This is a genomic window from Micromonospora alfalfae (genome assembly GCF_022230925.1).
Taxonomy (GTDB): domain Bacteria; phylum Actinomycetota; class Actinomycetes; order Mycobacteriales; family Micromonosporaceae; genus Micromonospora; species Micromonospora alfalfae.
On the sequence record NZ_JAKKFH010000003.1, the window covers coordinates 1 to 55,741 of the forward strand.

A 55,741-nucleotide genomic window follows, 5' to 3' on the forward strand; every position below is an offset into this window, starting at 1 on the left:
TGTTCACAACTGGTATCGCTCCCAGTGAATCGTCCCATCGGTAATGGCGACACCGGGTCGCGGCCGGCGGCCGGCCGCGACCCGGTGTCGCCCGAACGACGCGGCCCCGGCGTCAGGAGCAGTTCTTGCCCTTGTTGATGCAGGTGGCGATGCGTTGCATCGTCTGGGCTGAGTTGACGTTGACGAAGTCGTTGTGGTCGGAGAAGGGGTTGTGGTTCTCCTCGGGGAAGGAGTCGAGGGCGTACTGGCCCTTGACCTGCACGTCGCGGGCGATGTCGTAGGCCACTGTGATCCGCAGTTGCGGGATCGCCCGGAAACCCTGTGGGCAGGCGCCGGTGGCCTTGTCGGCGAACGCGACGTGGTTGCGGTGGTTGTCGCTGTCGACGTTCCTGCCGTCCCAGCAGCCGGGGAAGTCGTGGACACGCTGCACCTGACTGCCGGCGGGGCAGATCGGGTACTTGTCGGAGAGCCGGTCGGTGAAGCCCGAGCAGGTCCAGGTGGCGCGGGCGTTGGCCGGGCCACGGCTGGTGGGCTTGGCGTCGCCGGTGAGGGCCCGGAGGAACTTCGGCATCGGCACCACAGTGCTGACGGGGTTGCCGCGGTATTCGATCAGCACCTGCGCCGGGCGGACGATGCCGCCGGTGTTGCCGGGCAGCTCAAGGTTCGGTCCCTGCGGGTCGGGGAGCGCGGCGGCGGTGGTGGGTGCGCTGCTCGGTGCCGCCGGGGTGCTCGGGGCCTGGTCCAGCGTGCAGCCGGCGAGCGCGTCGAGACCCTGCGGGCGGGGGGCCTGCCGCCCGATCGCGGTGGCGATCCGGTCGAGCACGGCGACCCGCTTGGCGCGCAGCGGTCCGAGGATGGCGTTGTCGACGAAGGCCGGGCCGCCCTGGCCACGACTGGTGACCAGGCGCTCGTTGGCCTCGGAGATCTGCCGGTCGAGGTCGTCGAGGTTGCGGTTCACCTCGGCAAGCGCCCGATCGGGTACGCCGGGCAACCTGTCCCGCACGGCCGGGCACTGGATGCGTGGATTCGCGGCCTGGGCCGCCTTGACGCTCGCCCGGTGGGCGCTGCCGGGCATCCGGGCGTGCATGTCGTCGTAGCTGACGTCACAGTCGACAAGCGAGACCAGGCCAGGCTGGTTACCGCCAGCGGCGGTGATCGTGGTGCTGATCTGCTTGATCATTGCGGCGCGGCGGGCCCGCAGTGAGTCGATGACCTCCCGGTTGAATGCGGCGTCGATGCGGCCCCGGCTGGCGGTCATCCGGTGGTTCGCGGCGGCCTGCTGGCGATCCAACTCGGCCAGCAGGCGGTCGACGGTGCCGCGAGCCCCGGTGGGGACGGCGCGCAGCCGTTTGCCGACCGAGGGGCAGACGACCATGGGTTGGGTCTGGGCGAGGGCCTGCTGGAGCTGCTTGCCGCCGCGGACGGTCTTGTCGATGCGCACCACCGGCCAGAAGTAGGACGACTTGTCGCCGTTGCGGCAGGTGGTGCCGGAGGCGTCCAGATCGGCGTCGGAGGAGTTCGCGGTGATGGCCAGGTTGCCGACGAAGTCGTGGACGTGTTCGGCGCCGTTGCGGATGCCGGGCTGGGCCACCGGATTGTCCGGGCTGAACTTGCCGTTGCCGTTCGTGCCGCAGTCGACGGTGAACCTGCCGGTCGACGCACCGGCGGCCGGCCTCGGGTTCTGCACGTTCGGCGGCACGTTCTCGATCGACACGAACTGGTCCAGGCTGGTGGCGGCATCCGCGGTGCCCTTGCCGCCACCGGAGACGAAGGTGGCGGTGAGCGCGCCGGTGGCCGCCAGCACGAGCGCGGCCATGGCGAGTCGGGCCGGCCGGGTCTGGCCCAGTGCGGTCCCGTTCTTTCTGCGGTTCATCGGAATCTCCTCAAAGCCGGAAAGGGCTCCGGTGCTGTGCTGTCTCCCCTCGGTACGGGCCAACGGGCGGTCAACGGTCAGCGGTCACCGGGCACGTCACGGTTCGGTAAGAAGTCGGGCATGAGCCGCGCCGATCAGTGGCCGAGGCGTGAGACGCGTTGGCGATCATCGATGCCTTGCTGCATCGTCGACCTATGACAGGCGTTCGCTCGTCTTCGCTGTTCCGCCGTCTGCGGCCGGGCCTGCTGGCCGCCGTCGTGCTGTCGACGGCGGTGCTCGGCGCCGCTCTGAGCGCCGCACCGGCGGCCGACGCCGGCACCGTGACGCCCGCCGCGTACCCAGAGGTCGCCCCGGCGCCCGCTGGGGCCGCGGTGTCCGTCGCAGCGCCGGCCGGGACCGCCCCGCCAACGCCGACGCCGACAGCGCCGTCCAGTACGCCGAGCACCGCGCCCGTCCCGCCGAGCCCGCCCACGAACCTGACCGCCAGCGAGGTCCGGACCGGGTCGATCACCCTCACCTGGACGGCCGCCACGTCCAGCTGCTGCGCCATCACCGGCTACGACATCACGTACTACCAGGAGTTTGGCGACGTCATCTTCAGCGCTACCGCCGGCGCGGTCACCACCACCACGATCACCACCCACGTTGGGCCGGGCATGCAGCTCTCGTTCCGAATGATCGCCCGGGACAGCCTCGGGCAACGCTCGAACTGGTCGGACATGCTGACCGTGGTCACACCGGTGACGGACACCGGCCCGGACACCACCCCGCCGAGCGCGCCGCAGAGCCTGACCGCCGGCGAGGTGACCGCCTCGACGGCCACGTTGTCCTGGTCACCGTCGACGGACAACGTCGGCGTGCTCGGGTATGACGTCTACCGGTTCGACGGCTGGTTCATCTCCAGGCTGATCGCCACTGTGCCGGGTACGACGTACACGACGTCGCTACCTGCGTCGACACCGCAGCGCAACCTCTACTACGTGCGGGCCCGGGACGCGGTGGGCAACGTGTCGATCGCGTCCAACACTGTCGAGTTGCCCACGACGCCCCCGCCGCCCTCCACCTGCCGGGTGACCTACCGCAACCAGTCCGAGTGGCCTGGCGGTTTCGTGGCCTCGGCGACGGTCCACAACGCCGGGACGGCGCCGGTCGACGGCTGGACCGTGACCTTCAGCTTCCCCGGCGACCAGCAGGTCACCTCGGGGTGGAACGCCACGATCGGCCAGACCGGTGCCACCGTGACCGCCCGTAACGTCGACTGGAACCGTGTCCTCGCGCCGGACGGCTCGGCGACCTTCGGCATCCAGGGCCGGTGGGGTGTCAGCGACGCGCCGCCGACCGGTTTCTCTCTGAACGGCACCCCCTGCACAGTGGGCTGAAGGAGTCTCGTGGACACCCAACCGGTCACCCCCCACCGCCGCCCCAGGGCCCTGCTCGGGGCCGTCACGGCCGGCATCCTCGTCGTCGCCACCACGCTCGGCGGCACGCCCGCACCCGTCTCCGCCGCGAACACGCTCACCATGCGCGGCGCCGACGTTTCCTCGTTGCAGCGCAGCCTGGACCTGGGTGCCAGGTACTACGACGCCGGCGGGGTCGCCCGAGACCCGCTGGACATCCTGAAGTCCGTCGGCGTCAACTACATCCGACTGCGCGTCTGGAACAACCCCATCAGCGGCTACAACAACAAGAGCGCGGTGTTGGGCCAGGCGAGGGCGGCCAGGGCGAAGGGCCTCAAGGTGCTCGTCGACTTCCACTACTCCGACACCTGGGCCGACCCGGGCAAGCAGTACAAGCCGGCCACCTGGGCCGGCCACAGCCTGAGCCAACTGCGTACCGACGTCTACACCTTCACCTACGACGTCTGCTCAAGCCTGCGGGGGCAGGGCACCCCACCGGACAGTGTGCAGATCGGCAACGAGATCAACGTGGGGATGCTGTGGAACGAGGGCAAGGTCGTCAACAACGACTTCGCCCCGCTGGCCGGCCTGCTGAAGCAGGGCTACAACGCCACAAAGGCCTGCGGCAGCGGCATTCCGGTGATGATCCATACCGCAAACGCCGACAGCAACGCCAACGCCCGGTGGTTCTACGACGGCATCCGCGCCCAGGGTGTGCAGTGGGACATCACCGCCCAGTCGTACTACTGCATGTGGCACGGCAGTCTGGCGAACCTCTACAACAACATCGTCGATCTGCGCGGGCGCTACGGCAAGCCGGTGGTGATCGCGGAGACCGCGTACCCCTTCACCCGCAACAACGCGGACAGCGAGCCGAACGCCATCGGCGACGCGACCTGCGACGGCATCAGCGCGACCTGGGCCGGTCAGGCCCAGGAGTTCGACTGGGTGCAGAACACCGCCCGCAACGCGGGTGCCATCGGTGTCTTCTACTGGGAACCGACCTGGTACGCCGTCCGCGGCAACGGCTGGGACCCGGCCAACATCAACGGCACCGGAAACCAGTGGGACAACATGGCCGTCTTCGACTGGTCCGGGCGGGTGAACCCGGGCGTGCGCTGGACGCCCTGACCCTGCGCCGGACGCGCGGCGACGGTTCCTGGCCTCTGCCACTACCGCTCGGGCAGCAATGGAAGAACTCCTGAGATTCCTCCACGCCCGGTACGAGGCGGGCTGCCACGCCTACGTCGACGTGTTTCACCGCTTCGGGAGCGAAGCTCTCCTCGACAGCCAGTGCCGATGCTCGACCTGGTCGACATGCTGGCGCGGGAGTACGAGGCGATGGGCCACGGCGACGAGCGCTTCGCTGGTCTCGCGTATGCGCTCCGAGTGCTCGTGCAGTCGTACAACGAGCACCCCGACTACCGCAAGGAGTGGCGCCTCTAGCTGCCCAGCAGGCGTCCGGGAGCCGTCAGCGGTTGAGGTAGGCGTTCAGGCCACCGAGTTCCTCGCTGGCGATGAATACCGACCGCACGTTGAGGATGGCCTCTTCGACGTGGGCGGGGCAGCCCCACGCAGCGTCACCCCACGAATCGGCGACCTTGACCTCGGCTGGCGCGGTGCACCCCGCGGCACCGCCGAGCTGGCAGTGCTCGGGGTGCGGCGTGGCGGCCTGCGCGGCCGCGGCGGCACGCATCTGGGTGGCGAGTGCCGCGGCGGCGGCGGCGCGCTGCTCAGCCTCGGCGCGCAGTTCCCGCTCCACGCGCAGCACCTTGGCCAGCTCGTCATTTGCCGACTTGGCGCGTGCCTCGGCGGCGAGCTTCGCCTGCTCGATGTGGTGGCGTTCGATGGCCAGGGCCGCGGTGCCGGCGAAGAGCCGGGTGAGGGCGAGGTCGGTGTCCTGCGGGACGCGCGGCGTGCGGTGATACATCGCGAAGGTGCCCAACAGGCCGCCGTCGCGGGCCAGGATCGGCGTGGACCAGCAGGCCGCCAACCCGGCCTGGCCGGCCAGGCCCCGGAAGTCGTCCCAGAACGGATCGGTGGCGATGTCGGTGACGATGACTGGTTCCCGCCGGTGGGCGGCGGTGCCGCACGAACCGACACCTTCGCCGGTCGCGATGCCGTCGATGGCCTGGTTGTAGAAGTCGGGCAGGCTCGGCGCGGCGCCGTGGCGCAGGTGCCGGGCGTCGGGATCGGCGAGCAGGACGGAGACGAGCACCTCCTGCGGTGCGAGGTTCTCGATACAGCGGGCCATCCCGTCGAGCACCTCGGTCAGGGGCGCCTGGCGGGCGATCTGCTCCAGCAGGGCACGGTGTTCGGCCATCAACCGTTGGGCGTGCTTGACCTGCGTCGTCTCCACGCCGAGCACACGGATCCCGGTCACGTTGCCGTCGGCGTCCCGACGCGGCTCGTAGGTGAAGTCGAAGAACGCCTCCCGCGCCTGCGGGCCGTTGCCCAGCTCGACCCGGACGTCACGGCCGGTGTAGGGCTCACCCGTGCGGAAAACCTGGTCCAGGAGCGCGATGAATCCCTGACCGGCCAGTTCGGGCATCAGCTCGGCGATGGCCACCCCGACCCGGGCCCGCTCCTCGCCGATGGTGGCGAAGAACGCCGGGTTCGCCGTCTCCACCAGGTGCGATGGCCCCGCCAGAGACGCGAAGACGGCGATGGACTGCCCGAACAACGCGCGCAGGTCCTCCTCCGCTGCTTGCTCGGCAGCCGCCGAACCCGCAACAGCAGTAGACCGTTGGCCTGGTACTGCGGTCATGGTGTGGCTTCGCCTCTCGTCTGCGGATACGGGAACGCCGGTGGTGCCACCCGGGCGGTGAGGGTGGCCGTGCTGCGGAGGTGCTTGGCCGAGGCCACCGCCGGTGCAGCGTACCCATCTGCCCGACACTCAGGTCCTACCCACCAACCAGGCACCGCAACCCGGCACTCGAACGGCCACGAGAGCCAGCGAACCTGGTCCGGCCGGCCGTGTTCATCAGCCCAGCTGAGGTGTGTGCTCTGTCGGGGCGGGCTGGGGTTGCTGTTGCCAGGGATCATTGGAGGCGCCGGCGGCGAGGTGTTTTTCGTAGCTGGCCACTTTGCCGTTGATGAGTCCGAGGGTGTCGTGCAGCTGCGTGAGCTGCTCGCTGATGTGGAGCTGGTGTTCGCGAAGCAACGCGAGCCGCTCGGCCTCGTTGCCGCTGCCCTCGCGTACGAGCTGGGCCAGGCGGCTGATGGTGGTGAGCGGCATCCCGGAGGCACGGAACTTCACGCAGTTTGCCAGCCACTCGACGTCCCAGGCGCTGTAGACGCGCCTGCCGGACCCGTCGCGCCGCACCTCGCTGGCCAACAAGCCCTCACGCTCGTAGAGCCGCAGGGTGTGCACGCTCAACCCGGTGCGCTGCGCCACCTGCCCGATGCTCAGGCCGCTGTCCGCCATGGCGTCGACCGTAGCCATTGACCTAGACCTCGGTCTAGCACCTAGCGTCCGCGACATGAGCAGAGACACGACCCACACCAGGTTCGGTGCCCACAGTACGGCCGGAGACGTCCTCGCCGGGCTCGACCTCACCGGAAAGACCGCCCTCGTCACAGGCGGCTACTCCGGTCTCGGTCTCGCCACGACCCGCGCGCTCGCCCGAGCCGGGGCTCGGGTCGTCGTCCCAGCTCTCCGTCCGGATGCAGCGCGGCAGGCACTCGCCGACGTAGCCGGGGTCGAGGTCGACCAGCTCGATCTCGCCGACCTCACCTCCGTCCGCGCCTTCGCCGTACGGTTCCTCCGCAGCCACCCCGCGCTCGACATCCTGATCGCGAATGCCGGCATCATGGCCTGCCCGGAAACCCGGGTTGGACCCGGCTGGGAAGGGCACTTCGCGGTCAACCACCTCGGCCACTACGCGCTGACGAACCTGTTGTGGCCCGCGCTCACCGCCCCCGACACGGCTCGCGTCGTCTCGGTGGCCTCCGGGCGCAACCCGGCGTGGCGTATCCGGTGGGACGACGTGCAGTTCCAGCGCGGGTACGACAAGTGGGAGGCGTACACCCAGTCCAAGCTCGCGAACATCCTGTTCGCCCGCCACCTCGACCTGCTCGGCAGGCCGCACCGCGTCCGTGCCTTCTCCACAAACCCTGGCTGGATCCTCACTCCCCTGCAACGGCACCTCGCAGCCGAGGAGATGGTCGCCGCCGGCTGGATCGACGCTGAAGGCGCTCCCACGCCGGGCCTGTTCAAGACCGTCGAGCAAGGCGCGGCGACCCAGGTCTGGGCCGCCACGTCACCCCAGCTCGACGCGAACGGCGGCGACTACTGCGTGGACTGCCGCATCACCGACGGCAGCCCCACGGACAGGGGCGAGGCGGCCCGCCTCTGGGCGCTCTCGGCCGACCTGACCGGCCTCGATCTCCTCCGGTGAGTCAGAGCGCAGTCGGAGGTCAGATCAGGGCTGCGGCGAGGGCGCGGAACGCGTCGGCGGGGAACGACGTGTCGTCGCCGCCGTTGAGCACCTGGATCGCCACCTCGTCCGCGCCGGCCTGGTAGTGCTTCTCCAACCCGGCCACCACATCCTCGACGCTGCCCCACGGGATCAGGGCGTCGACGAGGCGGTCACTGCCGCCGGCGGCGAAGTCCTCGTCGGTCCAGCCGAATCGCCGCAGGTTGTTGGTGTAGTTCGGCAGCGCGAGGTACCCGCTCGTGTACTGGCGGGCGGTGGCACGCGCGGTGGTGGGGTCCGCGTCGAGAACCACAGCGACCTCGGGGGCGAGCAGCCGGTCGGGCCCGATTGCCGCCCGCGCTGCGGCGGTGTGCTCGGCTGGGACGAAGTACGGGTGCGCCCCGGTCGAGCGGTCGCGGGAGAGTTCGAGCATCCGCGGGCCCAGTGCCGCCAGGATGCGCCGCTCGGGCGAAAGCCCGGCCGCGTCGAGGCCGTCGAGGTACTGCACCATCCGTGAGTACGGCTTGCGATAGTCGGTGCCGCCGCTCTCCACCACCACCGCGTGGCTGGCGCCGAGACCGAGCAGGAACCGGCCGGGATGCGCCTGCTCCGCGTCCTTGGCGAACGCCGCCGCCTCGGGAGGCGACGAGTGCCAGATGCTGACGATCCCGGTAGCGACCCCGATGCGCGTGGTCCCGTCCAGGATCTCCCGGAAGCGGGGAGCGACGTTCTCGCCGAAACCACCGGAGAACCAGATTCGTGAGTAGCCCAGGTCCTCCAACTCGGTCGCGGCGTCGATGGCCGCGCCCTGACTCTCGCTAGCAAGGAAGAACGGTTGCCATACGCTGACGAGTCGTTGTGCCATAGCGCAACCCTACGACCCATCAACCGCCGACCGTGTCAGCTAGCGCTTCCAAGCCCGATGTGAACGGGCCGACAGGGCCGCCGGCAGAGTCTGTGGGGTCAAGCGCCGAGCCGGTCCACGGTAGCCTCGCGGCATGGGTTCGACCTGGTCGATGACCAAGCGGCTCAGCCTGATGTGGATATCGACTGTGCTCCTGCTTGTGCTGTTCGCGCACGGACCGCGTGTCGAGTACCTGCCGATCGAGGCGCTCACCGGCAGCGTCTGGGCGGCGCTCCTCGGCGCGGGGGCGATCCTGTCGAGCAGGTTGGCCAGGCGGGGGCACGGCAAGAGTGCCATTGGGCTGCTGTGCGTGGCTGCCCTGGTTGCCTGCGATGTGGCCGTCGTCGTCGACAGCGCGTTGATCTACGACGGGGCCGGTTACTGGACGCTCAACGGTGGTGTCGGCCTGCCGTACTCGTACGCGCCGTTGTGGTATCCGGCCTCGCTGCTGCCGGGGACCGATGTCTTCGGCATCGACCAGACGGCCATCACGGCGGGCGATGTCGAGTGGCAGGCCGAGCACGTCGCTCCGGTGGCCGTGGTGCTGACCATCGCGTCGGCCCTCGTCATCGCCGTCGTGGCGAGGGCGCTGACCGGGGGGCGGCAGGCCAGCCCGCAGCGCCGGCCGATCCGCGCCGGCGCCTGACTCAGGGCGTCAGGCCGGCCTGGATCGCCAGGATGGCTGCTCGTACGCGATCGCGGCTGCCGGTCTTGGCCAGCACGTTCGTGACGTGGGTCTTGACGGTGCTCATGGACAGGTAGAGGCGTTCGGCGATCTCGTTGTTGTTGAGCCCCGCGCCGATCAGGGCGAGCACGTCGGTTTCCCGGGCGGTCAGCTGGTAGGCCGCCAACTCCACGCGGGTGGCCGGGCCGGTCGCGCGGACCCGTTCGAGGACGGCGCCGGTGACCTCGGCGGAGAGGACCGCCTCGCCGGCCGCGACGGTGCGCACCGCGGCGATCAGGTCGCGGGCGCTGGAACGCTTGAGCAGGAACCCTCGTGCGCCGGCGGCGATGGCGTCCAGGACGTAGGCGTCGTCATCGAAGGTGGTGACGACGATGACGGCCGGGGCGTGGGGGATCGTGGCCAGCTCGCGGGTGGCTTGCAGGCCGTCGAGCACCGGCATGCGGATGTCGACGAGGGCGACGTCGATGCGGGAGTCTCGACGTACGGCGTCGAGGAACTGCCTGCCGTCGGCCGCCTCGGCCGCGACCTGGATGTCGGGTTGGGACCGCAGGATCAGGCTGAAGCCGTCCCGGACCAGTTCCTGGTCGTCGGCGATCGCGACGCGGATCATGTGTTCACCGGCAGGTCGGCCTGCACCACAGTGCCGCCGCCGGGGCGGTGGCTCAGCTCCCAGCTCCCGCCGCGCGCGGCAACGCGCTCCCCGATGCCGAGCAGGCCCGAGCCGCTCGTTGGTGCGCGGGGCGGGCCGACGCCGTCGTCGCTGATCCGCAGGCGGGCGTGATTGCCGACGCGGGCCAGTTCGACCCAGGCCTGGCTGGCTTTCGCGTGGCGGGCGATGTTGGTGAGGGCCTCCTGGGCGATGCGGTATGCGGTCAACACGCCGATCTCGTCCAGGCCCGGCTCGGGGTCCACCTGGACCCGCACCGTCACGCCCTGCTGGCGCAGCGGCTGGGCGAGCAGCTCGTCGATGTCGGACAGGCGCGGCGGGGCGCTCACCGCTATCGACGCGTCCGGATCGCGCAGGTGCACGACGAGCGTGTCCAGTTCGCTCAGTGCGGTGCGGCCACTGCCCGCGATCGCCCGCAGCGCCGCCCCCGGGTCGTCACTGAGCTGGCCCGCCTCGGCCTGCACCACCATCGCTGTGACGTGGTGGCCGACCACGTCGTGCAGCTCGCGGGCCAGATTGGTGCGCTGTTCGAGCCAGGCGGCCTGGCCGCGCAGGTCGTCGGTCTCCCGGGTGAGGGCGTTGCCGCGTGACCACGATCGCAACAGGATCGCCAGGAGGTAGCCGGCCGTCACGAAGAAGAACGGCTGTTCGTACAGCCCGCGCCCGTTGAGCAGCGCGACGCTGAGGGCGCCGGCCGCGCCGGCCAAGCCACCCACCCACCCCAGCCACGGGTGTCGGGCCGGGTCCTCGCAGACCGAGACGAACACCAGGCCGGCGGCTGCCAAACCCAACTGAACCGACTCGCCGGTGCTCACGATCGCCACGAACCCCGCGCAGACCGCGAAGACCGCGGTTCGGTAGCGGGGGCGCAGCGTTATGGCCCCGAGGCCGACCGGCAGCACCAGCCACGCCCAGCCCGCCGGCACCGACACGCCGTCCTCGACGGTGGTGACCACCGCGGCGATGATCAAAACCACCGCGGCGTACGCGAGTCGGCGCACTCGCTCGGGGTCGCGCACCAGTTCGCGGATTCCAGTCATCACCTGGACAGTCTCCGTGACCAGCCGGAAGACCGACCAGTACCCAGGTACCGGATCGGCCGGCACCCCGGTACCGCCCTCGGAACCAGATCGGCACCGTGGCACGTTCCGCGACAACGCTCACCGGACGACTCTGCGGAGGTGACTCTCGTCGACTCCCGCGCCGCCATCACCGTCGGCCCGCTCCGTACGGTTCCCAACTACATCACCGCCATCCGCACGGTCGCCGCTGTCACCGTCGGTATCGTGGCCCTCGTCTCCGGGTCGGTGGCATTGATGGCGGTATCGTACGGTATCTACTGGCTCGGTGACGTGCTCGACGGCTGGGCCGCCCGCCGGCTCGGACAGGAGACCCGCGCCGGGGCCGTCTTCGACATCGTGAGCGACCGCGCCTGCACCGCCGTACTCTGCGTGGGCCTGGTCTCCCTCGTGCCGGACGTCGCGGTCGTGGCAGTGGTCTTCCTGCTCTCGTTCCTGGTGCTGGACACCATGCTGTCGCTGGCGTTCCTGTGCTGGCCGGTGCTCAGCCCCAACTACTTCCACCTGGTCGACCGGCGGGTGTGGGTGTTGAACTGGTCGCCAGTGGCCAAGGTCGCCAACACCGCCGGCGTCATCGGCGCCATCGCGTTCGGGCAGCACCTGCTCGCGCTGGGCGTCGCCGTCGCCGTCGTCGCGGTCAAGCTGTGGTCGGTCGCAGCGGTGGTCCGGCTGCTCGAACGGGACGGCCGGGCATGAGCAGCCTCGCCGAGGCCGTGGTAGCGCTCGGCTACGGTGTCGCTTCGGCGCTCGTCCCGGTCGTCAACGCCGAGGCGTACGCAGTGGTCGCCGGTCAGCGTGCCGGCCACGCTCTCGTGGCCGTGGTCGCCCTGGCGCTCGGGCAGACCGCCGGCAAGCTGCTGCTGTTCGAGTCGGCGCGTCGCGGATCGGGACGGCTGGCCCGGACGGTCGCGAAACGGGGAAAGTCAGGTCGCGCGGCGGCTCGGGCCGCGCGGTGGACCGAGCCGATCCGGCGCTGGCTCTCCCGCCGCCGCACCGCCCTACCGACAGTGCTGGCCTCCGCCGCGGTCGGGGTTCCACCGCTGGCCGTCGTCAGCCTCGCCGCCGGCACCGCGGGCCTTCGACGCTGGGAGTTCGCCGTCGCCTGCCTCTCCGGGCGGGTGATCCGTTTCGCCCTCCTGCTCCTGCCAGCGGTGCTGGCCTGACCCCGGCTCCCCGTCAGAGGAGCCGACCGTCGTGGGCGAGCAGAGCGATCTGGGTGCGGTTGTCGAGATCCAGCTTGGTCAGGATGTGCGAGACGTGGGCCTTCACCGTCGTCACGCTCATCAGCAGCTCGCTGGCGATCTCGGCGTTGGAGCGCCCCTGGGCGATGGCCAGCACGACGTCGCGTTCCCGGGGCGTGAGCAGGGCCAACCGCTGCTGCGCCCGCTCGTGGGACTCGGCCCCCGAGGCGACCCGCTGCATGAGGCGGCGCGTCACGCCCGGAGACAGCATCGGGCTGCCGGCCGCCACCGCGCGGACCGCCTGACTGATCTGCTCGGGCGGGGTGTCCTTGAGCAGGAAGCCGCTCGCGCCGGCCCGGAGGGCTCGCACCACGTGCTCGTCGGTGTCGAACGTGGTGAGCACGATGATCTCGGGTGGCCGGTGGCGGCGGCGCAGGCGCTCGGTGGCGGTGATGCCGTTGACGCCGGGCATCCTGATGTCCATCAGCACCACGTCGGGCAGGTGCCGGTCCACCGCCGTGATCGCCGTGGCGCCGTCGGCGGCCTCGCCCACGACGACGATCCCGTCGGCGCCGTCGAGCATCAGCGTGAGCATTCCCCGTACGAGGGGATCGTCGTCCACGATGACGACCCGGATCGGAACCGTCACGTCGGCCACGGCAGCCACGCGCTGAGCTGGAACCGGCCGGCGGCGTCGACGTGGTGGTCGACCCGACCGCCGCTGAGCGCAGCCCGTTCGGCAAGGCCGATCAGGCCGGTGCCTGCGCTGCCGGTGGCGCTGCTGTCGGGCGTCGTCGGGTTGCTCACCGCGATGCTGAGGCCAGAGCCGGGCGCGCCGCCGAGCACCAGCCGGACCGGCTGACCGACGGCGTGCTTGCGGGCGTTGGTCAGTGCCTCCTGCGCAATCCGGTACGCGGTGCGGCCGACAGTCGGGGGGATCTCGACCGGCGGGCCGAGCCTGTCGTCGACCTCGATCTGTTGCCCGGCGGCCCGCGCCTCGTCGACCAGGCACGGCAGGTCGTCGAGGGTCTGCCCGGGTGGCGCGTCGGTCGGCGAGTCGGTGTCGTCGCTGCGCAGCAGGGTGATGACCTCGCGCAGCTCGTCGAGGGCGTGGTGTGCGCTGGCCCGGATCACCCCGGCGGCGGCGCTGAGCCGCTCGGGCGGCGCGTCCGGCCGGTACTCCATCGCACCGGCGGCGGCAGCCAGCAGTGACAGCCGGTGTGCCAGCACGTCGTGCATCTCCCGTGCGATCCGGCTGCGCTCCGCCGCCCGCGCCTCGTCGACCCGTCGTTCCTGCTCCTGCTCGGCCCGCCGGGCCCGGTCCCGCAGCGCCGCCAACAGGGCGTTCCGGGCCTGCGCCCAGGTGCCCCAGCCGAGCAGGGCCGCGTAGGCGATCGTCATCAGCACCAGCCGCCAGCCGTACGGCAGGCTGGGCACCGGTCGCCAGAACGCCTGCACCGCCTCGCCCGCCACGCCGACCGCCGCCACCGCCGCCGCTTGCCGAAACGGCCGGTTGCGGGCGATGAACAGGACCGCGAAACTGGCCACCGGCGTGAGCACCGGAGACAGCGCTACGAGCAGGCCGGCCAGCACGCCACCGACCTGCGGGCGGCGGACGACCACCGGAACGAGGGCCAGGGCGGCCACCGCCAGCGCGACGTCGACGCCGACCAGGCCGGCGGAGCTGGACCGGGTGGCGGACCACAGCATGGTCGCGACGAGGACGCCTACCGCCACCGTCGTCACCACCACCGGGACGGAACGCCACGTCCGCGGCGGCTTGACCTCGCACGTCGCCGCATCCACATCGCGCACGCTACTGGGCTCGCGGCGGTCCGGACCACCTCCTTTGGTAGTACGCCGAGCGGCCGGCGGACGTACCCGCCGCGGCGTCTCGACCGACGCGTCCGGCCCGGCCCGGTCCGCAGACTCAGGCCATGACGAACAACCTTCTCCTGGGACGGGCCGCGGTGGTGGCCGGCGCGACAGTGGTGGCGGTGGTCGAGTTCGCGCTGCTGAACTCGGCGGCCGGCGTCGACCTGGCGGTCAGGTCCGCAAACTCGACCCGGCAGATCACCGTGGCCGCGGTCATCGTGGCCACCGTGGTCGCGGCACTGGCCGGCTGGGCGCTGCTCGCGGTGCTGGAACGCCGCACCAACCGCTCCCGCGTCTGGTGGACCTCGATCGCGGTCATCGTGCTGCTGCTGTCGCTCGTGGTCGGGCCGCCGAGTGGCGTCGGCGGGGGAGCGAAGGCGACCCTCGCTCTGCTGCACCTGAGCGTCGGCGTCATCCTCATCCTCGGCCTGCCCCGGTCACGTCCGGCAGGGGCGAACCGATGACCACGCTGACCGTACGCAAACAGGACGGGGCCTTCGTCCTCGACTCCGGGGCGCGCGCGTCGCTGCGTACCGGCTGGACCTGGCGGTGCGGCGAGATCCGCACCGGCACCGGCCGCTGGACCGTCGCGCCTACCGGCCGCCGACGCATCGGGTTCACCGCCCAGGGCGAGTACGGCGTGCCGGTGCGGCTCGATCCGGGCCGGTCGCACGTGCCGGGGCCCGGCGGGGTGGCCCGCTGGTCGCCCGGCCGCTGCGGCGGTGAGCTGGTACGCGACGGGCACCGCCTCGCGGTACGCCTGCCCGGCCGGCGCGGCGGGCCGATCCGCGTCGAGGTCACCGGCGAGTGGGCCGAGCTGGAGTTGGTGGTGCTCACCGCCTGTTTCGCGCTGATGAGTCAGCGGCGGCGACGCACCCTGATCGTGATGGCTGTCGTCAGCGCGGGCAGTGGGTGACCGCCGGCCCCGACGGTGAGGGTGAGTGCTCAGACGATGCGACGGAGCACCGTCTCCACGGCATCGATCAGTGGATCACCCTCGGTCCGGGGGTGCCGGGCGAGACCGAACTCGACGTCCGGCAGGGCGGGCAGGGCATCAGTGTCGCGGCAGATCATGACCGGTTCGAGGTTCGCGGGCATGAGCGCCGCGACGCCGAGCCCGGCCCGTACCGCGGCGAGCACCCCGACCAGGCTGTTGCTCTCGAAGGCCACCCGCCAACGCCGATCGGCGGTCTCCAGCGCGTCCAGCACCGACGTACGCCAGGAGCACGGGTTGGAGAAGAGCACCACCGGCAGCGGATCGGCGCTCACGTCCACACCCTGCCCGGTCGCCCAGACCAGCGGGGCGCGCACCGTCCAGCGCGGCGGCCCGGGAATGTCCGGTACCGCGTCCAGCACGAGTTGGACGCGGCCCGTGTCGTAGGCCTCCCGCATGGCGACGTTGGAGCAGCTGAGCACCTCCAGCGTCGCGCCGGGGTGCAGCCGGGCGAGGTCGGCGAGGGCCTGCGGAAGGTGGGACGCGGCGAGGTCTTCGAGCAACCCGACGCCACAGTGGCCGGTGAGCGCGCGTCCGGTTTCGGCGAGTGCCTGTGCGGAGAGCGAGAGGATGCGTTCGGCGTACGGCAGGAGTTCCTCGCCCGCCCGGGTCGGCGAGACACCAGACGACGACCGGTGCAGCAGTGGACGACCGACGACGCTTTCGAGCTTGCGTAGCTGCTGGCTGAGGCCGGGCTGGGTCTGCCCGAGAGCGGTCGCGGCACGGCTGATGCTGCCCTCCCGCACGGCGGCGACGAACGACCGCAGCAGGGCGGTCTCCAGATCCTTTGCCATAAGCAATCATTATGCCAGCCTCAACGAAATCGAGCCTTCTTATGGCGGGCGGGCGGAACTAGCGTCAACCGGGTGACCAGCTACCGGCAGGTGCTCGCCGTGCCTGGGATGGCACCGCTGCTGGGCGTCTCGTTGCTCGCCCGCACCGCGATAACGGCCGACGTGATGGCGCTGACCCTCGTCGTCGTCCTCGGCCTGGAGCTGAACTACGCGGCGGCCGGTGCTGTCGCGGCGGCCCTGACCGCCGGAGTGGCGCTGGGCGGGCCGCTGCTCGGCCGCATGATCGACTCACGGGGCCTGCGCCTCGTCCTGCTGGTGACCGTCACCGCGCAGGTCGTGTTCTGGCTGGGTGTGCCGGTCCTGCCGTACGGGTTCCTGCTGGTCGCCAGCTTCGTCGCCGGCCTGTTGATGGTGCCGGCCCAGGCGGTGAGCAGGCAGGCGATCGCCGCGATGACGACGGCGGAACAGCGCCGGGCCGCGTTCGCGCTGGAATCGGTGCAGGGCGAACTGTCGTACATCGTGGGGCCGGCGGTGGTGATCCTGGGCGCGGCGACGGTGTCTCCCGACGTGGTGGCGTGGGGGGTCGGCGCCGCGATCCTGGCCGGCGGCGTCGGAATCGCCGTGCTCAACCCACCGATGCGCGGTCAGGACGAGGCGGACGCCGCAGCGGCGGAACGACCTCCGCGCCGGCAGTGGCTGGACGCCAGGATGATCGCCGCTCTGACGATGGCGTTCGGGACGACGACCCTGCTCAGCGGCGTCGACCTCGCCATCGTCGCCACCCTGCGGGAGGCAGGTCAGGTGTCCTGGGCAGCCGTGGTCGTCGTGGTGTTCGGCGTGTCGTCGGTCATCGGCGGGCTGGTCTACGGCGCGCTGACCCGGCCACTGCCGACCTGGCTGCTGCTCGGCCTGCTCGGGCTCGTGACGATCCCGGCCGGGCTGGCCCGCGACTGGCAGTGGTTGTGCGTGGCCGTCGTCGGCAGCGGGCTCCTCACCGCGCCGACCCTCGGCACGGTGGCCGACGCGGTGAGCCGGTTGGCGCCACCCGGTGTGCGGGGCGAGGTCATCGGTCTGCAGTCCTCGGCGCAGAGCGCCGGCTTCGCGCTCGGCGCCCCGCTGGTCGGCGTGGCGATCGACCTCTCCGTGCCGGCGGGTGGCTTCGCGACGGCCGGCCTCGCCGGCCTCGGCGCCGCACTGACCGGATATCTGCTGTCCCGCCGCCCGCCCGCGCGGACAGCGCGAACGAGCACGCCGATCAGCGTCCAGACCCGCGTGCCGTAGCTGAGGGAGGAGCGACGGTCGACGCCGGCCCGACGACGCGGCCCCGACGCGCGTCCACGGCGAGCAGCGTCAGGGCGGCCAGCGTCAGCAGACCCCCGGCGAGCGCCAGCGGGCGTGCCCCCAGGGCGGGCAGGAGGGCGCCGCCGAGCAGTGATCCACCGGCGATGCCGGCGTTGAAGGCGGTGCTGACCCCGGCCGACGCGATGTCGGTGCTGCCCGGGGCCAGTTGCAGCATCCGGTTCTGCACGGCGGAGCCGAACGCCGCGTACGCGAGGCCGATCCCGGCGAGAAGCGCTACCACGCCCGGTTTGAGCGCGCCGAGCGCGTAGAGCCCGAGCAGCGAGGCCGTGCCGATGCCCAACGGCGTCAGCAGCGAAGCGATCGGCCGGGTGTCCAGAGTCCGGGCCGCGACCAGGGTGCCGACGACACCGGCCGCGCCGGAGACGAACAGCAGCGGCGCCAGCACCGCGTCGGCGAAGCCGCTGACGTCGAGCAGGAACGGTGTCACGTAGGTCTGCAGGGTCATGAAGCCGCCGATGCCGAGGGCGGTGGCGATCAGCAGGACGGCGAAGCGCCGGCCGTCCGGTGCGCTGCCCCGGGCGGCGCCGCCGGCGGCCGGGGGATAGGAGGGGAGAAGGAGCAGCACCGCGGCGGCGATAGCCAGACCGATCCCGGCGAGCACAGCGAACGCCGCGCGCCAGCCGGCTTGCTGCCCGAGCCAGGTGCCCAGGGGTACGCCGAGCACCGGAGCGAGCGTCGCCCCGGTCGCGAACAACGCCACCGCCCGACCGCGCACCGCGACCGGGAAGGGCCCGATCACTGTCGCCGTGGCGACGGACCAGAACAGCGCCTGGGCGAGGGCGGTCACCAGGCGGGTGCCGGCCAGCACGGCGTACGTCGGCGCGAGCGCGGCGGCTGCGTTCGCGGCGGCGAACAGGAACATCGTGACACCGAGCAGGTGCCGCCGGGGGACCCGCTGGGTCAGTCGGGTCAGCGGTACGGACGCCAGCACCACCACGATGGCGTACCCACTGACCAGCAGGCCCACCTGCGAGCGGGAGCGGTCCAGATCGGGTGCGATGCGGGTCAGCAGACCGACCGGCAGCAGCTCGGTAGTGATGAACGCGAACGCGGCGAGCGAGAGCGTGACGAGCACCGCACTGGCCCTTCGCGGCGACACCTCCGGTGCCATGGCCCCACCCCCCCCAGTGAAGTGGTCACCGTAACGAGGGCCTGACCTTGGGCCGCTCGCGGGCCTCGACGGAGGTGGACCACGTTGACGGAACAGTCCGGCCGCTCGCCGCGTCCGGCGGCCGGGCCTCCGGTCAGGTTCGGGTCCGGAACGGGGCAAGGACGGCGCGGATCTGATCGGCAGCGCCCCAGTCGTCGTCGAACTGGGCGAGCACCGCGAGGTGTTGTCGCAGCTGGATGACCGGCATCCGGGCCTCCCAGCCGGCGTCGAGCGCGGTCAGCTCCGCGTAGACCTCGAACATCCGTCGTGCCTCGGGCGGGGGCGAGGTGGACCACACGTGCGCGAGGTCGACCTCGGCCCACAGGTACGACACGGCCGGGTCGATCAGCGCCGGCTCTCCGTCCGCGGTGGCCAGGACGTTCTGTGCCCACAGGTCGCCGTGCGTCAGACACGCCGGACGCTCCGGCAGCAGGTCGGGCAGCCGGTCGCAGAGCCGTTCCAGCGCCGACCGGTCCTCCGCGTCGAGCGCCGCCCCGACGCGGGGCTCGTCGAGCCAGCGCAGCAGCCGGTGCTCCGCGAAGAAGGCGAAGCCGTCGTCGTTCCACGTGTTGACCTGGCGGCGACGGCCCAGCCAGTTGTCGTGGTGCCAGCCGAAACGGGAATGGGTGGTATTCAGGTGCAGGTGTGCGAGCACGTGTGCGAACTGCTCCCAGAAGGCCTCGCTGCGCGGCCTCTCGCTCAACACCGACAACACCAGGACGTCCCGGTCCGCCAGGATCACCTCGGGTGTCGCCACACCGCCCAACTCGCGCAGGGTGGCCAGCCCTTCCGCCTCGGCGACGAAGACGTCGTCGGCCGGCGGGTCGTCGAATGCCTTGACGAACACCGGCGGCGCGTCCCGGCGGGTGGCGATGCCGGCGAGCGCCGCGAGCCCGCCGGTCACCGGCCGCACCGTGACGACCTCGCGCATACCGGCCAGGTGCAGACGCTCCAGCAGGGTCACGGCACGCTCCTCAGGTCCGGCGTACGAGGTCGTCCGATCCTATGTGGTTGATCACGGCTCGCCCTGCCGGCGGCGGGGGCGTTGGACACTGCTGGGCATGGGTCACGTGTCGGTGGATCAGCAGCGGCCGGGTCGAGGTGGTCTCCGGCGGCGCGCACTGGGGCGGGGGACTGGTCGTCCCGGCCCGGGACCTGGCAGTGATCGGGCAGCTCTTCCTGGACCGCGGGACCCATGGCGGGACCCGGTTGCTCAGCGCCGAATGGATTGAGCAGTCCTGGGCCCCGTGCACGGTCAAACGGGAGTACGGCTATCTGTGGTGGCTCAACGATGAGCAGGTGCCGTGGCCCGGAGCCCCGACGACCGGCCGCAGCGCCCGGGGCAACGGAGGACGACACCTGCTGTGGGTCGACCCGGCCCGGGAACTGGTCCTCGTCTCCCACTGGACCGAAGAGCCGCTCGGTCTGATCCGGGAGGTTTCTCGTACCGTCACGAGCCGCACGGGATGACCGGAGTTGATCCGGCGGTGGGCGCGGTCGAGAATCGACGTCGTGGATCTACCTCAGGACTGGGTCTCGCTGCTGGGCGAGCTTGACCGGCAGGTGTCGTCCGGGCGGCTCTCACCGGACACGACGGCGCTGTCCGAGCTGATGAGCAGCTACGACGTGCCGGGAGTCAGCATCGCCGTCGGCCAACTGAGCGGGCAGGTCCGGGCGGCAGGGTTCGGCGTCACGGCGGCCGGGACGTCAACTCCGGTGACCGCGAGCACCGCCTTCGCCGCCTGTTCGATCAGCAAGCACGTCGCCGCGTTCGGCGCGCTGCGACTGGTCCAGGCCGGTGTCCTGGACCTCGACGCCGACATCGGCGATCACCTCACCTCGTGGCACCTGCCCGGTCGGGAAGGCCAGCAGGGAGTCACGGTACGACAACTGCTGGCGCACACTGCCGGACTGTCCGACACCTGGTACCGCGGCTATCTTGCGGATCGTGCCCCGTCGCTGTTGCAGGTCCTGGAAGGCAGCGGCACGACGACAACGCCACCGGTTCGGCCGACCCTGTTACCGGGTAGCCGCTTCCGGTACTCGGGCAGCCACTACTCGGTGCTCCAGCAGGTGATGGTGGACGCGACCGGAACCCCGTTCGAAGATCTCCTGCGAACTCTGGTGCTGGAACCGCTGGCCATGGTCGACAGCAGCTTCGACAAGCAGTTTCCGCACCGGCGACCGGATCAGGTGGCGCATGGCCACCACGGCGGCGGCACCAGGATTCCTGGCGGCTGGCGAACGCAGCCGGAGCTGGCCGCGGCCGGGCTGTGGAGCACCCCGACCGACCTGCTCCGGCTCGACCTCGAAATCGCCCGGGCCGTCGCGGGAGGTTCGAAGCTGCTCGACCGCGACCTGGCCACCCAGATGTGTACGCCGCAGATTCCTGGCGGCAGCTACGGCCTCGGTACCGAACTCGACGACCGCGCCGAGCGTCGTCGTTTCGGGCACACCGGGTTGAACGTCGGCTACACCTGCTTCTCCTACGTCTGGCCGGGCAGCGGCATCGGGGTAGCGGCGATGACCAACTCCGAAGATGGCTGGGAGCTGCTGGTCAGCATCCGCGCTGCCGCGGACCGTCGCTACGCCACCGCCAGAATCACCGCCGCGCCGCCTGCGGATGTCACGGGCCGTTACGTGCTGCGCGACGACTACCCAATCGACGTCGCCCTCGCCGACGGCCAACTGACCCTCGCCGCCGCAACCCAGCAACCGGTTGTCCTCCTGGCAGGCCCGGACGGTAGCTACCGACACCCGGACCTCGATCTTGAGGTGCGTTTCGTCCGGACCGACGACCAGCCCCACGTCCTCGAACTGCGCCAGGAAGGGGTCACGCAGACCGCGAGGCCAGCAATCGGGGGGCACCTGGAATAGCCACCTCTGTCAGGGTCGGTTGTGGACGAACCACGCGTCACCGGCCGCTAGGGCGACGGCGACCTCCCACTGGCTCAGTTCGAGATCCGGAGCGAGCGCCTTGAGCTGACCGGCGGCAGCCCACGCCTCGTCACCCGGCGTCGGGCGACGACCCACCTGAAACTGGAGCATGGTGCCCCACGACGCGACCAGGCGGGCGTCCCACCGGTGCCGCCACTGCGCCAGCACCTCGGCGAGCCGCTGCTGCTCTTCCTCGGTGAGCGCACCGTAGAAGTCCACCCAGTACGCGGAGGCACGGACGTCGCTGGTGGGCAGCAACATGAGCAGGACGCTGTCCGGCGTATACCAGTAGTCGGTCTGCGTCACGAGCCGCACGTTGCCAAGCACCTGGGCGTGCAGGTCGGCGTCGGCGAGCAGCCGGTCGTACAGCGCCCGCTCCAGCACCGGGAGTGGTGTCGGCAGCACCACATCGGGCACCAGGGCGGTCAGGTCGACGCCGGTCGTGCCACGCGCGTAGAACTCGATCTCGTCCTCGTCGACCTGTTGGTCCACCCTGTGGTGGCGGTAGGTCAGCCAGGGTTCGGAAGACGCCGCCGCCTCGACGAACGCGCGCAGCTCCGACTCCGACGGGCCCTGCTCGGGCTTGGACCGGATGGTCAGCGCGTCGTCGAAGTCGTCGGTGACCATGACAGGTCGGCGTCCGATGACCGGCACCAGCGCGTCGGCGGCCTGCCAGACCTCGTGCAGCCGATCGGGGTCGACGTCGGCGACGAGGAGGGTGCCCGACGGGCCGTGCCCGATCGGCAGGCCGGCCAGTGGCGTGCCCACGAACGCCGCTTCGATCCGGGCGAGCTCGTCTCGCCCGTCGATGGGTTCGCCGATCACGCGAAGTGGTCGGCCAGCTTGGTCAGCTTGCTGACGTACGCCGGCCAGTCGTAGTCGTCGGGGATGTTGGTGTTCTCCCGTCGAAGGCCGATCGTTGTGTCGTGCTGTTCGCGGATGATGTCGGCGTGCCCGGCGTGACGGGCGAGATCGCAGGTCACGTGGATGATGATCCGCTGCAGGGTCACGTCCTGCGCACCGGGCTGCCACCACGGCACCTGCCCGGGCGCGTCGAGCGGCAGCTCGTCGATCGTCTGGTCTGCGAACGCGCCGACCCGGCGGTACAGGTCGATCAGCCCGTCCTTCGTCTCGTCCTCCCGGGCGTACCAGTCTGCCTGGGGGTCCTCGTCGAACGCCTCCATCGGGACCAGCTCGTCAGGGGTCGGGAAGTCGCGGCCGAAGGTGGGCCCGAAGTAGCCGGCTTCGACATTGAGGCAGTGCTTGAGAATGCCCAGCAGGTTGTTGCCGGTCGCCGTGCGGGGCAGCCTGACCTCACGTTCGCTGAGCCCGTCGAGCTTCCAGATGAGGTCTTCGCGGGTCCCGCGAAGGTAGACGTGCAGCGCGGCCTTCGCATCGCTCAGATCAGCCATGCCGGCCAGTCTTCCCTATCCGTCGGGCCGTCGCGCACCCACGGCGGGCCGGTGCCGGGGCACCGGCCCGCCGAGCGAATCGATTTGTCTGGGGTGTCAGCTTCCGGCGCAACTCGCTGTGGCTCCGCTGCCGCTGCCGGTGCCCTGGAATCCGAAGCTGGTGGCCTGACCTGCGGCCAGTCTCCCGTTGTAGCTCTGGTTGGCGACGGTGATGGTCCCGCTGGTGCCGCTGCTGACGCCGTTCCAGAGCGAGCTGACCGACGCGCCGCTCGGTAGGGTGAGGGTGACCCGCCAGCCGGTCAGCGCTGTGGATCCCGCGGTGACGCTGACGTTGGCGACGAATCCGCCGTTCCACTGGTCCTGGACCGAGTAGACAGCGGTGCAGCCGGGGGTGCCGGTCGGCGGTGGTGTCGTCGGAGGTGGCGTGGTCGGCGGCGGCGGTGTCGTCGGAGGTGGCGTGGTCGGCGGCGGCGTGCCGTCGTCGAGCGTCAGGTTCTTCTGCTGGACGCTCCACTGGCTGCGGCACAGACCGCAGTCGGCGCCGACGAAGTTGCGGCCGGCGGTGGTGTCACCCTTCAGTCGCCATTTGAAGTAGAGAGTCGCCACCCGGCCGAACTCGCCGCCGTTGGCCTGGTCGTAGGTGCCGCCATGCCCGACGTTCAGGTTGCCCATGAACGCGGGCAGGCCAGCGGGCAGCTTGCCCCAGTCGTCGATGGCGTTCGGGTAGGCGATGTCGCTGGGCCCGCCGACGAAGTAGGCGATCGGCTTGGTCAGTCTCCTGAGCTGGTAGTCGTCGGCGTCGTTCAGCAGTCCGCTGCTGAAGATGCCGGTCGTGGTGACGCGCGGGTCGTTCGAGACGGCGTACGCCTCCAGGCCTCCGCAGGAAAAGCCCGCGACGGCGACCTTGCTCGTGTCGATCTTGTTGTAGTACTTGCTGCCCTGCCGGGAGTTCTCCGCGACCGCCCAGTCGATGGACTGGGTGAGCATCTGGGAGGTGGTGGAGCCGGACCCGTTCGGGGCGCCGTTGGCGATGGCGAGGAAGCCGTGGGAGGCGATCTCGCGGAGGAAGTTGCCCTGGGAGAGGCCGTTGGCCGAGCAGCCGCCGTTGCCCCACACGACGATGGGCAGGCGTTCGGACGGGAGGGTCTGCGGTCGGAAGATGGTGTGGTTGGCCAGGGTGGCCGAGGTTTCGTAGTCGGCGGGGTAGGGACCGGAACCGCCGATGGCGGCGGACGCCGGTGTCCCGCCGAGCGCCATGATCACGGAGGTGACCGGGACGATGGCGGCAGCCAGCCCCGCGTAGATCTTCGCTCGCCTTCTCATTGAACCCTCCAGGAACAGTCACTGTGGCGCTCCCCGCGGTGGCGGTTGTGTCACTCGCGTCCCGACGAGAGTGGTCAGCGCTGGCCACGGGTCTGGTCGACGGGGGCGCGTCGCGGCCTGAGTGGCGGCCGTGCCCTCGGTCGCCACTGCCCGCTCATTCAGCGCCGGCGACCGCCCGGCCGCGGTCCCTACAGGCGCTCCGATGGGAGCTGTATGCAGTTACTATCACTGTCGCAACGAAAAGTGTCAATGTCTGGTTGGCTCTGACCGGCCGCGACGCCGTCAGCCGGGACGTGGGCCGCTGCCGTGGTTTCCGCCGGTCGGCTCGGGCCGCGATGGATCCCTCGACGCCTGGAAGTGGGTGATCCACGAGGCGGCATCCGGCCAGTGCGGAGTTGCCACCTCGACCAGACGCGCCTGAGCGAGCGAGCCGAGCGTGGTGTGGATGTCCAGGAAGGTCTCCCGGGCCTCCTGGCGGGGCCAGGGCTCCGGCAGCAGGTGCGGTGGGAGGTCCGGGTCGATGTCGGCGAACTTCCGCCAACAATCCATCGCGGAGGTCCGAGCCACCAGCGCCCGGGCCGGCTCCACCTCCCCGGTGCGTGCGGCTGCCCGCAGCTTCGCGTACTGCTCGATGAAGTCCGAGTACGCCGAGGCGAGCCTGGTCAGGTCGTACGCGGAAGCCGGCCCGTGTGGCCCTGCCTCCTCGTCGAACCGGGCGTGCAGGACCGACCATCGGGCACCCTCGACGTGCTGCAGCAGCGCGTGCAGCGCCTCCCGCGCCGGCGCGGCGTCGGATCCCGGCCGGATCCACACGCTGTCGTACAGGCCGACGAAACCCAGTGCGGTGAACGACCTGCGGAGCGCATGACGCGACGCCTGGCCGGCGTTCGGAACGGAGAAGGAGGCCAGCACCCATTCGCCGGTCCAGGGCGCCGGGTGGGAGCCGAAGTTCAGGAAGTGCCGCATCCGGAAGCGGTGCTTGGCGATCGCCTGCGGCGTGAGGTGGTAGACCGGCGATCGGCCCTTCCTCCGCGTCGCGATGAGACCACGTTTGACCAGCCGGGACAGCGCGGCACGGGCGCTGGACTCGCTGATCCCGAACTCCCGCAGAATCGCGATGACCGCCGTCGACGGCAGGTCGGCGTCGGAGGAGTCCAGGTACTCGCCGAGCACCGTCGTCAGCAGATGCTGCGGGCTCGACCCCGCCTGGGCCCGGGGCACTCGGACGTCGTCGGCGTTCACCTCATCAGACTGCCGCACCCGGATGCCCGTGGCTTGTCAGGTGCGGCGGGGCAACGCGCCTTCCGGGGCGGGTGGAGGCACTATCGTTCTGGCGTGCACATCCGCTTTGACGTTCCGGCCGATCCCGCCTACCCGAGCCGGGTGGCCGCTGCCCTCGGCAACGTCCGGCTACGCAGATTCGGCTACATCGGGGCGGCCCTGACGGCGGTCGGGGTCATCGGTCTCGTCGCCTCGCGGGGGTTCGGGTGGGGCGAGCGGAGTTCACCGCTGTGGACCGCGCTGGTTGTGGCCGGCGTGCTGTCGATGCTGTACCGGCCGTGGGTGCTGGCGCGCGCCCGACGCCGTTCCGGTAGTTACGCCGTCGAGGGCGCCTACGACATCACCGATGACAACATCATGATGCGCAGCGGTTCGGAGTCCGGCGGCATCGCCTGGGACGGGGTTGCCCAGGTGCAGGACGCCGGCGACTTCTGGGTCGTGTACGTCGGCCGAATGCCGGCGACTGTGATCCCCCGCTGGCTGATGTCCGCCGAGGATGCCGAGACGTTGCGGGCCTACATGACCGAACGAGGGCTGCTGCCCCGTCGGTGAACTCGGCTGCCCCGGGCCGCTGGGGCGATCGGACTACCGCATCCGAGTCGGTCGCGAAGGGGCACCGAGGAGTACCTCGTACTGGTAGAGATCATCGTTGGTGCCGGTGTGCCGGAAGCCGGCACGCTCGAGGGTCCGCCGGGAAGCGACGTTGTCGCCTGCGGTCTCGGCGACGACGCGGAACAGTCCGTGTGCGGTCGCGAGGTCGAGCAGGGCGGCGAGCGCCTCCGCCGCGTAGCCGTTTCTCCGGGCTGACGGGGCGAGGCCGTAACCGACCTCGATGCGTCCGTCCTCCGGTTGACCCTTGAAGCCGATTCCTCCGATGGCCTTGCCGTCGGCGGTGCGGGTGATCCGGTAGTGCCCGAATGGACGTCGGTCGCCGTAGGCGGCGGTGGCGGCGAGAAAGCCCCGCACGCCGAGGATGTCGCCGTCGAACGGGAAGTCCTCGGCCCAGTCATCCCCGGCCCCGGCGCGCCGCCCGACGATGCGTTCACCCTCCGCGGTGTCGATGGGGTGCAGGCGCAGTCGCGGCGTACGAAGCTCGGTCACGGGCAACAGCGAAACAGTCCTCAGGAAACAGCACAAGCCGATTTACGCGCCCCGCACAGGCCGGCGTCGTGGAATCGAACCTCCGTGTCGGCATCCCCGCCCCTAACCGTCTGCGGCTACCTATCCTCGACGGGGATGCACCAATCCGAGTAATGGCCGTCGGCCCGACGGCTCACAGGAGGCCGTGATGAGCACCAAGGATCGACCGGAGGGGATCAGCCCCACAGCGGTGGAGTCAGCACCAGGGCTGTGGCGGATCGATCTGCAACGGCACGACCTCAGCATTCCCGGGCGAGAGGTCATCCAGACTCGGGTGGAGTTCACTCCGGATTCGCCACCGTTCAAGCATTTCCATCCCGGCGAGGAAATCATCTGTGTTCTGCAGGGAACGCTCGAATATCGGCTGGAGGGGCAGCCACCCATGGTGTGTAATCCCGGCGACGCGCTCACGGTCCCATACGGTGTGCACCACCAGGCCCGCAACGTTGGCGACGGTATCGCTGTCGAACTGGCCACGTACGTCGTTGAGAAGGGGAAACCACTTCTCACCAAGGTGGAGTGAGATCACCGCCCCGGCTGACGGCGGCGGCCTGATCCACGCCGCACCGTTTACGCGATTGGCGCCTCGGGCAGAAGGCACACCATGACGAATGAACGGGTCAGGTCTGTCGGTGGCTACACCATGCGGATCCTCGGCGTGCTGGCGATCGTCGTGGGCGTGCTGGGGATCGTCTCCAGCCTCTCTCAAGGCAACCTCGTCGGGGTGATCCTCGGCGTCGTCTTCATCGTCGGCGGGGCGTTCCTGCTCAAGCGCTCGGGCGCGACGCCGACGCCGAGGCCGCGGAGCACGCACTGACGTCTGCGGGGTTCATGGACGCCGTGGTCGTGGCGACGCTCGACCACGGCGACCGAACCCCAGGGCATCATCGGGCCGGTCCGAATCCTGGTCAGACCGTCGCCGAGTCGACGAGCACGTCCGTCGTAGCCCTGCACCTTGACGATGATCGACCGTCGGACCCGGCCCAATGGCCCTGGGCACGCTCAGCCTTCACCGTGAGCACTGTCGCGCCGGCAGACAGCGGCGTCGATGGCTCGCATATCGTCGCCGGGTGACCGACGAGCAGACCGCAGAAAACGTCCTCGATCGCCTGCTCCTGGCGTTCGCGGCGCAACTGCAGACGTCGGAGGGGCCGGCCCTGGCGGCCGGTGCGGTCGAGGCGCTCGCCAATCTGAGCAGAGCCGAGGCCGACCTGATCTTCGGCCAAGCGGGCCATCTCGTGCACTACGGTGCGGACACCGCCCCGCTGGAGACTCTCCTCGACGCGATCTCGGCGGTTCAGCGCGGTGAGGCTCCGGACGGCGCGGTGCTCAGGCCCGGCGACGACGTGCGACTCGTCGGTGAGTTGCCCGAAAGCCTTGTCGGGTACGACGAGACGTGGCTCCGCTCAACCGTGTTCGTCGTCCGGTACGTGGGGAGGGACGCGACGGTCGACGTGCAGTCGGACCTGACCGAGGATTACGTGATCACCACGGTGCCGGCCGCCGGCGTGACGCCCTGGCGGAGGTAGCTCACCCGTGCTCAGGATGGCGGGGTACGGGAAACAGCGGGGGCAGCGCGACTCTTAGAGTGAACGGATGTCGGTCAAGCAGGTACAAGTGACTTTCGACTGCGCCGAACCTGTGCGCGTCGGTCGTTTCTGGTGTGAGGTGTTGGGGTACGTCCCGCCGCCTCCTCCGGAGGGGTTCGCCTCCTGGGACGATGTCAATTCCGAGCAGGGTTCGTGGTTCGCGTGCAGTGACCCGTCGGGAGTGGGCCCGCGCCTGTACTTCCAGCGGGTGCCCGAGGGCAAGGTCGTCAAGAACCGGGTGCACCTCGACGTGCGGGTCGGCACCGGGCTCGTGGGCGAGGAGCGCCTGGCCGCCCTCGAGGCCGAATGCGCGCGGCTGATCCCGCTCGGCGCGGTACGCGGGCAGTTGTTGCTCGCCGACGGCGAGAACGAGTCGTGCCTGAACATGGAGGACGTCGAGGGCAACGAGTTCTGCCTCGACTAGTGCCGCCTGCCGCGCGTCTCCTGAGCGCGGCCGAACCTGATGGGGGCCAGGCGAAACCGCCTGGCCCCCGACGTGTGGGCTCGGTCAGCCCAGGTACTTCTCCCACGGACCGGTGATGGCCAGGGTGAGGCCCGGGTCCTGCATGTTGACGAAGAGCACCTTGCCGTCCGCGCTGAAGGTCGGCCCGCAGAACTCCGAGTCGTTGAGCTGGTTGCGGGCGATCGCGTACGTGGGCCCGCCCGGGATCGTGCTGAGCACGTGCGAGGCGCCGGTGCCGTCCTCGGCGAGCACGAGGCTTCCCCACGGAGTGACTGTCACGTTGTCCGGGCCGTCGAAGGTGAGGTCGGTGTACTTGACCGCCGCACCCTCCTCGGACTGGGTCTGGTGCGGGAAGTACGTCACCAGCTGGATGGTCTGGTTCCTGTAGTTGTAGAACCACACCATTCCGTCGTGCGGCGCCGCGTCCGCCGGCAGGTCACCCTCATCCCAGGCGTACGAGTTGACCACGTACACGCCCTCGTCGGTGGCCCACACGCCCTCGAACTTGCGCCCGCGGGTGACCTGACCGTCGGCGAACTGCTCGCGCACCGACGTGGTGCGCGCGTCGCGGTCCGGCACCTCGATCCACCGGACCGGGAAGGGGCGGCCCAGTTGGGCGGAGGTCAGGTACGCGACGTCCGGCAGCACCGAACCGTCATCCATGATGATCTGCATCGCGGCGAGGACGCCGGCGTTCGGTGCGAGGCGGGTGAGCACGCCCGGGCCCAGCTTGACGCCGTGTGGCGCGGTCCAGCGGTAGAAGAGGCCGTTGGGCTCGTCGGCGTCCTCGGAGAGGTAGATCCGGGTGCGGTCCTTGTCGACGGCCAGGGCCTCGTGGGAGTAGCGGCCCAGGCACTTGATCGGCTTCGGGTCGGCGCTGCCGTCGGCCCACACCTCGAAGACGTAGCCGTGGTCCTTCTGGTAGACGCCGGACCGGCCGCCCTCTTCCCACGTGTCGCCGGCCCGGTCCTCGGTCTCCTCGCAGGTGAGCCAGGTGCCCCAGGGGGTCGGCCCGCCGGCGCAGTTGGAGATGGTGCCGGAGAGCGCCACGAACTCACCCAGGTTGCGGCCCGCGAGGTCGGTCCTGATCACGGTGCAACCACCGGCGTCGACGGCGCCCGCGTCGTAGACCGTGCCCTTGACGTGCGGCACGCCGAACTCGGCGCCCGGGTCGATCTCGTGGTTCTGGATGAGGGTGTACCGGCCGCGGCCGGCGTCGTAGACGGCCATGCCGTCGTGGTCCGACGGGGTGACGCCCTGGCCGCGGTCGAGTCGGGTGACACCGGTCCGGGTGACTACTGTGTAGCTGAAGCCCTTGGGCAGGGCCAGGATTCCCCTGGGGTCGTCCACGAGCGGCGGGAAGGGCACGTTACCGGGCTTCACCGGCGGGTGCGGCCGGGCCGGGCTGGCCTGGGCCAGGGACGGCAGGCCGCCCGCGACGGCAAGGCCGACGCCGGCGGCGGCGCCACTGGCGAGGAAGGTACGACGAGAGGAAGGCACGTGGATCAACTCCTGGTCCAGGCAAGTGCGACGTCTGGCAGCCAACTCCTTCGGGCGAACAGCGACACGTCACCAATGGGATCGGGCGGTGACATCGGAGTTAAGAGTCAGGGTCGCGCACGCGTCGCCGGCAGCAGGGCGGGCCAGTCCTGGGCGGCGGCCCAGTCGGCGAAGCTGTGCCAGCCGACCTCGGGGTAGTCGCGACGCAGCGCGGCGACGTCGACGGTCAGGCCCGCGGTGCTGAAGTAGTCGAACATGGCCGCCAGGTCGGTGGACCGCTGTCGAACCTGGGCCAGCGGCACCTGCACGTGGGTGATCGGGCTGCCGATGGCGCCCGCCAGGATCTCGGCCAGTTGGGTGGGTGTGCGTTCGTCGGAGGCGATGTCGATGCGGCGCCCGGCGAACTCGTCCGAGCGCTGGAGGACGAGCGCGGCGAAGGTGCCGATGTCGACCGCCGGGATGAGGGCGAGCGGCCGGTTCGCGGGCATCGGCCAGGCGAAGGTGTCCCTGCGCAGGCCGTCGAGCGTCCAGCCGCTGGCGTAGTTGTCCATGAAGGCGGCTGGCGCGATGACCGTCCAGGGCACCGTGGAGGTGCGCAGATGCTGCTCGACCAGGTGTTTGCTCTCGTAGTGCGGGACGCCGGTGTCGCGGTCGGCGTGCGCGACGGTGGTCAGCACGAGGTGGCTGAGGCCGGCGGCTGCCGCGGCATCGACGAGGGCCCGGCCCTGCCGGACCTCGGTGGCGAGGTCGCTGCCGAACGGTGTGGTGACAGCGAACAACGAGTCGGATCCGGCGAGCGCGGCGTCGAGGGACGCGCTGTCGTCGAAGTCGGCCTGGCGTATCTCCGCCCCGAGGTCGCGCAGGGCTTCGGCGGCCGGCGAGGTGGGCTGGCGGGTGATGGCGCGTACCCGCTGACCGGCCGCCAGCAGGGCGCGGGCGGTGGCACCGCCCTGGGCTCCGGTGGCGCCGGTGACGGCGACGGTGAGCATGGGTCCTCCAGGAGGTAAGATAGCTGCGTAACGCATTAACTGCGCCACGCAGCAGATTATGGCGGATTGCTGCGTCGCGCAACTGATTGGGATGTGATGCGGATGACTGCGAAGCGTCGAAGCCGGCTGTTCGAGGAGCTGTCGATGGCGTCCCGGCGCTATCTGGCCTCGTACGTCCTGTTCAACCAGGCCATCGCCGACCACCTGGGGCTCCACCCGACCGACGTGCAGTTCCTGAGCCTGCTCTCGGCGGCTCCCGCGCCGCCCACTGTGCGCGAGGTCGCCGAGATGACCGGACTGACCACGGGATCGGCCACCCGACTGGTCGACCGGCTCGAACGTGGCGGCTACGTCAAACGGACGCCCGATCAGGAGGACCGGCGTCGGGTGCTGGTCACCCCGGTGCCGGATCGCCTCGACCGGGTCACAGCGGTCTGGGACGACCTCGGCCAGTCCTGGCAGGCACTTCTCGACGAGCACACCGACGAGGAGCTGGAGGTGGTCACACGCCACATGAACCGAGCGCACGACGTCAGCCACGCCCAGATGCGTCGCCTGCGGTCCCAACCCAAGCCCGACTGAGACCCGCGGCGCCGGGCTTGACCTTGACGCTGCGTCAACCCTCCATGCTGCCGCCATGAGCAATTCGCACACAACAGCTCAGGCCGAGCAGCCCGCGATCCACGTGCACGGCCTGGAGAAGTCGTTCAAGCAGCTCACGGTGCTGCGCGGCGTCGACATCGACGTCGCGCGGGGCAGCATCTTCGCCCTGCTCGGCTCGAACGGTGCCGGCAAGACCACAGTGGTGAGGATCCTGGCCACGCTCCTCAGGGCCGACGGCGGGACGGCCCGGGTCGCCGGCTTCGACGTGGCGACCCAGGCCGCCGACGTACGGCAGTCGATCAGTCTCACCGGGCAGTTCGCGGCGGTCGACGAAATCCTCACCGGGCGGGAGAACCTGGTCCTGGTCGCCCGGCTGCGGCACCTCAAGGAGCCCGGTTCGACAGCGGACGACCTGCTGCGGCGCTTCTCGCTGACCGAGGCCGGCGCCCGGAGGGTGCGGACCTACTCCGGCGGCATGCGTCGCCGTCTCGACATCGCGATGAGCCTGATCGGGAACCCGCCGGTCATCTTCCTCGACGAGCCGACGACGGGGCTCGACCCCGAGGCGCGCATCGAGGTGTGGCAGGCGATCAGGGAACTCGCCCGCGGCGGCACGACGGTGCTGCTGACCACCCAGTACCTCGACGAGGCCGAACAGCTCGCCGACCGGATCGCGATCCTCCACGAGGGACGGATCATCGTGAACGGCACCCTCGAAGAGCTCAAACAGCTCCTGCCACCAGCCGAGATCGAGTACGTCGAGAAGCAGCCGACCCTTGAGGACGTCTTCCTCACCCTGGTGGGCGCCAAGACCGAGAAGGAACAACGATGAACAGGCACTTCCTCGGCGACACCACAGTCCTGCTGGGACGCTCGCTGCGCCACATCGCCCGCAGCCCGGACACCATCATCACGACGGCGGTCATGCCTGTCGCCTTCATGCTGCTGTTCGTCTACGTCTTCGGCGGCGCTATCGAGACCGGCTCCGACTCGTACGTGAACTATCTGCTCCCCGGCATCCTGCTCATCACGATCGCCTCGGGCATCTCGTACACCGCCTTCCGGCTCTTCCTGGACATGCAGGGCGGCATCTTCGAACGGTTCCAGTCCATGCCGATCGCACGATCCTCGGTGCTCTGGGCGCACGTGTTGACCTCACTGGTCGCCAATCTGATCTCGTTGGTCGTCGTCGTCCTCGTCGCCCTGCTCATGGGCTTCCGCACCGGGACGAGCGTGCTGGGGTGGCTCGCCGTGGCCGGCATCCTGGTGCTGTTCACCCTGGCGCTGACCTGGATCGCCATCATTCCCGGCCTCACCGCCCAGTCAGTCGACGGTGCGAGCGCCTTCTCGTACCCGCTGATCTTCCTGCCGTTCGTCAGTTCGGCCTTCGTGCCCACCGCGTCGATGCCCGGCCCGGTGCGCGCCTTCGCCGAGCACCAGCCGGTGACCGCGATCGTCAACGCGATCCGAGACCTCTTCGCGCAGGAGCCGGTCGGATCGGGCATCTGGACCGCCCTCGCCTGGTGCGTCGGCATCCTCGCGGTGGCCTACCTGTTCGCCAACCTGACCTACCGCCGCAAGATCTCCTGAGCTGGATTCGGGTGGGGCCGAGCGAGTCGAGGGGCAGGATCAGGGCATGCTGACGATCAGTCAACTGGCGGCGTACGCCGGCGTCACGGTGCGGGCGGTACGGCACTACCACCAGATCGGCCTGCTGCCGGAGCCCGAGCGGGACGCCTCGGGCTACCGGCGGTACAGCGCGGGAGCTGTGGTGTCCCTCATCAGGATCCGGATTCTCGCCAACGCCGGCGTGCCGCTGTCCCAGATCGGTCAGATGCTGGAGGCCGACGCGTCGACCTTCGCGGCCGCCGTCGAGGAGATCGACAGGCAACTGGGCGACGAGATCGCACGACTGGAGGCCAGCCGGAAGCAGATCGCGCAACTCGCCGCCGGGGATCGTCTGGCGCTCGCACCAGAGGTGACCACCTACCTGGACCGGCTCCGGGACATTGGCGTCTCCGAGCGGGTGGTGGCGGGTGAGCGGGACAGTTGGATCCTGATGTCGGCGCGCTGGCCCGATCGTGTCCGCGAATGGATGCCTGACAAGATCGCGCAGCTCGACGACCCGCAACTCATCCGGCTCTATCGGATCCTGTCGGAGATCTTCGAGAGTGACAGCGGCGACGACGCGGGTCTGGTGGAGGCCGCCGACATCCTGGCCAGCCTGGCCGAGCAGGCATACCGCTCTGGCGAGATCGACCTCGGTGAGGTGGCGCAGGACGATCTACCGTTCGACCTTCTGGACGCGTTGGCCGTCGAGGCGGACCCGCGGGTGAAGCGACTGCTGGGTCTGATGCGTGAGCGTGGCTGGGATGGTCTGGCGCGGCTGGAGCGGCTGGCAGAGCCGCCGACCTGATCGACTGTCAGCTCTGTTGGTAGTTCACCGCGGCGAACCCGCACAGCTGGTGCAGGTGCAGGTAGTAGGCGCCCTCGCCGACGTCGTCCAGGTCCGCGCCGCCGATCAGACCCAGGTAGTCCATCGGTTCCCCGCAGCCGGGGCAGTCGGCGTGCTCGGCGTCCTGGATCCAGTCCGGTCGGCCACCCAGGGTGGAGCCGCCCTGATTCCAGGCGCTGGCCTGGTATGGGCTCGCCAGTGCCGGCCCCGCAACCGGGAGCAGTGTCGGCGGGTCCTCCGGCCCGGCACCGGCGCCCAGGTAGCTCGGACGGGTGTTGTCGGCCCACCAGGTGGTGGCGCCGGCCGGCGTGACCCGGCTGTACAACGTCGTGTAGCAGGCGCAGAAGTGGCAGGTCTCGATGACCAGGCGGCCGGACCAGCCGGTGTGGGCCAGCGCGGCACCGATGGCGGGGTCGGTGGTGTCGAGGTCGGCAGCGACCCAGAGCGGAGACGCGCACCAGGGGCAGGCGGTGCGGTCCGCGGGCGCCGGCGCGTCCCGCATGACCCACCGGTACGCGACGTCAGCGCACAGGTCGCGTCGGTTGCCGTCCGGGCCGATCGTCCAACCGCCCTCGACCGCGTAGCTCAGCGCACCCACGTGCAGGTCGTCCGCGCCGGCTGGCGGGTGCGTCGACCAGCGACGCAGGGCGTTCTCGGCGAGTGGGTGGGCGCTGTGGGCCAGGATGAGGAGCAGATGGTTGAGTCGGTCCGGTGTCCGCCCGCCGTCGACCTGCTCGACGACCCGGCCGACCACGTCGGCGCCCGCCGCCCGGTACAACGTCGGCGGCCACAGCAGGTCGAGGTCGAGAAGGGCCCCGTGGTACGGCGACAGCCGCTGTGGATCGGCAGCGGCGATCTCGCTCAACTCCTCGATCGCGTCGTCGTCCTCGTCCGCCACTCTCCTGATCAATTCCTCGATCACCAGCGGATGGTAGCTCCCTCCTCCGACGCTCAGCGTCGCGCTGCCGGGGCCGGCCGAGGTCGACGATCTGTGGACGCGTCGGGCTTGGCCGGCCACCAACGGCGTGACGCCAGCGCCGCCAGCCCGGCGCCCGCTGCGTTGAGCAGGACGTCGTCCACCGACGACACCCGGTCCAGCCGCAGGACGTACTGGGCGGTCTCGACCACTACCGAGCAGCCGGCCGCGAGGACCAGGATCCGCGGCACCGACGCCAGCGCCGGGAACCGCAGCGGGGCAAGGAACCCCAGAGCCGCGAAGACCAGCAGGTTGCCGACGACCTGGACCGTCGCCGTCAGCGGCCCCCCGTCGGAGAAGATCGTGAGCAGGTCGCGCAGCGGCACCAGTGTCACCCGGCCGGAGACGGCACCGGCCTTGTCACCCGGCAGCATGATCATCCATACCCAGGGGACCGTGCCGTAGACAATGCCGACGTCGGCCAGCGACGTCCGCCACGCCGACGTGGCGCCGGCGGCCCGTCGGCGGCGGGCCAACGCCCACACCGCAAGCGCGGCCAACGGCAGGACGACCACAGTGATGAGGACGACGCCGTTGAACGTACCGAGCCAGCCGTGCCAACCCTTGACCATCCGACCCCCGCTGTTCGCCAGCCCCGAAACATACCCGCACCGGGTCGCTGGCCAGCACTTCCGAAACACGCCCTCAAAGGTCGTGCCGCCCCCGGTGGCACTGCGGGGGCGGCACTGGTGATCAGTCGTGCGGTGGGTCAGCTGCGGGTGGACCACCGTTGGTTGGTGCCGCCGTTGCAGGCCCAGAGGATGAGCTTGGTGCCGTTCGCGGTGCCGGCAGCGTTGGCGTCGAGGCAGAGCCCGGACTGGACGCCGGTGATGGTGCCGTTGGAGTTGAGGTTCCACTGTTGGTTGGTGCCGCCGTGGCAGTCCCAGATGACGGCCTGGGTGCCGTTGGTGGTGCCCTGGCCGAAGGCATCAAGGCACTTGTTGCCGTACACCTGGAGTTGTTTGCCGGCGGTGTAGGTCCAGCGCTGCGCGGTGTTGCCGGTGCAGTCCCAGAGTTGGACCTGGGTGCCGTTGGTGGTGCTGCCGTTCGGTACGTCGATGCAGCGGCTGGACTGGGCGCCGACGACCTGGACGTTCTGTTGCGGGTTGCCGCCGCCGGACGGCGCGTAGGCGGCGGCGTTGATGTTGGCCTGGACGGCGTTCTCGGTGGCCGCCGTCGGGTAGCCGGAGGTCAACACGCCCTCGAAGAAGGTGCCGCGACCGGTGATGCTGTTGTCACCGCCGATGCCGAGCAGGATGGCGCCCTCCTTCTTCATCGGGTGGTAGCCGTTGGGGCGTGGCCCGTCGAAGTAGGTCGTCAGGCTGCCCGACTGGGCGTTGCCGCCCCGGATCGCCCAGTGGTTCGGCTCGCCCTTGACCATGGCGGTGACGAAGCGGTGGTTGATCGACGCGATGTTGTTGTAGCCCGCGTTGACCCCGGAGAACAGCCCCCACTCCAGGTCGGCCATGATCCAGGGGCCGGCTCCCGCACCGTAGCCCCACTGCTTGTTGGCGCCGAAGTAGACGGTCTCCATGATGGCGCGTTCGTCGGCGAGGCTGTTCGTCTGCGCGTTGCCGTAGTCGAAGCAGCACCACTGGTTGTAGTGCGTGCCGTCGACCACCGCGTAGATGCCCTCGGGCTGGTCGCCGGTCGCGACCCCGTTCGTGTTGTTGTTGCGGTAGCCGGTGCCGGGGGCGATGTAGACGCCGTACGCCTTCTGCCCGCCGACGGTGACCGGCGCCGCCTTCGCGTCGGCGAGGTTGTCGAATCCGCCGGGAGCGGGCCCGACGAAGTAGCCGGGGGGCGCCTGGGTGAGACGGTTGTTGCGGCCGGACTGGTCGTAGATGATCGTGATGACGCAGTTGGTGTTGGCGCAGAACGTGTCCTGGGTGGCGGCGTTGGCGTAGCCGCCCTCGCTGAGCACACCGACGTCGCGGGTGGTGTTGTCCGACGATCGTCGGACCTGGTAGAGCGGGCCGTTGTACGCGCCGTACAGCGCGCGGGTGGTGCTGTGCGCGGCCACGCACGGCGTGCCGCCGGAGGCGTAGATGTCACACGGGCCGGTGCCGGCGGCGTGGGCGACGCCCGGCGCGTCCGAGACCGCGTAGGCGCCAGCGCCGACGACGAGGACGAACAGGGTCCCGGCGGCGGCCATCAGGCGACCCAGTTTTCTCTTCACCTTCATTGGAACCTTCCGGTGGGTGGTGTGGGGTGGGGTGCGGCGATGGAATTGACGTCACACGTCATACCTGTGACATTAATGGTCGTCCATCTATTAGCGCTAGTTGGCACGCGTTGGTCATCGATCGATGAGCCTGAGGACGGATATGCTGGTCAGCGGAGCACGGTGCGTCCCCGTATCGGGGCAAAAATCGATTCGAGGGCGATTGATGAACATCGGGGAGATCGCTCGCCGGGCGGGGGTGTCCCGCAGCACCGTTTCCTACGTGCTCAGCGGAAAACGCAGCGTGTCGGAGGCGACCCGACAACGGATCCAGTCGGTCATCGACGAGTTGGACTACCGGCCGAACGCCAGCGCCCGTGCTCTGAAGGAGGGGCGCACCCGTACCCTCGGGCTGGTCATCCCGCCAGCGAGCCAGCGGTTGACCGACATGCAGCTGGGCTTCGTCGCCAGCGTCGTCGAGGCCGCCGCCCGACACGACCTCGACGTGCTGCTGTCCCCCTCCGGTGGCGACCATGACCGGTCGTTCGAACGGATCGTCACCGGGCGTCGGGTGGACGGCGTGGTCCTCATGGAGATCCGGTTGGCAGACGACCGGGTGACCCGGCTGACCAGGGCCGGGCTGCCGTTCGTCACCATCGGCCGGACCGCCGAGCCGCACGGAATGAGCTGGATCGACATCGACTACGCCGGGCTGATCGCCCGGTGCGTGCAGCACCTGGCCGATCTGGGGCACCGGCACGTGGCACTCGTGAATCGCTCCGCCGAGTTGGTGGCCGCCGGGTACGGCCCCAGCCATCGCGCGCTGACCGGCTTTCGCGCGGCGGCGGTGGAGCGGGGGTTGACCGGCGTGGAGGTCTGCAGCGGCGATGACACCGCCTCCGGCGAGGCGTGTATGGAGCAACTGCTCGCGACGCACCCGGAGGTCACGGCGGTGGCCACCATCAACGAGGCCGCACTGCCCGGAATGCAGCGCGCGTTGACCGGCGCCGGGCTGTCCGTGCCACGCGACTTCTCCGTCACCGGAGTCGCCGCGCAGCACTGGGCCGAGGATTTCCGCCCGCCGCTGACCGCCGCCGACGTGCCGATGGTCGAGATGGGCGCCGAGGCGGTGTCGCTGCTGCTGGAGAGCATCGCCGCTCCCGGCGCCGTGCCACGACACCGCCTCTACAGCCCGCCCATCTCGTTGCGTTCCAGCACCGGCCCGGTCCGGGCCCGCTGATCCGAACCGGCTACCCGCCGGTGACCCGCCGTTCCTCCTGGGCGGCGGCGAGGATGAGATAGCTGCTGGCGGTCCAGGTGTAGGCACGGTCCCGCAGCCCGGTGCCGGTCTCGGCGTCGAAGTTCTCCGCGAAGCCGGACTTCTCGCACAGCGCGAGGAAGCGCCGACTGATGTCGTCGGCGATCCTGGTCTGCCCGGCCCGGCGCAGACCGTCCTCGACCAGGACGGTGGAGGGTGCCCAGATCGGGCCACGCCAGTAGCCGTCGGCGAGGTAGTGGGCCGAGTCCGTCGGCTCGGTGGCCAGCCCGTGCGTGGTCAGGTGGGTTTCGACGCCGCGGGCCAGCGCGGCGGCGACCGGGGCCGGTAGGTCGGCCCCGAGCGCGACGGGCATCAGGTCGAGCAGGCTGCGGCTGGGTCGCCGGTGCCCGGTGCGGGGGTCTCGGGCGCAGAAGCGTTCGCCGTCCCACAGGTCGCGCAGCATGGCCTGATGGATCCGGTCGGCCTCCCGGGACCAGCGGGTGACGGGCTCACCCAGCTCGGTGGCGAGGTCGGCGAGGCAGCGCAGCTGCGAGACCAGGAACGCGGCGAGGTCAGCCGTCTCGAGGACCCGGTTCTCGTCGAAGGTGGTGGCGTTGTCCCAGCCGCTGTCGTTGCCGTGCTGGTAGTGCGGCAGGTCGTGGCCGGGGGCGCGCCGCGCGTCGAGCCAGAACCCGGTCCAGCGGGCGAGCCGGTCGTAGGTCTGCGCCAGCGCCGCCCGGTCCGGCGGCTGGGGAAGGCGGCGGCGCAGGTGCCGCAGGGCCCAGCCGTGGATGGGGGGCTTGACGTAGTTGTGCAGGACCTCGGAGTGGGTGACCGAGTCGGGGAGGGCGCCGGCCTCGTCCTGGTGGTCGAAGGGCAACTGGAACTGGTGCCAGGCCAGCTCCGGCTCGCCGGCCGCCAGGGCGATCGCGTTGAAGCAGTGGTCCCAGCTCCACACCTTGTCCATCCAGTGCTTGGACATCAGGACGGCCGGCCGGGTGACGAAGCCCGCCGGGGCGACGGTGGCCGACCACAGGACGTACGCGGCCAGCTCGGCGGCCGGGGTCTCTGGGCCGCGCCAGGGCGCGATCGCGTCGACGAACGCGGTGAACTCGGCGAACCGGTCACGGCACAACTGCTCGAACGGAACCGATCCGGCGTACGGGCGGCGGGCGGTGGCGTACTCCTCGATCGCGATCTCCCAGGGCTGGTCGCCGGGAAGGTCCAGGAATCGGTCGGCGGTGCCGAGCGCCTGCGCGCCGTTGGTGCGCAGCAGGGCGCCGGAGAGCACAGTGATCCGGTATCGGCGACCGGTCTCGTACGAGGTGAACACGTGTGATCCGTCGACCGGGTCGGCGTACAGGTAGGTGCCGCTGAAGGGGGTGAGGGTGGGCGCGGCGGCTGCCACCCGCAGGCCGAGTCGGTGGCCCCGGATCCGGACCGTGTCCGGCCCGTCGTAGACGGCCTCGATCCGGTCGGCCCCGTTTCGCCAGGTCAGCAGCGCGGGCGTGGCGACGACTGTGGTGGCGGCGACGGTGGGGGTGAGCCGCAGTACGGGGTGCAGCCCGGTCTGGTGGGAGACCAGGTGCAGGTCGTCGGCGTACGTCTTCTCGGCTACCACCGGGGAGATGTTGAACCAGGATCCGCGGTAGCTGAACGGGATGTCCTGGATTCCGAACTCCGGACCGGACGGGGCGACGGTCATGGGTGGCGGGTGCCTTTCTGTGGTGCGGGTGGTCAGTCCTCGACCGCCGCGGATGGTCAGTCCTTGACGGCGCCGGCGGTCACGCCCATCGAGACGTACCGCTGGGCCAGGATCAGCAGCACGGCTGCGGGGATCGAGGCGACGACGGCGGTGGCCATGATGGCGTTCCACTGCTGGTTGTTGTTGCCGATGTAGTGGTAGATGCCGAGGGTGATCGGCTGGTAGTCGCCGCCGCCGGCCAGGGTCGAGGCGAAGATGAAGTCCGACCAGGACCACAGGAACGCGAAGAGCGACACCGTGACGATCGAGTTGCGGCTGACCGGCAGCACCACCGACCAGAAGGTCCGCAGCCGTCCGGCCCCGTCGACCACGGCGGCCTGGAGCAGCTCGTCGGGGATGCCGGACATGAAGGCCGTGAAGATCAGGACGGCGAACGGCACCGCGAGCGTCGTGTCGGCCAGGATCAGGCCGGGCAGCGTGTTGAGGACGCCGAGGGTGAGGTAGATGGCGTAGAAGCCCATCGCCATGATGATCCCCGGGATCATCTGCGCGATCAGCAGCACGAAGCTCAGCGCCGGGCCGCCGGGTGGCCGGAGCTTCGCCAGCGCGTAACCGGCGGGAGCGGCCAGCGCCACTGTCAGCGCCACAGTGCCGAGGCCGACCAGGAAGCTGGTGCCGAGGTACGGCAGTTGCTGGTCGAGCACCGCCCGGTAGCCGTCCAGCGTGCCGTTGGTGGGGAACAGGTGCGGGGGACTGGCCCGCATGTCCTGGTCCCGGGTGAAGGACACATTGATCATCCAGTAGACGGGGAAGAGCATCAGCCCGGTCAGCACCAGGCCGACGCCGGTCTTCCACCAGGCCCGAGGCGTCGAGGTGGTCATCGCAGCTGCTGCCTCCGCTCGATCCGGATGTAGAGGAGGCCGGCGATCAGCGCCAGCACGATGAGCAGGTTTCCGATGGCCGCGCCCGGGCCGAACTCGGGCAGCAGGTTGCCGAAGCCGAGCCGGTACGACCAGGTGGCGAGGGTTGCCGAGGAACTGGTCGGGCCGCCCTTCGTCATGATCCAGATGATGTCGAAGACCTTCAGCGTGTAGATCAGCCCGAGCAGCAGCGTGATCAGGGAGACGGGCCGCAGCAACGGGAAGGTGATCCCCCAGAACCGTTGCCACCCCGTCGCGCCGTCGAGCGCGGACGCCTCGTACATCTCGGTCGGGATCGCCTGTAGGCCGCTGTAGAGCACCACCAGGTTGAACGGGATGCCGATCCAGACGTTCGCGATGATCACCGAGGTGAGTGACCAGCCCGGCGAGGTGAGCCAGTTGACCGCGTCGATCCCGACGACCCCGAGTGCCGCGTTGACGAGCCCCGAGTCGCTGTTGAGCAGCCACGACCAGGTCGACGCCGAGACGATCAGCGGCAGCAGCCACGGTACGAGGATCAGCGCCCGCAGCGTGCGCGACAGCGGGAAGTGCTGGTGGAAGAAGAGGGCCAGGGCCATGCCGATGGTGAACTGGAAGGCGAGCGAGGCCGCTGTGAAGACCACTGTGTGCGTCAGCGTCGGCCCGAACGCCGGGTCGGTCAGGACCGTCCGGTAGTTGTCGAGGCCGGCGAAGGGCGCTCCGCCCTGCACGAACGAGCGGACTGTGTACTCCCGCAGGCTCAACTCGACGTGGCGGTAGAGCGGGTAGGCGTAGAAGGCCGCCAGGTAGATGGTCACGGGTGCCAGGAAGCCCCACGCCCACCATCGGCTGGGCCGGCGGGCACGGGACGGGGGAGCCCCAGGTGGGACGGCGGTCGCCGCCCCACCCTGGTCCCGTACGTCGGTGGAGGTCTCTGTCGTGGAGGGCATGGTGTCGGGTCGGATCGCTTACCTGGTGGTGGCGGCGGTCTGCGCGGCGGCCAGTGCCTCCTGTGGCGACTTCCCGCCGCTGAGGGCCGACTGCACCGCTGTCCACAGCGCTTCGGAGATCTTCGGGTACTTCGTGCCGAGGTCGTCACCGGTGCGGCCCTTGGCTGCCCGGACCGCCTCCACCCAGACCTTGAGCTTGGGGTCCGCGGTGGCCTGTCGCTCCTGCACGGCGGCGACGGGTGCGACGTAGGAGAGCGTGGTGTCAGTGGTGAGGAGGTTGTCGGCGTTTGTCAGGCAGGTGACGAGCTTCTGCGACGTCTCGTACCGGCCGGTCTTCTTCTGCACCGGAATGGAGACGAACTCACCGCCGGTGGGCGCCGGGGCGGGGCCGCCCGCACTGGCCGGGATCGCGATCGTGCCGTACGAGAAGCCCAGCTTCTCCGCGTTGGCCAGCTGCCAGGTGCCGTTCTCGGCGAACGCGTAGTCGCCGGTGGCGAACTCCTGCCAACTCGTGGTCTGGGTGTTGTTGATGACGGAGTTCGGGGCGTGGCCCTGCTTGAGCCAGTCGGTCCAGAGCGTCAGCGCGGACACCGCCTGCGGCGAGTCCAGGCTCGTCAGTTGGGCACCCGATCCCCAGAACCAGGGCAGGAACTGGAAGCTGCCTTCCTCGGTGCCGATCGCGGAGAAGGTGATGCCCTTCTTCCCCTTGGCCTTGACCTTTGTCAGTGCCGCGGTCAGTGCGGTCCAGTCCTTGACGGCGGCGGGATCGACGCCGGCGGCGGTGAGCAGATCCTTGTTGTAGTAGAGGGCGAGGGTGTTCGCCCCGATCGGCACCCCGTAGGTCTTGCCGCCGCTCTGGCCGGCGCCGAGCAGGTTCTTCTCCATGGCCGAGACGTCCAGCTTGTTGTCGTCGGTGGTGGTGAGCGCACCGGCCTCGGCCAGAGTTGAGATGACCGGGTTGTCCACGATCAGCACGTCCGGTGAGTTTCCCTGCTGGGCCGCGAGCAGCGCCTTGTTGGTCAGGTCGGTGGTGTCGTAGCCGGTCCGCTCGACCGTCACCCCCGCTGAGGTGCCGCACTTCTTCAGCAGCGCGACCCACTCGGAGTCGTCGGCGAACTGCGGGTACGGGTCCCAGACGAGGTAGGCGCCACCGTCAGCGCCACTGTCGGCGGACGACGAGCAGGCGCTGCCTGTCACTGCGGCGAGTGCTATCACGGCGACGGCGGCCAGGCGCCGCCGACGACTGAGTCCGGTCATGTGTGGCCTCACTTCACATCGATCATCAGGGGTCGTGCGGATGTGATCGTCGCGGGCCGGACCAGTCCGGCCAGTATGCGAATCGATTCGACGAATCGGTTCGCCCGAAGATAGGTCTGGCCATACCCGGGGGTCAAGGGCTGGTCGGCCGCGTCAAGAGGAAAGCTGGGCAACACGGTCTTCATCCGGCCGTCACTTCATTGACATCGTTCAGTCCCCGGTCCTACGATCCGTGCGAATCGATTCGCAAGCGCTGCCCTCCGGAGAGCGTCCCCCGCGCCCCACCAAGGAGCCGCCCGTGAAAACCCCGTCCCGCAGCAGGCCAGGACGAGCCCGCGTGCTCGTGGCCCGACTCGTCGTCGGCCTGCTCGCCGCCGCTGCCGCCGTCACCGTCGTCTCGTCCCCCGCCCAGGCCGCCGACGAGTCGATCAGCGTCAACTTCGCCACCACCAACGGAGCGCCGACCTACCGCGCCTCCGGCTGGATCTACGGCATGACCGAGAACGCCAGCGGTCCGGCCGACCACTTCTACCGGGACGTCAAGTTCCAGTACATGCGCGCCGGCGGCGCGCAGCTCCCGGGCAGTGGCTGGGTCGGTGGCACCTACGACCGTCGCTGGAACTCCACAGTCGCCCAGGCACGTCGCACCACAGCCCTCGGCGGCAAGTTCATCATCCTGCCGCACGACCTCTGGGGTGCCGACGGCGCCGGAATCTCCCGCTTCCCCGGCGACAACGGCAACTGGACCGACTACGACAACTTCCTGACCCGCCTGATCAACGACGTCCGGGCGTCCGGCCTGTCGGTGCAGTGGGACATCTGGAACGAACCCAACATCACCATCTTCTGGAACCGGCCGATCTCCCAGTACCTGGAGTTGTGGCGCCGGACCTACCAGCGCATCCGGGCGGAGTTCCCCAGCCAGCTCATCGTCGGGCCGAGCTGCGCCTGCGTGCCGTCGACCAACCACGCCTTCTGGAACCAGTACCTGGACTTCGTCCGCTCGACGAACACGGTGCCGGACATCATCAGCTGGCACTCGCTGCCCGGTGACCCGGTGGCGAACGTTGCCGCCGCCAACGCCACCCTCGACCCGCGCGGCATCGCCCACCCACGCCCGTACCAGATCAACGAGTACGGCGCGCCCGACGAGCAGAACCCGGCCGACGGCGCCTGGTACATCGCGCGCCTGGAGCGGGCCCGCGCCGACGGCCTGCGGGCGAACTGGGCCAGCGGCGGCAGCCTGCACAATGACCTCGGCAACCTGTTGATCCGTAACTCGGCCGGCCAGCACCAGCCCAAGGGGGAGTGGTGGAACTACCGCTTCTACGCCTCCCAGGTCGGGGAGATCGTCGCGGTGACCCCCAGCCAGTCGTACGACGCGTACGCCACGAAGACGGCCGGGGTGGCGAAGGTGCTGGTCGGCGGTGGTCGTACCACCGGGAACCTGACCGTCAACCTGCAACGCCTGGACACCACCAGCGGCATCGTGCAGAACAACCAGGTCAGGGTCCTCACCCAACGCATCCCGCACAACGGTGGCGGTGCCGTGGCCGGGCCGGTCACTGTCTCGAACAGCGTGGTCGGGGTGTCCAACAACAACGCCACAGTGACAGTGCCGTACACCAACCAGACCGACACGTACACTGTCACGCTGCTGCCCCCCTCGGACGGTGGCTTCCAGTCGGTGGCGGTGGCCCAGCACTCCCAGCAGTGCCTGAACAACCCCGGCCTGAGCACCACCGACGGCAACGTCCAGCAGCAGAACTACTGCGACGGTGGTGACCAGCAGTTCTGGAACTTCCGCCCGGTCGCCGGCGTGGCCAACACGTACACGGTGGTCAACCAGCAGAGCGGCAAGTGCCTCGACGTCAGCGGAGTGTCCACCGCCGACGGCGCGGCAGTGCACCAGTGGACCTGCCTGAACAGCCTCAATCAGCAGTTCACGCTGCGGAAGGTGACCTACTCGGGCAACGACTCGCACGACTATCAACTGGTCGCCCGGCACAGTGGCAAGTGCGTCGACGTCAACGCGGTCTCCACGGCGGCCGGCGCGCTGGTTCACCAGTGGACCTGCAAGGCGGTCAACCAGGGCAGCCCGTTGAACCAGACGTGGCGGCTCCTGGGGCGGTAGGCGTCCCTGGGGAGGTGGTGTGCTGGCCGTCTACCCAACGGCCAGCGCGCCACCCCGTCACCGCATTCATTGACATGAATTAAACAAAGGTCATACGATTCGCTGCGAATCGATTCGCCATCACCACCACCCCCCTGGCGCGTCGACACCCCCACCGCGCTTCCACGACTCCGAGGAGCCACCTCGTGCGAACCCCGTCCCCCACCGGGCCAGGAAAAGCCCGTGAACTCATCCCGAGACGTCATCGCGCCCGACGTTTGACAGCCCTGGCGGCCGCCCTGGTCGGCGTTGTCGTCGGCCTCGGCGCCACCCCCGGTGCCTCGTCGCCGTTCGCCGGATCGGCCGCGATGGCGGCCGCCATCACGCCGGGGCAGAGCACCACCATCGTCGGTACGCCGTCTGGCCGCTGCATCGAGGTGCCCAACTCCAGCACCACCAACGGCACCCAGACGCAACTCTGGGACTGCAACGGCGCCGCCGGCCAGACCTGGACGTGGACGTCGGCGAAGCAACTCCAGGTGTACGGCAACAAGTGCCTGGACGCGAGCGGCCGCGGCACCACCAACGGCACCCAGGCAATCATCTGGGACTGCAACGGCCAGAACAACCAGCAGTGGAACGTCAACAGCAACGGCACCATCACCGGCGTGCAGTCCGGGCTCTGCCTGGACGCCAACGGCGCGGCCACCGCGAACGGCACCAAGCTGATCCTCTGGGCCTGCAACGGCGGTGCCAACCAGCAGTGGGCCTCGCCGACCACCACCCCGCCGACGGACCCGCCGACGGACCCGCCGACCGGCGCGCGCCCCTGCGACATCTACGCCTCGGGCGGCACTCCCTGCATCGCGGCGCACAGCACCACGCGGGCGCTCTACGAGGCGTACGCCGGCAACCTTTACCAGGTCCGGCGCTCGTCGGACAACACGACCCGCAACATCGGGCTCACGGGCACGGGCGGCACCGCCAACGCGGCGACGCAGGATTCGTTCTGCACCGGCACGACCTGCGTGATCACCGTCGTCTTCGACCAGTCCGGGCGCGGCAACGACCTCTGGTACCAGGGGTCGAGCGTGGTCCCGGGGTCACCGCAGAGCCGGCCGGCGACCGCGACGACGGAGTCTCTGACGGTGGGCGGCTCCAAGGCGTACTCGCTCTACATCAACCCCGGCAACAGCTACTGGCGGGACGGGCACCTGACCGGTGTACCGACCGGCGCCGCGCCGGAGGGCATGTACATGGTGACCAGCGGCACCCACGTCAACAGCGGCTGCTGCTTCGACTACGGCAACAGCGAGACGACCAGGAAGGCCGACGCCGCCGGTGCGATGGACGCCATCAACTTCGGCAAGCAGTGCTGGTTCGGCGGCTGCTCCGGCACCGGCCCCTGGGTGCAGGCGGACCTGGAGTGGGGCCTGTTCCCCGGCGGGAGCAGCTCCTGGAACCCGAACCAGCGTGCGTTCACCAGCAAGTTCGTGACCGCGACGCTGAAGAACAACGGCACGTCCCGCTTCGCGATCAAGGGCAGCAACGCCCAGTCCGGCAGCCTCTACACGCTCTATGACGGCTCGCTTCCGCCGGGATACAGCCCGATGAAGAAGCAGGGCGCGATCATCCTGGGCAGTGGCGGTGACTGCTGCAAGCCCGACGGCGGCGCGAACCTCAGCGCCGGCACCTTCTACGAGGGGGCCATGGTCGCCGGTTATCCGTCCGACGCCACCGAGAACGCCGTGCAGGCCAGCGTGATAGCCGCCGGCTACCGCTGACCCCGGGCAACGCACGAACCGTGCGCCGGTCACCACTGTCGTGGTGACCGGCGCACGCTCGTGGACGGGACTGGCCTCAGGCGACGGTGCAGGACGCGCCGTTGAGGGTGAACGAGGACGGTCGGGCGTTGTTACCGGTGTGGGTGGCCTGGAAGCCGAAGCTCACCGACCCGTTGGCAGGGATGCCGCCGTTGTAGGCGACGTTGCGGGCCGTCACCTGCCCTGAATTGGGCGAGTAGGTGGCGTTCCAGCCCGAGGTGATGGTCTGCCCACCCGGCAGGGTGAAGACCACGGACCAGCCGTTGACGGCGCTGGTGCCGGTGTTCGTGACGGTGATGTTCTCGGTCAGCCCGGTGTTCCAGGCGTTGACGTCGACAGTCACCCGGCAGGTGCCGGAAGCTGGCGGCGGCGTGGTCGGCGGCGGCGTGGTCGGGGGAGGTGTGGTCGGCGGCGGTGTCGTGGGTGGCGGTGTCGTGGGTGGCGGCGTCGTGGGGTCGGTCAGTCCGAAGAACGCGATGGCGGACGCGGCCATGCCGCCGGAGGGCAGACTGTGTCCGGCCCCCTGGATGCTGTACGCCTCGACCTGGACGGTGCCGCCGCTGTCGGCGTACCGACGCCGGTTCCAGTTGGCCTGCGGCGTGTCGGTGGAGGTGGGTGTCTGACTCAGCCCGAACACGTTGGTCCACTGCTCGATCGTCTCCTGCAACAGCGAGTACGGCACGAGCGTGTCGCTGGTGCCGTGCCACAGCTGCACCCGCGGCCGGGGCCCGGAGTAGCCGGGGTACGCCTGACGGACCGCGTCACCCCACTGCTGCGGGGTCCGGTTCATGTTCCCGCCGGTGCACTGGCTGCTGCCGGGCGGGTAGTCCGCCGCGTTGGCGAAGCAGTTGTACGGCACTCCCATGAACGCGGCGCCGGCCTTGAACACGTCGGGGTAGAGGGCGAGCATGTGGTTGGTCATCATGCCGCCGGACGAGCTGCCGGTGGCGTAGACCCGGTCCGGGTTGGCCGCGTACTGCTGCTGCACGTACCGGATCATGCTGATGATCGACACCGGGTCGCTGCCCCCACCTCGCCGCTTGGCGGCGTCCGACCAGGTGTCGAAGCAGTTGCCGAAGCCGGCCTGCTGGGTGGCGGACGGGTAGATCACGATGTACCCGTAGCGGTCGGCGAGGCTGGCGAACTCGCTCCCGGAGTAGAAGCCGGGGCCGGACCCGCCGCAGCCGTGCATGGCCACCACGACCGCCGGCCGGGCCGGGCGGTTGTCCGGCACGTAGACGTGCATGCGCATCCGGCCGGGGTTGTCACCGAAGCTGGTCACCTCGGTCAGTGACGCCGCGTACGCGGGCCCGACAGTTGGGGCCACCAGGCCGGCCGCCACCAGTGACGCGGCCAGGGCGAACAGCAGTTTCCTTCTGATTCTCAACGGACGACTCCTTCGATTGGCTGTGCAGGCGGGATTGGCCGTGCGATCGGGTCGCGGGTCTGCCCGACTCCCGCGGTGATCGCACGCTGCCCGCTACCTGTGGCTCGCCCAGCCCGGCTTCGGATGGCATCGCGTGGCAATTAGTGTTCCCCTCGGGCCAACAAGTGTCAATCGAGGGCTCTCTATTTATGACGAGTCGCGGAGGTCCGTCTAGAGTCGTCATACCGTCCCCCGAGGAGCACGGAGCGTCTGTGGCAAGCCTCTTCGACATCGACGAGATCTATCCGGACGACGGAGACCACCCACTCCGGCTGCCCCGCCGGCAGGTCGGCAACTCGCCCCAGGGTGTCGCGGTGACCCTGTTGGCGGACTACACGCTGCGGACCCGGGTCGCCCTCCCGTCCGCCGCCATCGTCGCGTTGCTCGGGGAGACCGGCGTGACGACGGCCGGAGCGCGGACGGCGATCAGTCGGTTGGCCCGCCGTGGCGTGTTGGAGGGCAGCCGACTGGGACGGCGCAGCTCCTACCGGCTCAGCCGTGCCGCCGCCGCCAACCTCTCCGCCGGCGGGCACTGGATTCTCGCCTCCACCACCTCGACGGCGAGGTGGGACGGGTGTTGGACGATCGTCGCCTTCTCGCTGCCGCAGGATCGCAGTACGCAGCGTCGGGCCCTGCGGGCGCAACTCCGGTGGCTCGGTTACGCACCGCTGTACGACGGACTGTGGATCTCCCCGCAGGAGCTGACTCCCGCAGCTCGGGCCCAGCTCGACCGGCTCACCCTCGGCGCCGTGACCGTGTTTCGCGGGCGGCAGACCGCGCTCGCCTCGACCATTCACCGTGCGCCGATCGAGGCCTGGGACATCGAGGCGATCAGCCGGAGCTATGACGCGTTCCTCCGGCGGTGGACGCCTCTGTTGCCCGCCGTGGTGTCCGGGCAGGTCGCCGGCGCCGCTGCGGTGCGGGCCCGTACCGAGGTGATGGACACCTTCCGGCGTTTCCCCGTCCTCGATCCGCAGTTGCCTGTGGAACTCCTCCCACGGGACTGGCTCAGGCAGCCGGCGCGGGAGTTGTTCGAGGCCGTCTACGACGGTCTCGCCGCACCCGCCGAGCGACACGTCCGGGCGGTCGTCGAGCGGTTCGTCGACGCCTCGCAGCCCGGCATCGCGGCCCACACCACCGCCGACCTGGTCGCCGGAATGCGCGCCGACGCCGGCTCGGCGCAAACGTCTCCGAGTGGCCCGGCCGCCGGGAGTTCGTGAACCGCGAACAGTGGTGGCCGGCGACTGTGAGCGATAACAGGGTTGCCGTCCGGCGTGCTCCGAGCGGCCCGGTGCTACGACCCGTCAGCTGACCCCACCGTGGCTGAGCACTGTTGCCCTGGGCCTTTGGTACCGGGTGAAACGTGGCGTTCCGGGAGATCGGCGTGAACGGCCCGTTACGTCTTGACGAACGGCATGTTATCGCTCACTCTCGATATAGAGGACGATCGCTGTCGTGGCTCACCGGGCGAGCCGCACGGGTCGTTACCTCCGATCACGACGTCCGCAAGGGCATGCGGACGTCACCTCGGGACCCGGCAGGTGCCGGCGACAGCCCTCTCGGACTGTGCGTGCTGATGCCGGGCGGCCAGGATGACCGCCCCGATCGGTCGCCCCGAGTGAAGTGGCACATCACCACCACCGATGCAACCACTGAAAAGGAACGCCATGAAATCCATGAGAACGATGCTGGCTGCGGCGTCAATCGCCGTCGCCCTCACCACCGGCATGACGGTGGCGATGACCCCCGCATCCGGTGCCGGCACGACCCTGAAGGCGGCCGCCGCCGAGAAGGGCCGCTACTTCGGCGCGGCCGTCGCCGTCGGCAAGCTGTCCACCAGCGCCTACACGACCATCCTGAACCGTGAGTTCAACAGTGTGGTGCCCGAGAACGAGATGAAGTGGAGCTCCACCGAGCCGCAGCAGGGCACCTTCACCTACTCGAGCGGCGACCGCCTGGTCAGCCACGCGCAGGCCAACGGCATGAGCGTGCGGGGTCACACGTTGTTGTGGCACGCGCAGCAGCCGGGTTGGGCGCAGGGCATGTCGGGCAGTGCGTTGCGCAACGCGGCGATCAACCATGTCACGCAGGTGGCGACGCACTTCCGGGGCAAGATCTATGCCTGGGACGTGGTGAACGAGGCGTTCGCCGATGGTGGTGGTGGTGGGCGTCGTGATTCCAACCTGCAGCGCACCGGTAACGACTGGATCGAGGCGGCGTTCCGGGCGGCGCGGGCGGCGGATCCGGGTGCGAAGTTGTGTTACAACGACTACAACACCGACGGGATCAACGCGAAGTCGACGGGCATCTACAACATGGTGCGGGACTTCAAGTCCCGTGGCGTGCCGATCGACTGCGTGGGCTTCCAGTCGCACCTGGGCACCTCACTGGCCGGTGACTACCAGGCCAACCTGCAGCGGTTCGCCGACCTCGGCGTGGACGTGCAGATCACCGAGCTGGACGTGATGACCGGCGGCAACCAGGCCAACATCTACGGCGCCGTCACCCGCGCCTGCCTGGCCGTCTCGCGCTGCACCGGCATCACCACCTGGGGCGTGCGCGACTGCGACTCGTGGCGTGGTTCGGACAACGCGCTGCTGTTCGACTGCAACGGCAACAAGAAGGCCGCGTACACCGCCGTCCTGGACGCCCTCAACGGCGGCTCGACCCCGCCCACCACGCCCCCGCCGGGTTCCGGGGTGGACACCAGCGCCTGGTACGTGTTGTTGAACCGCAACAGCGGCAAGGCACTGGACGTCTACGCCTCGGCCACCACCGACGGGGCGCGAATCAGCCAGTGGACGCGCAACAACGGCGTCAACCAGCAGTGGCAGTTCGTGGACTCGGGGAGTGGCTACTACCGGGTCAAGTCCCGCAACTCCAGCAAGGTGCTCGACGTCAGCGGCTTCTCCACCGCCGACGGCGGCGCGATCGTGCAGTGGTCCGACCTCAACGGCACGAACCAGCAGTTCCGACTCGCGAATTCGGCCGACGGCTACGTGCGCCTGATCAACCGCAACAGCAACAAGGCCGTCGAGGTGCAGGGCGCATCCACCGCCGACGGTGGAAACGTCGTCCAGTACGCCGACTGGGGCGGCAACAACCAGCAGTGGCAACTGGTCCGGATCGGCTGACGACCGTCGCCATCGACCAGGGGGAGCGGGAACTGCCGGCCGCTCGGGATCCGGCCGGCGCCCGCCCAGGCGAGGTGTGACCAGTGGCGGCCCGCCCCATCCGGGGCGGGCCGCCGTGACCGCCAGGTTGCCCCTCGACGCGATCGCGCGGATCGATACCAATCGTTTGACGTATGACGTCTTACCCGCTAATTTTCACCCCGCGGACCACCCGGTCACCGGGAGCCAGGACGTCGCATCGCCTGGGATCGGCGCGGCCTGCCACGAAGGCCGGATCGTGGCGTCGCCATCGCCATCGACGTACGCCGTTGACGGCGGGTTGCCCGCACAACACCCCCAGACGTGCTGACGCCACCACCACGACGCCGGCACGCACGCCAGGGCACGCGCGGGCGCTCTCGCTCGTGGGTGACCCCGATCGAAGGAGTGGACCATGAAAGCCCTCGGTGAGGCTCGTCCCGCCTCTCGACAAAGATCTCGCAGGCGGTCAGGGTTGGCTGCGGCGGCGGCCGCGGTCATGGCAGCCGGCACACTCGTCGCGGTCAACGCGGCACCCGCGGCGGCAGCAACCGTCGACACCAACGCCTCCTACGTGTTGGTGAATCGCAACAGTGGCAAGGCGTTGGACCTGTACGCGTCGGCTACCAACGACGGGGCGCGGATCAGTCAGTGGACGCGTAACAACGGCGCGAACCAGCAGTGGCAGTTCGTGGACTCCGGGGGTGGCTACTACCGGATCAAGTCGCGCCACTCGGGCAAGGTGCTCGACGTCAGCGGCTTCTCCACCGCTGACGGTGGTGCGATAGTGCAGTGGGCCGATCTCAACGGAACGAACCAGCAGTTCCGGCTGGCGGACTCCGACGGTGGTTACGTTCGGCTGATCAACCGCAACAGCAACAAGGCCGTCGAGGTGCAGGGCGCGTCCACCGCCGACGGTGGCAACGTCGTGCAGTACGCCGACTGGAACGGCACCAACCAGCAGTGGCAGCTCGTCCGCATCGACGGCGGGACCGACCCCACGACGCCACCCCCGTCGGGTGGCAGCGGGTGCGGCAAGGCGCCGGCGCTGGCCAGCGGCACGCACACGATCCAGAGCAACGGCAAGAGCCGGACCTTCATCCTGCGGGTGCCCGCCAACTACAACAACAGCAACCCCTACCGGCTGATCTTCGCCTTCCACTGGCGGGGCGGCACCATGCAGGAGATCTCCTCCGGCGGCACCAGCGGGACCGCGTGGTCCTACTACGGGCAGCAGGAGCAGTCGAACAACAGCGCGATCCTGGTGGCGCCCCAGGGATTCGGCAACGGCTGGGGCAACTCCGGCGGTGAGGACATCACCTTCGTCGATGACATGATCAGCCGGATCGAGAGCAGCCTCTGCGTCAACCCGAGGCAGCGGTTCGCGCTCGGCTTCAGCTGGGGTGGCGGCATGAGCTACGCCGTCGCCTGTGCGCGAGCCAACGTCTTCCGGGCCGTCGCTGTCATCTCCGGCGCGCAGATCAGCGGGTGCAGCGGCGGTACGCAGCCGATCGCGTACTTCGGGCTGCACGGCATCACGGACAACGTCCTGAACATCTCCCAGGGCAGGGCGCTGCGGGACACCTTCGTCCGCAACAACGGTTGCACCGCGCAGAGCCCGCGCGAGCCGGCCGGCGGCAGTCGCACCCACATCACGACCACCTACTCGGGTTGCCGGGCTGGTTACCCGGTGCAGTGGGCCGCGTACGACAACGGCCACATGCCCGGCCCGGTGGACGGCACCTACGCCGAGAGCGGCATCACCACCTGGACCAAGGGTGAGATCTGGAGGTTCTTCGCCCAGTTCTCGTGACCCTTGGCAACCACGGTTGGCGGCGCCTGTTCCCGTACCTCGGGGGCGGGCGCCGTCCGTTTCCCGAGACGGTCAGCGTTCGAGACGGACCGGGCTCCCCGAGCCACTGCGACGGACCAGCCAGGCCTCGGTGATGTGGGTGAACATCGCCTCGGCGGCGCCGTTGGGGTCGTGGGCCGCGATGCGTTCGTAGATGCGTCGGTGCCCCTGGTTGGACGCCACGCACAACGCCCGTTCGGTCCGGCCCATGTATCGCGCGGTGTTGATGACCTGGCTCTCCAGCGCGCGTACGACGCCGCGGGCGATGCGGTTCCCGGATGTCTGCATGATCGTGTCGTGGAAGGCCCGGTCATGGTCGTGGTAGGTGACGTGGTCGTCGACGAGTTCGTCCATCCGGTCCACCATGGCCCGCAGTCGGTCGACGGTCTCGCTGTCGGCGAGGCGGGCCGCGACGTTCGCCATGTCGGACTCCAGCACCCGCCGGGTGACGACCAGGTCGTCGAGGATGGCGAGGCTGTCGTCCACCGCGATGGTGGCCGCGAGGACCAGTTCGTCGAGCATGTCCCAGTGAGCCGGCGGGGTGACCATGGTGCCGGCGCCCTGACGGACCTGCACCAGGCCCTTCTCCTGAAGGATCTTCACTGCTTCCCGGACGACGGTCCGGCTCACGCCGAAGGTCTCGCAGAGGATCGGCTCGGGGGGTAGAGACGTCCCGGACGGGTGTACGCCGCGGACGATGCGCTCCACCAGTTCGGCGGTGACCGCCCTGGCGAGGTTGGTCGGCCGACGCACCCACGCCGGGGTCGCCGGGCTGTTCAGGGCTGTCTCCTGCGGTGGCGTCATGTCCCCCTCCGAATGGCTCGCCGTGGCACGACGTCTGGGTCAGTGTACGGCCGACTGTTGACGTCACACGTCATACGAGTTACCTTCCGGTCAACATTTGGCTCGCGGGACACCCGCCGGCCACCCCCCATATAGAGGTGACAATCGATGAGACAGCGCGCAATATGGTCGGCCGTCCTCGTTGTGGGCCTGGCCCTGGCCGGTTGTGGAAGTGCTAGCGATTCGGGCAAGTCAACCAGCTCGGACGGCAAGTTGGTCGTGTGGGACTGGAAGTCCGGCGAGCCGTTCGCCAAATCCTATCTGGACAAGGCCAAGGCTGACTTCAAGAAGAAGCACCCTGACGTCGAGGTTGAGTTCGTCGCACAGCCCTTCGACCAGTACTACACGCTGCTCGGTGCGGCGATCCAGTCCGGCAAGGGCCCGGACGTCATGATGTTCAACGGCGGCGGACAGATCCGCGACCGGGTGGACGCGCTGGTGCCGATCACCGAGTACGTGGCCGAGGACAAGCAGCGGCTGGCCGGCTGGGAGGCGTTCAGCAAGGACGGCAAGATCTACGCCACCCCGGTGACGCTGCAGGGCTACCCGATCTACTACAACAAGACGATCTACCAGAAGGCGAACCTCGACCCGGCGAGCCCGGCCACCACGTGGGACAAGTTCGTCGCCGACTGCGACGCCATCGCCAAGGCCGGCTCCAAGTGCTTCGCCCTCGGCAACAAGGAAGGTGTCGGCATCCAGTTCTGGATGTCGAGCATGGGCTCGACCACCCTCACCGCCGCCGAGTACGACGCCTGGATCGCCGGCAAGCGCGACTGGAACTCGCCGAACGTCAAGCGGCTCTTCCAGCTCTGGAAGGAGACCGGCGACAAGAAGATGAACAGCGACGGGGCCAACTCGACCGCCATGTTCAACGACTCCTTCGCGTACTTCCAGTCCGGTAAGGCCGCCCACGTCATGGGTCTGATGTCGGACGTCGGGCACTGGCAGGACTTCAACGAGTTCCTGACCCCGGAGAAGCTCGGCGTCATGAAGGCCCCCGTCGTCACCGCCGGCACCACGCCGAGCCTCCCGTACGACGGTGGCATCGGGTACGCGGTCGCCAAGTGGACGAAGGACCCGAAGATGGCCGCCGACCTGGCGCGCTCCCTGAGCTCGGCCGACGCGTTGAAGTCCTTCTACGCCGACGCCGGCGCGATCGCCGCCGACACCACCATCGACGTGTCGCAGGCCGGGCCGGCCGTCGCCACGATCGTGGGCGAGCTGAAGAGCGGCAAGCCCGCTCTGCACG

Annotated in this window: 56 protein-coding genes (1 of these 56 cut by a window edge); 28 read left to right on the forward strand and 28 right to left on the reverse strand. The window is 69.8% G+C overall.

What is annotated here, in order from left to right:
• Positions 1-112: 112 nt before the first annotated feature.
• Positions 113-1,873 (reverse strand): DUF1996 domain-containing protein, encoded by a 1,761-nt coding sequence (locus tag MED01_RS01805; protein WP_238666796.1) that lies wholly within the window; start codon positions 1,871-1,873, stop codon positions 113-115.
• 194 nt (positions 1,874-2,067) lie between these two features.
• On the opposite strand from MED01_RS01805, the gene MED01_RS01810 reads away from it, so the two are divergent.
• The 3 genes from MED01_RS01810 (at position 2,068) to MED01_RS01820 (ending at position 4,716) form a co-directional block, all read left to right on the forward strand.
• On the forward strand, positions 2,068-3,252 hold the full coding sequence (locus MED01_RS01810) for a cellulose binding domain-containing protein (RefSeq protein ID WP_238666797.1): 1,185 nt from the start codon (positions 2,068-2,070) through the stop codon (positions 3,250-3,252).
• 9 nt (positions 3,253-3,261) lie between these two features.
• Complete coding sequence (locus tag MED01_RS01815; protein ID WP_238666798.1) at positions 3,262-4,401, forward strand: glycoside hydrolase family 53 protein; 1,140 nt, start codon at positions 3,262-3,264, stop codon at positions 4,399-4,401.
• Positions 4,402-4,569: 168 nt separating this feature from the next.
• Entirely contained in the window at positions 4,570-4,716 is a 147-nt protein-coding gene (locus MED01_RS01820; RefSeq protein ID WP_238666799.1) for a DUF6221 family protein, read from the forward strand.
• 25 nt (positions 4,717-4,741) lie between these two features.
• Here the strand turns inward: MED01_RS01820 and MED01_RS01825 are convergent, their stop codons facing one another.
• Positions 4,742-6,037, reverse strand: coding sequence for a GAF domain-containing protein (locus MED01_RS01825; protein ID WP_238666800.1), 1,296 nt, complete (start codon positions 6,035-6,037; stop codon positions 4,742-4,744).
• 216 nt (positions 6,038-6,253) lie between these two features.
• Positions 6,254-6,697 carry a MerR family transcriptional regulator gene (locus MED01_RS01830; protein WP_238666801.1) on the reverse strand — a complete coding sequence of 148 codons (444 nt, stop codon included), beginning with the start codon at positions 6,695-6,697 and terminating at the stop codon, positions 6,254-6,256.
• Between the two features lie 55 nt (positions 6,698-6,752).
• On the opposite strand from MED01_RS01830, the gene MED01_RS01835 reads away from it, so the two are divergent.
• Complete coding sequence (locus tag MED01_RS01835; protein WP_238666802.1) at positions 6,753-7,670, forward strand: oxidoreductase; 918 nt, start codon at positions 6,753-6,755, stop codon at positions 7,668-7,670.
• Between the two features lie 19 nt (positions 7,671-7,689).
• Here MED01_RS01835 and MED01_RS01840 read toward each other — a convergent pair whose 3' ends face one another.
• Entirely contained in the window at positions 7,690-8,553 is an 864-nt protein-coding gene (locus tag MED01_RS01840) for an LLM class F420-dependent oxidoreductase (protein ID WP_238666803.1), read from the reverse strand.
• Between the two features lie 133 nt (positions 8,554-8,686).
• On the opposite strand from MED01_RS01840, the gene MED01_RS01845 reads away from it, so the two are divergent.
• Positions 8,687-9,238, forward strand: coding sequence for a hypothetical protein (locus tag MED01_RS01845; protein WP_238666804.1), 552 nt, complete (start codon positions 8,687-8,689; stop codon positions 9,236-9,238).
• Position 9,239: 1 nt separating this feature from the next.
• Here MED01_RS01845 and MED01_RS01850 read toward each other — a convergent pair whose 3' ends face one another.
• Positions 9,240-9,887: a response regulator transcription factor gene (locus tag MED01_RS01850; protein ID WP_238666805.1), complete on the reverse strand. Its 648-nt coding sequence runs from the start codon at positions 9,885-9,887 to the stop codon at positions 9,240-9,242.
• Positions 9,884-10,984, reverse strand: coding sequence for a sensor histidine kinase (locus MED01_RS01855; RefSeq protein WP_238666806.1), 1,101 nt, complete (start codon positions 10,982-10,984; stop codon positions 9,884-9,886). The genes MED01_RS01850 and MED01_RS01855 overlap by 4 nt, the downstream gene beginning before the upstream one ends.
• Positions 10,985-11,125: 141 nt before the next feature.
• On the opposite strand from MED01_RS01855, the gene MED01_RS01860 reads away from it, so the two are divergent.
• Entirely contained in the window at positions 11,126-11,719 is a 594-nt protein-coding gene (locus MED01_RS01860; protein ID WP_238666807.1) for a CDP-alcohol phosphatidyltransferase family protein, read from the forward strand.
• Positions 11,716-12,186, forward strand: coding sequence for a VTT domain-containing protein (locus tag MED01_RS01865; protein ID WP_238666808.1), 471 nt, complete (start codon positions 11,716-11,718; stop codon positions 12,184-12,186). Before MED01_RS01860 ends, MED01_RS01865 begins: the two co-directional genes overlap by 4 nt.
• A gap of 13 nt (positions 12,187-12,199) precedes the next feature.
• Here MED01_RS01865 and MED01_RS01870 read toward each other — a convergent pair whose 3' ends face one another.
• Both MED01_RS01870 and MED01_RS01875 read right to left on the reverse strand, forming a co-directional pair.
• Complete coding sequence (locus MED01_RS01870) at positions 12,200-12,853, reverse strand: response regulator (RefSeq protein WP_238666809.1); 654 nt, start codon at positions 12,851-12,853, stop codon at positions 12,200-12,202.
• The gene (locus tag MED01_RS01875; protein WP_238666810.1) at positions 12,850-14,010 is read right to left on the reverse strand and encodes a sensor histidine kinase; all 1,161 of its coding nucleotides are present in this window, start codon (positions 14,008-14,010) and stop codon (positions 12,850-12,852) included. The genes MED01_RS01870 and MED01_RS01875 overlap by 4 nt, the downstream gene beginning before the upstream one ends.
• Positions 14,011-14,141: 131 nt before the next feature.
• Between MED01_RS01875 and MED01_RS01880 the strand changes: the two genes are divergently transcribed.
• Both MED01_RS01880 and MED01_RS01885 read left to right on the forward strand, forming a co-directional pair.
• Complete coding sequence (locus tag MED01_RS01880; protein WP_238666811.1) at positions 14,142-14,543, forward strand: DUF6069 family protein; 402 nt, start codon at positions 14,142-14,144, stop codon at positions 14,541-14,543.
• Entirely contained in the window at positions 14,540-14,995 is a 456-nt protein-coding gene (locus MED01_RS01885; protein ID WP_238666812.1) for a hypothetical protein, read from the forward strand. Before MED01_RS01880 ends, MED01_RS01885 begins: the two co-directional genes overlap by 4 nt.
• A 29-nt stretch (positions 14,996-15,024) precedes the next feature.
• On the opposite strand, the gene MED01_RS01890 is transcribed toward MED01_RS01885, so the two are convergent.
• Positions 15,025-15,867, reverse strand: a complete 843-nt coding sequence (locus MED01_RS01890; protein WP_238666813.1) for a LysR family transcriptional regulator — start codon at positions 15,865-15,867, stop codon at positions 15,025-15,027.
• Positions 15,868-15,939: 72 nt separating this feature from the next.
• On the opposite strand from MED01_RS01890, the gene MED01_RS01895 reads away from it, so the two are divergent.
• Positions 15,940-17,148 carry an MFS transporter gene (locus MED01_RS01895; RefSeq protein WP_238666814.1) on the forward strand — a complete coding sequence of 403 codons (1,209 nt, stop codon included), beginning with the start codon at positions 15,940-15,942 and terminating at the stop codon, positions 17,146-17,148.
• Here the strand turns inward: MED01_RS01895 and MED01_RS01900 are convergent.
• Positions 17,123-18,340 carry an MFS transporter gene (locus MED01_RS01900; RefSeq protein WP_238666815.1) on the reverse strand — a complete coding sequence of 406 codons (1,218 nt, stop codon included), beginning with the start codon at positions 18,338-18,340 and terminating at the stop codon, positions 17,123-17,125. The two genes, MED01_RS01895 and MED01_RS01900, sit on opposite strands and share 26 nt — an antisense overlap.
• A gap of 133 nt (positions 18,341-18,473) precedes the next feature.
• Positions 18,474-19,343, reverse strand: a complete 870-nt coding sequence (locus MED01_RS01905; RefSeq protein WP_238666816.1) for a fructosamine kinase family protein — start codon at positions 19,341-19,343, stop codon at positions 18,474-18,476.
• A 47-nt stretch (positions 19,344-19,390) separates the two neighbouring features.
• Here MED01_RS01905 and MED01_RS01910 point away from each other — a divergent pair, with 47 nt between their 5' ends.
• Both MED01_RS01910 and MED01_RS01915 read left to right on the forward strand, forming a co-directional pair.
• Entirely contained in the window at positions 19,391-19,849 is a 459-nt protein-coding gene (locus MED01_RS01910) for a serine hydrolase domain-containing protein (protein ID WP_238666817.1), read from the forward strand.
• A 42-nt stretch (positions 19,850-19,891) separates the two neighbouring features.
• The gene (locus tag MED01_RS01915; protein WP_238666818.1) at positions 19,892-21,256 is read left to right on the forward strand and encodes a serine hydrolase domain-containing protein; all 1,365 of its coding nucleotides are present in this window, start codon (positions 19,892-19,894) and stop codon (positions 21,254-21,256) included.
• A 9-nt stretch (positions 21,257-21,265) separates the two neighbouring features.
• On the opposite strand, the gene MED01_RS36000 is transcribed toward MED01_RS01915, so the two are convergent.
• The 4 genes from MED01_RS36000 to MED01_RS01935 all read right to left on the reverse strand — a co-directional run bounded on the left by MED01_RS36000 (position 21,266) and on the right by MED01_RS01935 (position 25,293).
• Positions 21,266-22,141 (reverse strand): DUF4253 domain-containing protein, encoded by an 876-nt coding sequence (locus MED01_RS36000; protein WP_238666819.1) that lies wholly within the window; start codon positions 22,139-22,141, stop codon positions 21,266-21,268.
• Entirely contained in the window at positions 22,138-22,728 is a 591-nt protein-coding gene (locus tag MED01_RS01925) for a DinB family protein (RefSeq protein ID WP_238666820.1), read from the reverse strand. Before MED01_RS01925 ends, MED01_RS36000 begins: the two co-directional genes overlap by 4 nt.
• A gap of 96 nt (positions 22,729-22,824) precedes the next feature.
• Positions 22,825-24,051, reverse strand: a complete 1,227-nt coding sequence (locus MED01_RS01930; protein WP_238666821.1) for a cellulose binding domain-containing protein — start codon at positions 24,049-24,051, stop codon at positions 22,825-22,827.
• A gap of 282 nt (positions 24,052-24,333) precedes the next feature.
• On the reverse strand, positions 24,334-25,293 hold the full coding sequence (locus MED01_RS01935; RefSeq protein ID WP_238666822.1) for a PaaX family transcriptional regulator: 960 nt from the start codon (positions 25,291-25,293) through the stop codon (positions 24,334-24,336).
• A gap of 93 nt (positions 25,294-25,386) precedes the next feature.
• Here MED01_RS01935 and MED01_RS01940 point away from each other — a divergent pair, with 93 nt between their 5' ends.
• Positions 25,387-25,884: a YcxB family protein gene (locus tag MED01_RS01940; protein ID WP_238666823.1), complete on the forward strand. Its 498-nt coding sequence runs from the start codon at positions 25,387-25,389 to the stop codon at positions 25,882-25,884.
• Positions 25,885-25,917: 33 nt separating this feature from the next.
• Here the strand turns inward: MED01_RS01940 and MED01_RS01945 are convergent, their stop codons facing one another.
• The gene (locus tag MED01_RS01945) at positions 25,918-26,433 is read right to left on the reverse strand and encodes a GNAT family N-acetyltransferase (RefSeq protein WP_238666824.1); all 516 of its coding nucleotides are present in this window, start codon (positions 26,431-26,433) and stop codon (positions 25,918-25,920) included.
• A gap of 187 nt (positions 26,434-26,620) precedes the next feature.
• On the opposite strand from MED01_RS01945, the gene MED01_RS01950 reads away from it, so the two are divergent.
• The 4 genes from MED01_RS01950 to MED01_RS01965 all read left to right on the forward strand — a co-directional run bounded on the left by MED01_RS01950 (position 26,621) and on the right by MED01_RS01965 (position 28,485).
• Positions 26,621-26,995 (forward strand): cupin domain-containing protein, encoded by a 375-nt coding sequence (locus MED01_RS01950; protein WP_091400980.1) that lies wholly within the window; start codon positions 26,621-26,623, stop codon positions 26,993-26,995.
• A gap of 81 nt (positions 26,996-27,076) precedes the next feature.
• On the forward strand, positions 27,077-27,289 hold the full coding sequence (locus tag MED01_RS01955; protein ID WP_238666825.1) for a hypothetical protein: 213 nt from the start codon (positions 27,077-27,079) through the stop codon (positions 27,287-27,289).
• Positions 27,290-27,542: 253 nt separating this feature from the next.
• Positions 27,543-28,001, forward strand: a complete 459-nt coding sequence (locus MED01_RS01960) for a hypothetical protein (protein WP_238666826.1) — start codon at positions 27,543-27,545, stop codon at positions 27,999-28,001.
• Positions 28,002-28,068: 67 nt separating this feature from the next.
• Entirely contained in the window at positions 28,069-28,485 is a 417-nt protein-coding gene (locus tag MED01_RS01965; protein WP_238666827.1) for a VOC family protein, read from the forward strand.
• Between the two features lie 84 nt (positions 28,486-28,569).
• On the opposite strand, the gene MED01_RS01970 is transcribed toward MED01_RS01965, so the two are convergent.
• Positions 28,570-30,024, reverse strand: coding sequence for an alkaline phosphatase PhoX (locus tag MED01_RS01970; protein ID WP_238666828.1), 1,455 nt, complete (start codon positions 30,022-30,024; stop codon positions 28,570-28,572).
• 107 nt (positions 30,025-30,131) lie between these two features.
• Positions 30,132-31,013, reverse strand: a complete 882-nt coding sequence (locus MED01_RS01975) for an NmrA/HSCARG family protein (RefSeq protein ID WP_238666829.1) — start codon at positions 31,011-31,013, stop codon at positions 30,132-30,134.
• Positions 31,014-31,115: 102 nt separating this feature from the next.
• Here MED01_RS01975 and MED01_RS01980 point away from each other — a divergent pair, with 102 nt between their 5' ends.
• From MED01_RS01980 to MED01_RS01995, 4 genes are read left to right on the forward strand one after another with little or no spacing between them, the layout of a single operon-like run.
• The gene (locus MED01_RS01980) at positions 31,116-31,595 is read left to right on the forward strand and encodes a MarR family winged helix-turn-helix transcriptional regulator (RefSeq protein ID WP_238666830.1); all 480 of its coding nucleotides are present in this window, start codon (positions 31,116-31,118) and stop codon (positions 31,593-31,595) included.
• A 55-nt stretch (positions 31,596-31,650) separates the two neighbouring features.
• Positions 31,651-32,448: an ABC transporter ATP-binding protein gene (locus tag MED01_RS01985; RefSeq protein WP_238666831.1), complete on the forward strand. Its 798-nt coding sequence runs from the start codon at positions 31,651-31,653 to the stop codon at positions 32,446-32,448.
• Complete coding sequence (locus MED01_RS01990) at positions 32,445-33,206, forward strand: ABC transporter permease (protein WP_238666832.1); 762 nt, start codon at positions 32,445-32,447, stop codon at positions 33,204-33,206. The genes MED01_RS01985 and MED01_RS01990 overlap by 4 nt, the downstream gene beginning before the upstream one ends.
• A gap of 46 nt (positions 33,207-33,252) precedes the next feature.
• On the forward strand, positions 33,253-34,032 hold the full coding sequence (locus MED01_RS01995; RefSeq protein WP_238666833.1) for a MerR family transcriptional regulator: 780 nt from the start codon (positions 33,253-33,255) through the stop codon (positions 34,030-34,032).
• A gap of 7 nt (positions 34,033-34,039) precedes the next feature.
• On the opposite strand, the gene MED01_RS02000 is transcribed toward MED01_RS01995, so the two are convergent.
• From MED01_RS02000 to MED01_RS02010, 3 genes are all read right to left on the reverse strand, one after another.
• Positions 34,040-34,993: a hypothetical protein gene (locus MED01_RS02000; RefSeq protein ID WP_238666834.1), complete on the reverse strand. Its 954-nt coding sequence runs from the start codon at positions 34,991-34,993 to the stop codon at positions 34,040-34,042.
• Positions 34,994-35,022: 29 nt separating this feature from the next.
• Entirely contained in the window at positions 35,023-35,619 is a 597-nt protein-coding gene (locus MED01_RS02005; RefSeq protein WP_238666835.1) for a VanZ family protein, read from the reverse strand.
• A 137-nt stretch (positions 35,620-35,756) separates the two neighbouring features.
• Entirely contained in the window at positions 35,757-37,232 is a 1,476-nt protein-coding gene (locus MED01_RS02010; RefSeq protein WP_238666836.1) for an arabinofuranosidase catalytic domain-containing protein, read from the reverse strand.
• A 205-nt stretch (positions 37,233-37,437) separates the two neighbouring features.
• Between MED01_RS02010 and MED01_RS02015 the strand changes: the two genes are divergently transcribed.
• Positions 37,438-38,451, forward strand: coding sequence for a LacI family DNA-binding transcriptional regulator (locus MED01_RS02015; protein ID WP_238666837.1), 1,014 nt, complete (start codon positions 37,438-37,440; stop codon positions 38,449-38,451).
• Between the two features lie 10 nt (positions 38,452-38,461).
• On the opposite strand, the gene MED01_RS02020 is transcribed toward MED01_RS02015, so the two are convergent.
• The 5 genes from MED01_RS02020 to MED01_RS02040 all read right to left on the reverse strand — a co-directional run bounded on the left by MED01_RS02020 (position 38,462) and on the right by MED01_RS02040 (position 43,465).
• Positions 38,462-40,174 carry an amylo-alpha-1,6-glucosidase gene (locus MED01_RS02020; protein ID WP_238666838.1) on the reverse strand — a complete coding sequence of 571 codons (1,713 nt, stop codon included), beginning with the start codon at positions 40,172-40,174 and terminating at the stop codon, positions 38,462-38,464.
• A gap of 56 nt (positions 40,175-40,230) precedes the next feature.
• Entirely contained in the window at positions 40,231-41,055 is an 825-nt protein-coding gene (locus MED01_RS02025; protein ID WP_238666839.1) for a carbohydrate ABC transporter permease, read from the reverse strand.
• The gene (locus MED01_RS02030) at positions 41,052-41,891 is read right to left on the reverse strand and encodes a carbohydrate ABC transporter permease (RefSeq protein ID WP_238666840.1); all 840 of its coding nucleotides are present in this window, start codon (positions 41,889-41,891) and stop codon (positions 41,052-41,054) included. Before MED01_RS02030 ends, MED01_RS02025 begins: the two co-directional genes overlap by 4 nt.
• A gap of 150 nt (positions 41,892-42,041) precedes the next feature.
• The gene (locus MED01_RS02035) at positions 42,042-43,280 is read right to left on the reverse strand and encodes a sugar ABC transporter substrate-binding protein (RefSeq protein WP_238666841.1); all 1,239 of its coding nucleotides are present in this window, start codon (positions 43,278-43,280) and stop codon (positions 42,042-42,044) included.
• 8 nt (positions 43,281-43,288) lie between these two features.
• Positions 43,289-43,465 (reverse strand): hypothetical protein, encoded by a 177-nt coding sequence (locus tag MED01_RS02040; protein WP_238666842.1) that lies wholly within the window; start codon positions 43,463-43,465, stop codon positions 43,289-43,291.
• 113 nt (positions 43,466-43,578) lie between these two features.
• Between MED01_RS02040 and MED01_RS02045 the strand changes: the two genes are divergently transcribed.
• A complete protein-coding gene (locus tag MED01_RS02045; RefSeq protein ID WP_238666843.1) occupies positions 43,579-45,414 on the forward strand; it encodes an RICIN domain-containing protein in 1,836 nt (611 codons plus the stop codon).
• A gap of 257 nt (positions 45,415-45,671) precedes the next feature.
• Positions 45,672-47,177: an arabinofuranosidase catalytic domain-containing protein gene (locus tag MED01_RS02050; protein WP_238666844.1), complete on the forward strand. Its 1,506-nt coding sequence runs from the start codon at positions 45,672-45,674 to the stop codon at positions 47,175-47,177.
• A gap of 76 nt (positions 47,178-47,253) precedes the next feature.
• Here MED01_RS02050 and MED01_RS02055 read toward each other — a convergent pair whose 3' ends face one another.
• A complete protein-coding gene (locus MED01_RS02055; protein ID WP_238666845.1) occupies positions 47,254-48,603 on the reverse strand; it encodes an extracellular catalytic domain type 1 short-chain-length polyhydroxyalkanoate depolymerase in 1,350 nt (449 codons plus the stop codon).
• A 251-nt stretch (positions 48,604-48,854) separates the two neighbouring features.
• On the opposite strand from MED01_RS02055, the gene MED01_RS02060 reads away from it, so the two are divergent.
• The 3 genes from MED01_RS02060 to MED01_RS02070 all read left to right on the forward strand — a co-directional run bounded on the left by MED01_RS02060 (position 48,855) and on the right by MED01_RS02070 (position 53,607).
• Complete coding sequence (locus MED01_RS02060; protein ID WP_238666846.1) at positions 48,855-49,862, forward strand: PaaX family transcriptional regulator; 1,008 nt, start codon at positions 48,855-48,857, stop codon at positions 49,860-49,862.
• Positions 49,863-50,318: 456 nt separating this feature from the next.
• The gene (locus tag MED01_RS02065; protein WP_238666870.1) at positions 50,319-51,776 is read left to right on the forward strand and encodes an endo-1,4-beta-xylanase; all 1,458 of its coding nucleotides are present in this window, start codon (positions 50,319-50,321) and stop codon (positions 51,774-51,776) included.
• A 433-nt stretch (positions 51,777-52,209) separates the two neighbouring features.
• Positions 52,210-53,607: an RICIN domain-containing protein gene (locus MED01_RS02070; RefSeq protein ID WP_238666847.1), complete on the forward strand. Its 1,398-nt coding sequence runs from the start codon at positions 52,210-52,212 to the stop codon at positions 53,605-53,607.
• Positions 53,608-53,679: 72 nt separating this feature from the next.
• Here MED01_RS02070 and MED01_RS02075 read toward each other — a convergent pair whose 3' ends face one another.
• The gene (locus MED01_RS02075; protein ID WP_238666848.1) at positions 53,680-54,450 is read right to left on the reverse strand and encodes a FadR/GntR family transcriptional regulator; all 771 of its coding nucleotides are present in this window, start codon (positions 54,448-54,450) and stop codon (positions 53,680-53,682) included.
• Positions 54,451-54,597: 147 nt separating this feature from the next.
• On the opposite strand from MED01_RS02075, the gene MED01_RS02080 reads away from it, so the two are divergent.
• Positions 54,598-55,741, forward strand: the 5' portion of a protein-coding gene (locus tag MED01_RS02080) for an ABC transporter substrate-binding protein (protein ID WP_238666849.1). Its footprint extends 119 nt past the window's final position; only the first 1,144 of its 1,263 coding nucleotides appear in the window; its start codon is at positions 54,598-54,600; its stop codon lies off the right edge, out of view.

Bases quoted from the DNA above. Each gene is read 5' to 3' on its own strand.
- MED01_RS01990 (WP_238666832.1), top strand. From the start codon at position 32,445: ATGAACAGGCACTTCCTCGGCGACACCACAGTCCTGCTGGGACGCTCG.
- MED01_RS01995 (WP_238666833.1), top strand. From the start codon at position 33,253: ATGCTGACGATCAGTCAACTGGCGGCGTACGCCGGCGTCACGGTGCGG.
- MED01_RS01955 (WP_238666825.1), top strand. From the start codon at position 27,077: ATGACGAATGAACGGGTCAGGTCTGTCGGTGGCTACACCATGCGGATC.
- MED01_RS01965 (WP_238666827.1), top strand. From the start codon at position 28,069: ATGTCGGTCAAGCAGGTACAAGTGACTTTCGACTGCGCCGAACCTGTG.
- MED01_RS01865 (WP_238666808.1), top strand. From the start codon at position 11,716: ATGAGCAGCCTCGCCGAGGCCGTGGTAGCGCTCGGCTACGGTGTCGCT.
- MED01_RS01900 (WP_238666815.1), bottom strand. From the start codon at position 18,340: ATGGCACCGGAGGTGTCGCCGCGAAGGGCCAGTGCGGTGCTCGTCACG.
- MED01_RS02070 (WP_238666847.1), top strand. From the start codon at position 52,210: ATGAAAGCCCTCGGTGAGGCTCGTCCCGCCTCTCGACAAAGATCTCGC.
- MED01_RS01890 (WP_238666813.1), bottom strand. From the start codon at position 15,867: ATGGCAAAGGATCTGGAGACCGCCCTGCTGCGGTCGTTCGTCGCCGCC.
- MED01_RS02025 (WP_238666839.1), bottom strand. From the start codon at position 41,055: ATGACCACCTCGACGCCTCGGGCCTGGTGGAAGACCGGCGTCGGCCTG.
- MED01_RS01930 (WP_238666821.1), bottom strand. From the start codon at position 24,051: ATGAGAAGGCGAGCGAAGATCTACGCGGGGCTGGCTGCCGCCATCGTC.
- MED01_RS02075 (WP_238666848.1), bottom strand. From the start codon at position 54,450: ATGACGCCACCGCAGGAGACAGCCCTGAACAGCCCGGCGACCCCGGCG.
- MED01_RS01810 (WP_238666797.1), top strand. From the start codon at position 2,068: ATGACAGGCGTTCGCTCGTCTTCGCTGTTCCGCCGTCTGCGGCCGGGC.
- MED01_RS01835 (WP_238666802.1), top strand. From the start codon at position 6,753: ATGAGCAGAGACACGACCCACACCAGGTTCGGTGCCCACAGTACGGCC.
- MED01_RS01975 (WP_238666829.1), bottom strand. From the start codon at position 31,013: ATGCTCACCGTCGCCGTCACCGGCGCCACCGGAGCCCAGGGCGGTGCC.
- MED01_RS02015 (WP_238666837.1), top strand. From the start codon at position 37,438: ATGAACATCGGGGAGATCGCTCGCCGGGCGGGGGTGTCCCGCAGCACC.
- MED01_RS02020 (WP_238666838.1), bottom strand. From the start codon at position 40,174: ATGACCGTCGCCCCGTCCGGTCCGGAGTTCGGAATCCAGGACATCCCG.
- MED01_RS01845 (WP_238666804.1), top strand. From the start codon at position 8,687: ATGGGTTCGACCTGGTCGATGACCAAGCGGCTCAGCCTGATGTGGATA.
- MED01_RS02010 (WP_238666836.1), bottom strand. From the start codon at position 37,232: ATGAAGGTGAAGAGAAAACTGGGTCGCCTGATGGCCGCCGCCGGGACC.
- MED01_RS02065 (WP_238666870.1), top strand. From the start codon at position 50,319: ATGAGAACGATGCTGGCTGCGGCGTCAATCGCCGTCGCCCTCACCACC.
- MED01_RS01820 (WP_238666799.1), top strand. From the start codon at position 4,570: ATGCTCGACCTGGTCGACATGCTGGCGCGGGAGTACGAGGCGATGGGC.
- MED01_RS02040 (WP_238666842.1), bottom strand. From the start codon at position 43,465: ATGAAGACCGTGTTGCCCAGCTTTCCTCTTGACGCGGCCGACCAGCCC.
- MED01_RS01840 (WP_238666803.1), bottom strand. From the start codon at position 8,553: ATGGCACAACGACTCGTCAGCGTATGGCAACCGTTCTTCCTTGCTAGC.
- MED01_RS01850 (WP_238666805.1), bottom strand. From the start codon at position 9,887: ATGATCCGCGTCGCGATCGCCGACGACCAGGAACTGGTCCGGGACGGC.
- MED01_RS01950 (WP_091400980.1), top strand. From the start codon at position 26,621: ATGAGCACCAAGGATCGACCGGAGGGGATCAGCCCCACAGCGGTGGAG.
- MED01_RS02035 (WP_238666841.1), bottom strand. From the start codon at position 43,280: ATGACCGGACTCAGTCGTCGGCGGCGCCTGGCCGCCGTCGCCGTGATA.
- MED01_RS01830 (WP_238666801.1), bottom strand. From the start codon at position 6,697: ATGGCGGACAGCGGCCTGAGCATCGGGCAGGTGGCGCAGCGCACCGGG.
- MED01_RS01980 (WP_238666830.1), top strand. From the start codon at position 31,116: ATGACTGCGAAGCGTCGAAGCCGGCTGTTCGAGGAGCTGTCGATGGCG.
- MED01_RS01925 (WP_238666820.1), bottom strand. From the start codon at position 22,728: ATGGCTGATCTGAGCGATGCGAAGGCCGCGCTGCACGTCTACCTTCGC.
- MED01_RS01985 (WP_238666831.1), top strand. From the start codon at position 31,651: ATGAGCAATTCGCACACAACAGCTCAGGCCGAGCAGCCCGCGATCCAC.
- MED01_RS02005 (WP_238666835.1), bottom strand. From the start codon at position 35,619: ATGGTCAAGGGTTGGCACGGCTGGCTCGGTACGTTCAACGGCGTCGTC.
- MED01_RS01885 (WP_238666812.1), top strand. From the start codon at position 14,540: ATGACCACGCTGACCGTACGCAAACAGGACGGGGCCTTCGTCCTCGAC.
- MED01_RS01825 (WP_238666800.1), bottom strand. From the start codon at position 6,037: ATGACCGCAGTACCAGGCCAACGGTCTACTGCTGTTGCGGGTTCGGCG.
- MED01_RS01855 (WP_238666806.1), bottom strand. From the start codon at position 10,984: ATGACTGGAATCCGCGAACTGGTGCGCGACCCCGAGCGAGTGCGCCGA.
- MED01_RS01880 (WP_238666811.1), top strand. From the start codon at position 14,142: ATGACGAACAACCTTCTCCTGGGACGGGCCGCGGTGGTGGCCGGCGCG.
- MED01_RS01805 (WP_238666796.1), bottom strand. From the start codon at position 1,873: ATGAACCGCAGAAAGAACGGGACCGCACTGGGCCAGACCCGGCCGGCC.